The following is a 57671-nucleotide window of genomic DNA, read 5'->3' on the forward strand; positions in this document are numbered from 1 at the left end:
GCTAGAGGGCCGATATGCAAGAGCTTCGTCCGTCGAAACGAACCAAACCGCCCACATATCTCTTCAGTCATCCATCAATGTCAAAGAGCGTGAAGACAAAAAACAATCAGCAGCGTCAGTTCCTGACGCTCACCGCTCGCCTAGTCTCCGAATTTCGTTCCCTTCCGCTTCGGTGTGTCGCCGCCGTCGTTTCCGTCGTTGGCCACCGTCGCTTCGGTAGAGGGGTTTCTAGGGATATCGACCGGGCTCCGCAAGCACTTTTTTCATCCACCGTCACAGAACGTTCGCGAAGCCCTGTTTTCATGGGCGATGCGCCTTCGTTTTGTGCAGTTATCCACAGCGCCGACAGGCCTGGCGGCGGGCGAAGCGCGCGGAATCGGCGGGGGTGACTCGGGTGCAGCGGGCGTACACCCCCCGTACACCCCCTGCGAGCGGTCGAGCCACCCGCGATTCACCCCCCTGCCCTGCCCCGCCTCACCAATGCGGGACCGACAGGCGCTTGGGCCGATGCCGCGACGGGGGCAGGCCCGGATCAGGACCAGTCCCAGGGCAGAGCGAATTCGCCAAGCCGGGCGCTGGCCGCGGCGCGGTCGGCCCCCTCCCCTGCCCCGATCCGCGCGACGAGACCGCGGCGCGGATCCTCGACCACCTCGCGCACATGGCAGCCGGTGCCCTCAAGGCTGGCATCCAGCACGCGCGGGATCGCGAGGCGGCGCAGCGCCGGCTTGAAGATCTTGCCGACGGCGGTCTTCGGAAGCTCTGCCAGGATCTCGAGATGTTTCGGGATCATCGCGCGTTCCGGCAGCAGGCCCGAGACATGGGCGATCAGCGCTTCGGGCGTGACCTCGGCATCCTTCACCAGCTCGACATAGGCGCAGGGCAGCTCGCCCGCGAAGGCGTCGGGCTGGCCGATGGCGCCGGCGAAGGCCACGGCAGGATGCGAGAGCAGCGCCGCCTCGATCGCGCCGGGGTCGATGTTGTGGCCGCCGCGGATGATCAGGTCCTTCGAACGCCCGGTGATCCAGAGATAGCCATCCGCGTCGAGCCGGCCGAGATCGCCGGTGCGCAGGAACGCGCCTTGCGCGAAGAGGTCGCGGTTGCGGTCGGTCTGCAGATAGGTCGAGCCGGGGAAGACGCCGGGGCTGGACACGCAGATCTCGCCGATCTCGTCGGTGGCGCAATCCTCGGGCGCGTGATGCGGCCCCTTGAGGATGCGGATCTGGGTATAGGGCATCGGGATGCCCACCGAGCCCACCTTCTTCGGCCCGTCGGGCGGGTTGCAGGAGACAAGGCAGGTGACCTCGGTCAGGCCGTAGCCCTCGGCGATCTCGACGCCGGTCGCGGATTTGAAGCGCTGGTACAGCTCGACCGGCAGCGGTGCCGAACCCGAGATCGCCATCCGCAGCGACGAGACATCGGCATCGACGGGGCGCTGCATCAGGGCGGCGATGGCGGTGGGCACGGTGATCAGGAAGGTGACCTGCCAGCGCGCGATCAGCTTCCAGAAGTTGTCGAAGACGCCCTCGCCCCGGTAGCCGGCCGGGGTGGGCAGGACCATGTGGGCGCCGGACGCGATGCAGGACATCAGGATCGGATAGACCGCGAAGACGTGGAACAGCGGCAGCGGGCAGATCAGCACGTCGGCTTCGCTGAACAGCAGCGTGCCGCCCAGCCAGCCGTTGTAGATCATCCCCGAGACGAGATGTTGCGCAAGCTTCGGCGCGCCGGTGGTGCCGCCGGTGTGGAAGAGCGCAGCGATGCGGTCGGCTTCGGGATCGTCGAAGGCGAGCGTTGCGGGCTCTGCCGCCAGCGCCTTCGTGAAGTTCAGCCGGGTGACCGGGCGCGGGTCCGGGGCGCGCTTCGGGCGCACCAGCGGGATCAGCGCGCGCTTGAGGCCGCCGACGTGATGGGCAAGGTCGATCTCTGCCACGAAAGTGACGCCGGGGGCCTCGGCCAGTGCGGCGGTGACCTTCTGGTTGAGGTCGGATTTCGGGAAGGGCGCAAGGGTGATGACGCCCTTCGCCCCGGTCTCGTTCAGGATCGCGGCGATCTGCGCGGGCTCGAGCAGCGCGTTGATCGGGCAGACGACGCCCGCGACCATCGCGCCCAAGAGCGCCACCGCGGTTTCGGTGGCATTCGGCAGCACCAGCGCGACGCGGTCGGCGGGGCCGATGCCAAGGCGGCGCAGCAGGTTCGCGGCGCGCGTCACCTGCGCGTGCAGCTGCGCCCAGGTCAGGGTTTCGGCCCTGTCGGCAGGCCCCGAGGTGATCTGGAAGCTGACCGCGGGGCGCGCGGCGTGGTCGCGGGCGGCGGCGGCGAGGAAGCGGTGGATCGTGCGCGGGGTGGCGCGGGCCTCCCAGGCGCCTTCGGCTTCGACGCGGATCCGGTCCTCGAGCCCGACGAAACTCATGTGCCGGGCCTCCCTGCCCCCTTGAACGTGGCCGGGACAGTGGCGGCGCGGGGGCGCGATGGCAAGGGGCGTGACGGAAACGGCCGCCCCATGGGGGCGGCCGTCGGCATCGGGCTCGGTCCGGTCAGGCGTCGAGCGTGTCGAGCCCTTCGGTGAACTGCAGCCGGGCGAGCCGCGCATAGAGCCCGCCCTCGGCCACTAGCGCGTCATGGGTGCCCTGCGCGACGATGCGGCCCTCGTCGAAGACGACGATGCGGTCGGCCTTCTTCACCGTCGCGAGACGGTGGGCGATGATGATCGTGGTGCGCCCCTCGGCCAGCCGGTCGACGGCCTGCTGCACGAGACGCTCGGATTCGGCGTCGAGCGCCGACGTCGCCTCGTCCAGAAGCAGCACCGGCGCGTCGCGCAGGATCGCGCGGGCGATGGCGATGCGCTGCTTCTGGCCGCCCGACAGCATCACCCCGCGTTCGCCGACGTAGCTGTCATAGCCTTCGGGCAGCTTCTCGATGAAGTCATGGGCGGCGGCGGCGCGGGCGGCGGCCTCGACCTCGGCATCCGAGGCGCTGGGGCGGCCGAAGCGGATGTTCTCGCGCGCGGTGGCGGCGAAGATCACCGGGTCCTGCGGCACCAGCGCGATGTGGCGGCGGAAGTCGGGGCGCGAGAGGTCCTTGAGGTCGGTGCCGTCGAGGGTGACGCGGCCGATCTGCGGATCGTAGAAGCGCAGCAGCAGCTGGATGATCGTGGTCTTGCCGGCGCCCGAGGGGCCGACCAGCGCCACCGTCTCGCCGGGCGCGATCGCAAGGTCGATGCCTTCGAGGGCCGAGACGCCGGGGCGCGAGGGGTAGTGGAAGCGCACGCCCTCGAAACCGATGGCGCCGCGGACCGGGGCGGCGAGCTGTTTCGGGCTGGCCGGGTCGGTCACGCTGTCCTCGGCGGCCAGCAGCTCCGACAGGCGTTCCGTCGCGCCGGCGGCGCGCTGCAGCTCGCCCCAGATTTCCGACAGCGCCCCGGTCGAGCCCGCGGCCATGACGGCATAGATGACGAACTGCACCAGCTCGCCCACGCTCATCGAGCCTGCGCGCACGTCGCGCGCGCCGATCCAGAGGACGCCGACCACGCCCGAGAACACCAGCAGGATGACGATCACCGTCATCACCGTGCGCACCTTGATCCGCGCGGCGGCCGAGGCGTAGCTGCGTTCGGTCACGCGGGCGAAATCGGCGCGGCTTTCGCCTTCATGGGTGAAGGCCTGGATGGTCTGGGCCGAGGCCAGGATCTCGGCCGCGGTGCCCGAAGACGACGCGATCCAGTCCTGGTTCTCGCGGCTGAGCGCGCGCAGGCGCCGCCCCAGCACCACGATCGGGATGATGACGGCGGGCACGATCAGCAGCACGAGCAGCGTCAGCTTGAACGAGGTCAGCATCAGAAGCGCGAGCGCGCCGATCAGGATCAGGAAGTTCCGGAGCGCGATCGAGACCGAGGAGCCGATGACCGAGAGGATCAGCGTGGTATCGGTGGTGATGCGGCTAATGATCTCGCCGGTGAGCACGCGTTCGTAGAAGGCGGGGCTCATCGCGATGACGCGGTCGAAGACCGCGCGGCGGATGTCGGCCACGACCCGCTCGCCAAGGCGGGTGACCAGCATGTAGCGCAGGCCGGTGCCCACGGCGAGCGCGGCGGCGATGCCGAGGGCCGCGAGGAAATACTGGTCGAGCAGTTCCGCGCCCTGGTTGAAGCCGTCGACGACGCGGCGCACGGCGATCGGCAGCACGAGGCTGATGCCCGCGGTCAGCGTCAGCGCGAGGGTCGCGGCGAGGGCCAGCAGGCGGTAGGGCCGGAAGAACGGCGCCAGCGCGCGGAGCGAGCCGATGCGTTTCGAGCCCTCGCGGTCGGGACCCACGGGTTGCGGACGTCTGGCCATGCTGCCCTCCTGTTCCGCGCGAGGGTTTAGGGGGTGGGCGGTGCGAGGGCAAGCTGTGCAAGGGTCGCAGGGCCGGGGCCGTCGGGAACGTGACGGAAGGGAGGGGGCGCTGCCCCCTCGCGGGCCTTGCCCGCTCACCCCCGGGATATTTGGGCCAATGCGAAAGCGCGAAGGCCGCGGTCGGCCCGGGGCAGTTCGGCCTGCGATCTGTGGGGAGATCTGGAGCGGGTAGCGGGAATCGAACCCGCCCCATTAGCTTGGAAGGCTAAGGCGCTACCACTACACCATACCCGCCGCTCTGGCCCTCCTATAGCGGGGCGGCGCGGGGGTTCGCAAGGGGAAGTCTCAGGGTCCGGATGCGAGCATGGCAACCACCCTGGCCGCAGCGCGCCGGCGGTGACCCTTCACAGGTGGGGCCGAACTGCCGGAACGTTTTGCGAGACGCGGGAAGCCGACGGCGCCCCCCAGCGGGATCGGAACCGTCCGGATCGGGAGTGTCAGGCCAGCTCGTCGAGCAGGCCCTTGCGGAACGCGGTGAGGCGGGCGGCGCGTTCGGCGGCAAGGCGGCGGCCGGTCGCGGTGGTGAAGCCCGCTTCGAGACGCAGGAGCTTCGTCGTGAAATGGTCGAGCGCGAAGGCGGCGTCGTCGAGGGGGCGCGCCAGCGCGGCGGGGTCGGTCGCGTCGGCGATGGCGCCGCCGTTCAGGCCGGCGGTGTAGAAGCAGCGCGCGACGCCGATGAAGCCCATCGCGTCGAGCCGGTCGGCGTCGCGCAGGATCCCCGCCTCGAGCGTTTCGGGCGGGATGCCGGCCGAGAAGCTGTGCGCCTCGATCGCATGGGCGGTGGCGTCGATGCGGTCCTGCGGCCAGTCGAGCGCCGCGAGCAGCGCGCGGGCCCGGGTGGCGGCGCGGCGCGAGGCCTGCGCGCGGGCGGGGTCGCGCTTGTCGACCCAGACGCAGTCATGCAGCAGCGTGGCGGCCTGCAGGATCTGCAGGTCACCACCTTCCGACGCCGCGATCCGCGCGACGTTGCGCCAGACGCGCAGCAGATGCGCGGGATCGTGGGCGCCGTCGGTCCGGTCGAAGGCATCGGGCAGCAGCGCCGCCGCGAGGGCGGGATCCGGGAACTGGTCCCGCATCAGCCGTCGATCAGCGCGCGGGCGGCGGCGCGGGCGGCCTCGGTCACGCTTTCGCCCGAGAGCATCCGCGCAAGCTCGTCGACGCGGTCGCCGGCATCCAGCGGCTCGACCCGCGAGGTGGTGATCTCGGCCCCGGTCGCGCCGGAGACGGATTTCGACACCCGCCAGTGCCGGGCGCCGCGGGCGGCGACCTGCGGCGAATGGGTGACGACCAGCACCTGCGCGGTGGCGGCGAGCTTTTCCAGCCGCCGGCCCACCGCATCGGCGGTCGCGCCGCCGACCCCGCGGTCGATCTCGTCGAAGATCATCACCTGCGCCTCGCCGTCGCGGGCAAGGCAGACCTTGAGCGCCAGCAGGAAGCGCGACAGCTCGCCGCCCGAGGCGATGCGGTTGAGCGCGCCGGGCGGGGCACCGGGGTTGGTGGCGACGGTGAAGCTGACCTGATCGCTGCCCTCGGGGCCGGCGTCGCCGGGCTCGATCACCGTGCGGAACTGCGCGCGTTCCATCTTCAGGGGCGCAAGCTCGGCCGCCATCGCGGCGTCGAGCCGCGCCGCGGCCTCGGTCCGGGCGGCGGTGAGGGCGGCGGCGGCGGCGGCGTAGTCGGACTGTGCCGTGGTGACGGCGGCGGCGAGCGTGGCCAGATCGGCCTCGCCGCCCTCAAGGTTCGAGAGCTTCAGGCGCAGCCCCTGCGCATAGGCGCCAAGATCATCGGCCAGCACGCCATGCTTGCGCGCCAGCGCGCGGATCGCGAACAGCCGTTCCTCGGTGCTTTCCAGAACGGCGGGATCGAAGCTCAGCGCCTCGAGCGCGGTCTCGACCCCGGCCTGCGCCTCGGCCAGTTCGATCATCGCGCGGTCGAGGGCGGCGAGCGGCGCCTCGAGCCGGCCCCCTGCCCTGTCGGCGGCGCCTTCCAGCCAGCGGATCGCGTCCGACATCGCGCCCTCGGCCCCGTCGGGCGAGATCGCCTGATAGGCGCGCGAGACATCCTCGCGGATCCGCTGCGCGCCCTGCATCTCGCGCCGGCGGGCGTCGAGTTGGGCTTCCTCGCCGGGCTCTGGGTCGATCTTGTCGAGCTCGCCCACGGCATGGCGCAGGAACTCTTCTTCGGCCTTCAGCGCCTCGACCTTGGCACCAGCCTCGGCCAGCGCGCGGCGGGCGGCCGAGAGGCGCGTCCAGCCGGCACGGGCCGCGGCGCGCAGGTCGGCGCGGCCGAGGAAGGCATCGAGAAGGCCGCGGTGGCCCTTCGGGTCGAGAAGCCCGCGGTCGTCATGCTGGCCGTGCAGCTCGACCAGACGGTCCGAAAGGCTGCGCATCACCTCGCCCGAGACGCGGCGGTCGTTAATCCAGCCGGTCTTGCGCCCGTCGGGGGTGGTGACGCGACGCAGGATCAGCTCTTCGCCCGCGTCGAAGTCGCCGGCGATGCCTGCCTCGGCCAGCACCTCGGCCGCGGGATGGCCGGGGGGTAGCGCGAAGACCGCCGTCACCTCGCCCTGCGCCGCGCCCGCGCGCACCAGATCGGCGCGGCCGCGCCAGCCCAGCACGAAGCCCAGCGCATCGAGAAGGATCGACTTGCCGGCCCCGGTTTCGCCGGTCAGCACGTTGAGGCCGGGATCGAAGTCCAGCGAAAGCCGGTCGATCAGCAGCAGATCGCGGACGTCCAGCGATACGAGCATCAGCGCCCCCGAAGCATCCGGCGAAGCGTCCGGCCCCCTGCGGGACCGGTCACATCCATTCGCCGCGGATGGTCTGGCGGTAGATCGACGACAGCCAGCCGTCCCCCTTGGCCTCGGGCTTCAGCCCCTTGGCGGTCAGCAGCCTGTAGCTGTCCTGATACCACTCGGTGGACTGGAAGTTGTGACCGAGGATCGCGCCCGCGGTCTGCGCCTCGTTGGCGAGGCCGAGCGACAGATAGGCCTCGACCAGCCGGTGCAGCGCCTCGGGCGTCTGGGTGGTGGTCTGGAACTGCTCGACCACGACGCGGAAGCGGTTGATCGCCGCCGTGTAGTTGCCGCGCTTCAGATAGTAGCGCCCGATCTCCATCTCCTTCGCCGCGAGATGGTCGAAGGCGAGATCGAACTTCATCATCGAGGACTTGGCGTATTCGCTGTCGGGATAGGTCTCGATGACCTTGCGCAGCGCCTGCAGCGCCTGGAAGGTCAGGCCCTGGTCGCGGCCGACGTCGTCGATCTGGTCGTAATAGCTGAGCGCGAGGAGATACTGGGCATAGGCCGCATCCTCCTCGCCGGGGTAGAAGTCGATGTAGCGCTGGGCGGCCCCGCGCGAATTCTCGTAGTCGCCATCCTTGTGATAGGCGAAGGCCTGCATGATCAGCGCGCGCTTGGCCCAGTCGGAATAGGGATAGAGCCGTTCCACTTCGGAGAAGAGATGCGCGGCATCCGTGGCGCGGCGCTGCGTCTCGAGCGAGGTTTCGGCCTTCTCGTAGATCTGTTCGGCGGTGAGCGACTCGAGCGCCGGCTCTTTCGGAGCCCGCGACCCGCAACCGGCGAGCAAAGCTGCAACCGCGAGACCGGCGATCACCGACCTGCCTGCCCGTCCCATGCCCCGCCCCATTCGTTCCTGCGTCACCTGGTCTTGCCTTTGCGGCTGTTTCTCGACCGCGGCCCCCGGTCCGGGACCGGGCGCGGCGGCGGTTCGCATCCTCGTAGCACAGAAAAATCCGGTGCGCAAAACGCCTTTCGCCCCATGCAGGCGGGTGTCCGCGCTTGGCCGCGCGGACCCGCTCAGGCGTAAGCGGGCAGGTCGTCGGCCGAGAGATTCGCGCCCGGAAGGAAGGCCTCGGCCTCGGCGCCGAGCGTCACGATGCGGAAGGCCTCGGGACGGGCGAAAAGCGCGCGCAGCAGGCGGTTGGTCATTGCGTGACCGGCGCGGTTGCCGACGTAGCGGCCGAGGATCGGCATGCCGGCCAGCGCGAGGTCGCCCATCGCGTCGAGCATCTTGTGGCGCACCGGCTCGTCCTCGTGGCGCAGGCCACCGGGCGAGAGCACCCGCTCGCCGTCGAAGACGACCGCGTTCATGTAGGTGCCGCCAAGCGCGAGGCCGTTCTTCTGCATCGCCTCGACATCCGACTGGCGGCAGAAGGTGCGGCTGTCCGAGAGTTCCCGCACGAAGGCGCCGTTGGCGAGGATCAGCTCGCGGCTCTGGCGGCCGATGGCGGCATCGGTGAAGTCGATGTCGAAGCGCATCTCCAGCGCCTCGGCGCCGGGCTCGAGCCGGGCAAAGGCCTCGCCTTCCGCATGCTCGACCGGGTCGATGATCTTGATCGCGCGGACCGGGGCGGTCAGCTCGCGCAGGCCGCGGGCCATGATCGCGGCGACGAAGGGCGCCGACGAGCCGTCGAGGATCGGCGCCTCGGGGCCGTCGATCTCGATCAGCGCGTTGTGCACGCCGGTGCCGGCCAGCGCGGCCATCACATGCTCGATCGTCGAGACCGAGACGCCGGCGCGGTTGGCGATCAGGGTGCAGAGCTTCGAGGGCACCACGGCGTCCCAGCGGGCGGGGATCAGCGCGTCGGTGTCATCGGCGATGTCGGTGCGGCGGAACCAGATGCCGTAGTTGGCCGAGGCCGGCTGCAGCGTCATGCGGACCGGGGCCCCCGAATGCAGGCCGACACCCTTGAACGTGATAGCGGAGCGGAGAGTCGTCTGCATTGTTTCCTGCCTCTTTATTATCGTGACCGTCGCGGACTTCGTGTCTGGGACATCGGGTCCGGGTCGGGCCCCGCCGGTGACGCCCAGCAAGGGGGCATCCCGACGAGTCTGGAGGTAAGCCGTTCGCTGCGCATGCACAATTCACGCTTTGCAACGCGGTGAAACAAATCCGACGCAAATAAGCGCAACCTTGCCTGAACCGAAAAGTTCAGCAGGCAACCGAATGATTCAAAAGAAAAAGGGCCGGGTTATCCCCAGCCCCTTAACGCACAAACTGTGACTTTTCAGTTCGCCTGACGACGCAGGAATGCGGGAATCTCGGTCCTGTCGTGGTCGCCGTCCTGCTCGTCGTCATAGGCCTGGACCGGCGGCTGGCTGCGCGGTGCGGGCGGGGCCGAACGGGTCGGCGCGGGCTGCTCGCCGTGGTGGCCGGTCATCCGGTTGATCAGCGAGTTGATGCCGAAGCGAGGACGATCCTGCGCGGCGGCCGGGGCCGGCTGCGGCTGGCGGGGGGCCGGAGCCGGGGCGCGCTCGGGCGCACGCTCGGCGGCCGGGCGGGCGGCCGGAGCCTTGGCGGCGGCGGCCTGCAGGCGGGCCATCGCCTCGGCCGAGGGGGTGCCGGGCTGGCGGGCACGGGGCGCGACGAAGGCGGCGGCATCATCCTCGACATGGACGTCGCGCATGGTGGTGCGGCCCTGCGCGGCGGTCGGGCGGTAGGCCGGGGGCGGCAGGTCGTCGACCTGCGGCTCGGGCTCGCGCTCGTAGTCTTGGGCGATGCCGGGGAAGCTGTCCTGCACCGGCTCGTCGTAGTGTTCCGGCTCGGGCGCGGGCTGCGGCGCGACCGGGGCACGGGCGACCGGCGGCGCGGTCATCTCGGCACGCGGCGCCGGGGCGGGCTGCGGCGCCGGCTGCGGGGCGCGCTGCTGCACGGGCGGCTGCGGCGCCGGGGCGGCGGCGGTGCGGCGCGGGCCCGGGATCTCGACATTGGCAGTGGCGTCGATGCCGGTCGCCACGACCGAGACGCGCATCGTGCCGTCCATGTCGGGGTCCAGCGTCGAGCCGACGATGATGTTGGCTTCCGGATCCACCTTCTCGCGGATCACGTTCGCGGCCTCGTCCAGTTCGAACAGGGTCAGGTCGTAGCCGCCGGTGATGTTGATCAGCACGCCCTTGGCGCCGTTGAGGCTGATCTCGTCCAGCAGCGGGTTGGCGATCGCCTTCTCGGCGGCGTGGCGGGCGCGGTCTTCGCCATCGGCCTCGCCGGTGCCCATCATCGCCTTGCCCATCTCGTCCATCACCGAGCGGACGTCGGCGAAGTCGAGGTTGATCAGGCCCGGGCGGACCATCAGGTCAGAGATGCCCTTGACGCCCTGATAGAGCACGTCGTCGGCCATCGCGAAGGCTTCGGTGAAGGTCGTGCGCTCGTTCGCCAGCCGGAACAGGTTCTGGTTGGGAATGATGATCAGCGTGTCGACGACCTTCTGCAGCGCCTCGACGCCGGCCTCGGCCTGACGCATGCGCTTAGTGCCTTCGAACTGGAAGGGCTTGGTGACGACGCCGACGGTCAGCACGCCAAGCTCACGCGCGGCCTGCGCGATGATCGGGGCGGCGCCGGTGCCGGTGCCGCCGCCCATGCCGGCGGTGATGAAGCACATGTGTGCGCCGGCGAGATGGTCGACGATCTGCTCGATCGACTCTTCGGCGGCGGCGGCGCCGACGGTCGGGCGGGCGCCCGCGCCGAGGCCTTCGGTCACCTTGTTGCCGATCTGGATGCGGGCCTGCGACTTCGACTGGGCCAGCGCCTGGGCATCGGTGTTCGCGACGACGAACTCGACCCCCTCGAGCTGCTTGTCGATCATGTTGTTGACCGCGTTGCCACCCGCACCGCCGACACCGAACACGGTGATCCGGGGCTTCAGCTCTTCGTGGTCGGTCATCGTCAGGTTGAGGGTCATCGCTTGTCCGCCCGTTATGTCGCCGGCCATGACTGTTCTGGGGGGCCCGGCCGTTATCCCGCACTTTCGCCCAAGATTAGCGATGCTTTGCCGAGAGGTCACGAGGAAAACATGATCCTGCCGCAAAATATGGGGGGTCGAGAGCCTCGGGAAGCGGTATCTTGCCGAAACTCCACCATATTGCAGGCTCGCCGGGGCGAACCACATTTTGCATCGCAGCAAGGTTTGCGGCGAATCCCCCCTGGGAATCGCCCTGCGGCCGCGGGATCTGGGAGACTGCTCTGTCGCCCTTGGTCTTGCTCCGGCCTCTGTCGGGCCGGCGATGGTATTGGTCTAGCAGGCGGGGGCGGCGCGGGGAACCCCCGGGATGATGCGGGGAAGCCCTTGACGGATCAAACCTTCGCGCGCGCCCCCTGCCCTGCCGGTCTTACCAGTTGTCTTTGAACCACTTCATCGCGCGCTTGAGCGAGCGGGCGGGATAGCGTTCGGCCGGAATCTCGAAATCCCACCATTCGTCCTGCGGATGCGCGGCAAAGAGGCAGAGCCCCACCGACGAGGCGAAGGCCGGCCCGGTCGCGGCCTGCGGCAGGCCCTGCACCCTGAGCGGACGGCCAAGGCGCACGTTCTGGCCGAGGATCCGCGCCGCCAGACCGTCGAGGCCCGGGATCTGGCTCGCGCCGCCCGAGAGGACGATCTGCTGGCTCGGCAGATGCTCGAATCCCGCGGCGTCGAGGCGGGCGCGCACGTCCTCGAGGATCTCTTCGACGCGGGGGCGCATGATCCCGATCAGCTCGGCCCGGCTGACGCGGCGGCGGTCGCGTTCCCAGTCGCCGGTCTCGCCGCCGATCTCGATCATCTCGCGGTCGTCCATGCCGGTGGCGTGGACGCCGCCGTAGAAGGTCTTGATCCGCTCGGCCGTCGCCATCGGCACCTGCAGGCCCTTGGCGATGTCCGAGGTGACGTGATCGCCGCCCAGACGCACCGCGTCGGCATAGATCATGTGCTTCTTCATGAAGATCGAGAGGCCGGTCGCGCCGCCGCCCATGTCGATGCAGGCCGCGCCCAGCTCCTGCTCGTCCTCGACCAGCGACGAGATGCCCGAGACATAGGCCGAGGAGGCGAGCCCCGCGAGTTCGAGGTCGCAGCGCTTGATGCAATGCACGAGGTTCGAGATCGCCGACTGGTCGACGGTCAGCAGGTGCATGTCGACGGCAAGGCGGTTGCCGATCTGGCCGCGCGGGTCGGCGAGGCCCGAGCGGTGGTCGAGGGCGAAGTTCACCGGCTGGGCGTGCAGCGCGTCGCGGCCCTGGCCGAAGTCGGGCACGTCGGCGGCGGCGAGGACACGGGCGATGTCCTGTTCGCTGACCTGACCGGCCTCGATCTCGACCTCGCCGGCAAGGCCGTAGCTGCGCGGGTTCGCGCCGGCGAAGCAGGCGATCACATGGTCGACGCGGACGTTGGCCATCTTCTGGGCGGCCTGAACGGCGGTGCGGATCGCGCGCTCGGTCTCCTGCATCGCGTCGATCTCGCCGAAGCGGACGCCGCGCGAGCGGGTGGTGGCGGCACCGATGACGCGGAACTGCGACTGGCCGGCCATCGAGCCGAGGCCGTCCTCGCGCTCGGGCTCGGGGCCGTCGAACTGCAGCACGAGGCAGGCGATCTTCGATGTTCCCACGTCGAGGATCGCGATCACGCCGCGCTGCATCGCCGCGCGGCGCATGTTCCGCATCGCCCTTTGCGTCTGGTAGAGATCCGTCATCTGCCCGCCTTCTCGCCCGCTGCGACGGTGCCGTCCCGTCGTCTGTTGCTGTTTCCCGCCATCGTCCCCGCCCCCCCGCCGTCCGACCCTTCGGTCAGTTCCCGGCGACGAGCTGCTTTTTCGTATCCGACCGCGCCCCGGTGCCCCGGAACCGCGCCGCCGCCGTTTCCGACAGCCGAAGCGTCGGGCGGTCGAGGATGCGCATGTCCACCACGTCGATGTCGCGCGCCAGAATGTCTTCGGCCTTGTCCAGCGCGATCACCGCCTCGATCCCGCGCACCGCGTCGGTGGCCGGAAGCTCGATCGACTGGCCGCGGTCGAGGATCATGTCCCAGCGCCGCTCGCCCATCCGCACGAGGCCGCGCACCCGCGGCAGGATCGGCGTCGCGGCGGCCATGATCGCCATCGCCTCCGGCACCGCCAGATCGGCCCCTGCCCCCGCGATCAGCGGCAGGTCGGCCCGCGCCTCGCGGCTGGTCAGCTGGGCGATGCGGTAGCCGTCCTCGTCCACCGCGAAAAGCCCTCCGTCGATGCGCCAGACCAGCACCGGCACCCGCTCGGTCACGTCGACCTGCAGAACGCCCCCGGCGCGCACGCGCAGCTCGGCCCGCTTCACGGCGTCGATCTGCTCGATCTGCGCGCGCAGCGCCGGCAGGTCGAGCTGGAAGGACGAGACCGGGAACGGGATCTGGGTCACGTTGCGGATCGCATCGGCCAGCGGTGCCGAGGCGCCGTCGATCGCCATCAGCGTCACCATGAATTCGGGGCGGTCCTGCACGGCGCGGGTCATGTCCTGCACGTCGGTCACCAGCGCCGCCCGGCGCGCGTCCGAAGACAGGTAGATGCCCGCGACCATCGCCATCAGGAAGGCGGGCAGGCCCACCCGCAGCAGCCGCCGGTAAAGCGGCGTCAGCCAGAGACGGTGCAGCCGGTAGGCCGCCCGGCTGGGTGCCGGATCGCGCCGCGGCGCGCCGAGCCCGTTCACCGGCTGCACGAGGCATCCTCCACGATCCAGCGGCAGAGCGCCGGGAAGTCGAGCCCGGCATGGGCCGCCTGTTCGGGCGAAAGCGAGGTGGGCGTCATCCCCGGCTGGGTGTTGGTTTCCAGGATGAAGAGGCCGTCGAGCCCACGCTCGGGGGTCCAGCGGAAGTCCGAGCGCGACAGCCCGCGGCAGCCGAGCGCCTGATGGGCGCGCAGCGCGTAGTCGCGGCAGGCGTCGGCGATCTCGTCGGGGATGTCGGCGGGCAGGATGTGGCTCGAGCCGCCGGGGGCGTATTTCGCGTGGTAGTCGTACCAGCCCGAGGTCATGATCTCGGTCACGCAGAGCGCGCGGTCGCCAAGGACGGAACAGGTCAGCTCGCGCCCCGGGACATAGGTTTCGACCATCACCGTGTCCGGCATGTCATCCGACAGCTGCGCCGGGCCGTTGGCACCGTCCTGCACGATGTAGACCCCGACCGAAGAGCCCTCGGCATTCGGCTTCACCACATAGGGCGCGGGCATCGGATGGGCGGCTTTCGCGGCCTCGCGGCTGACCAGCAGGCTTTCGACCACCGGCAGGCCGGCGGTGCGATAGGCGGCCTTGGCGCGGGTCTTGTCCATCGCCAGCGCCGAGGCCAGCACGCCCGAGTGGGTGTAGGGGATGCGCAGCCACTCGAGCAGGCCCTGCACGCAGCCGTCCTCGCCCCAGCGGCCATGCAGCGCGTTGAAGACCACGTCGGGCTCCGCCGCGATCAGGCGCGCGGACAGATCGGCCCCGCCCTGCGGACCCGCGTCGATCTCGACGACCTCGTATCCTGCCACCCGAAGGGCCTGGGCGCATTCACGCCCCGAGACGAGCGAGACCTCGCGTTCCGCGGAGGGTCCACCCATCAATACCGCCACTTTGGGGGCTGCCCTGCTCGACATGCCCGCCTCGTTTTATTGTCCGCGCCGAAAGTTTCGCGGAAGGTTGGGGGTTCGCGCCCCCGGAATTTGTTGTTTTTCAGCCGCTTCCGGCCTGTCCCTCAGGGCGTCGGTTCGCCGACGCGCATGATTTCCCACTGTAGCGAAATTCCGGAGTGCTGCAAAACCTTTTTGCGGACCTCCTCGCCCAGACCTTCGAGGTCGGCGGCGCTGGCGCCGCCGGCGTTCAGCAGGAAATTGCAATGCATTTCCGACATTTCCGCCCCGCCCTGCCGGGCGCCGCGCATGCCGGCATCGGCGATCAGCTTCCAGGCCTTCAGCTCGTGCGTGTCGTCGGCGCGGCCGGTGCTGCTGAAGCCTGCCGGATTGCGGAAGGTCGAACCCGCGCTGCGCGCCTTCGAGGGCTGGCTGGCGTCGCGCTTGGCGATCTGCTCGTCCATCCGCGCGGCGAGGTCCGCGGGATCGCCGGCGGGCGGCGCGAAGCTGGCGGCGGTGATCACCCAGCCCTCGAGCAGCTCTGTCTGGCGGTAGCCGGGCTTCAGATCGGCGGGGGCAAGCGTCACCAGGCGCCCGTCGCGGGTGACGGCCTGCACCTCGGCCAGATGGTCGAAGGTGTAGCTGCCGTAGCAGCCGGCGTTCATCCGCACCGCGCCGCCGATCGAGCCGGGGATGGTGCGCAGGAAGGCGAGGTCGCAGCCGGCCTCGGCCGCGCGGCGGGCGACATGGGCATCGAGTGCCGCGGCCCCGGCGGTGACGCGGCCGCCCTCGCAGGTGATGGCGTTGAAGCCGCGGCCAAGGCGGATGACCACGGCGCGCAGGCCGCCGTCGCGCACGATCAGGTTCGAGCCGACGCCCATCGGGAAGACCGGCACCGCGGGATCGAGGGCGGCGAGGAAGGCCGCGAGATCCTCGGGGTCGGCTGGCTGGAACAGCCAGTCGGCCGGACCGCCGACGCGCAGCCAGGTGAGGTCCGACAGGGCGCGCGCGGGCGTCAGCGTGCCGCGGACGGGGATCTGGGCGGGGTCGGTGGTCATGCGGGCCTCGGGTCGTCTAGACGGGGGGCGTCAGGCGCGGGGCGTCTGGGCGGGGGTCACGCCCTCTCTAGCCGTCGCCGCCCGCGATGCAAGGCCAGACGCAGGCCAAGGCCCGGCGGCCAGCGCAGCATCGCCGCCCCGAAGACCAGCGCGAGCAGCCCCGCGACCGGCCCGGCGCTGGCGGTCAGGTGGCCCAGAACCGCGATCCCGCTGCCGATCAGCAGCGCGGTCGAGGCGTGACGCCAGCGCGAGGGCGCGAAGGGCACGGTGTTCACCGCGACCGCCCAGAGCATCAACAAGCTCAGTGCCGAGGCCATCAGGCGGCGTCCTTCAGCTTCTCGGGCAGCAGGTTCGCCCAGCTGGAGATCGTGCCGGCGCCAAGGCAGACGACGATGTCGCCCGGCCGCGCCTGTTCGCGCACCAGCCGCGCAAGGTCGTCCACCGACAGGATCGCGCGGGCGTGGCGGTGGCCATGGGCGATCAGCCCCTGCACGAGGTCGTCGCGGCTGGCCCCGGGGATCGGTTCCTCGCCCGCGGCATAGACCTCGGCGATGGCGACCACGTCGGCCTCGTTGAAGCAGGTGCAGAAGTCGTCGAAGAGCGAGTGCAGGCGGGTGTAGCGGTGCGGCTGGTGCACGGCGATCACGCGGGCGCGCGGGTTGCCCGCTACCGCCTGCCGCGCGGCCTTCAGCACCGCCGCGATCTCGACCGGGTGGTGCCCGTAGTCATCGATGATGGTGACGCCGCCCAGCACCTCGCCGACCTTGGTGAAGCGCCGGTTCACGCCGCCGAACTTCGCCAGCGCCTCGCGGATCTCGTCCTTCTTCATCCCGAGGTGGCGCGCCACCGCGACCGCGGCCAGCGCGTTCGAGACGTTGTGGTCGCCCGGCATCGGCAGGGTGCAGCCCTCGATCACCTGATCCTCGGCCTGCAGCAGGATGTCGAAATGGGCGATGCCCTTCTCATACCGCAGGTTCACCGCGCGCACGTCGGCCTGCGCGTTGAAGCCGAAGGTGGCGATGCGGCGGTCCGTCACCCGGCCGACCAGCGCCTGCACCTCGGGGTGGTCGGTGCAGCACACGGCGAGCCCGTAGAACGGGATGTTGGTCACGAAGTCCTGGAAGCCGCGGCGCAGGTTCTCGATCGAGCCCCAGTGCTCCATGTGCTCGGGGTCGATGTTGGTGACGATGGCGATGGTTGCGGGCAGGCGGTTGAAGGTGCCGTCGGACTCGTCGGCTTCGACCACCATCCACTCGCCCTGCCCCGCGCGGGCGTTCGAGCCATAGGCATGGATCACGCCGCCGTTGATCACGGTCGGGTCGAACCCGCCCTTGTCCAGAAGCGTCGCCACCATCGTCGTCGTCGTGGTCTTGCCGTGCGTGCCGGCGATCGCGATGTTCGAGCGCATCCGCATCAGCTCTGCCAGCATCTCGGCCCGGCGCACGACGGGCAGGTTGCGCAGGCGCGCCTCGTCCAGCTCGGGGTTGCCCTTCTTGATCGCGGAAGAGATCACCACCACCTCGGCCTCGCCGATGTTCGAGGCCTGCTGCCCCTCGAAGAAGGTCGCGCCCAGCGACACCAGCCGGTCGGTGATCTTCGAGGCCTTCAGATCCGACCCCTGCACCCGGTAGCCCAGCGTCATCAGCACCTCGGCGATGCCCGACATGCCGATGCCGCCGATGCCCACGAAATGGATGGGACCGAGTTCGAGCGGGAGTTTGGTGGCTGCTGCGTTCATGCCTCGTCCTTAATTCTTCTTGGCGGCCGCCCGGGCCGCGACGGTTTCGACCAGATCGGCCAGCCTTTCGGCCGCGTCCGGGATCCCCTGCCGCATCGCGGCGATGGCCATCTGCATGGCGCCCTGCGGATTGTCCAGAACTGCCGCAACGAGACCTGCGATCTCTTCCGGCGTGGCCCGGCTTTCCGGGACCAGCGCCGCGGCGCCGGCATCGACCAGCCCGCGGGCGTTCGCGGTCTGGTGATCGCCCGCCGCCGCCGCGAAGGGGATCAGGATCGAGGGCCGCCCGATCACCGAAATGTCGGCCACCGACGAGGCCCCGGAACGCGAGATCACCAGCTGCGCCTCTGACAGGCGGCGGGGGATGTCGGTGAAGAAGGGCTCGACCTCGGCGAGGATGCCCGCGGCCTCGTAGGCGGCGGCGACGCGGGCGCCGTCCTCGCCCCGGGCCTGATGGGCGACGCGCAGCCGGTCGCGGACCTCGGGCGGCAGGCTGGCCAGCGCCGCGGGCACCACGTCCGAGATGATGCGCGCGCCCTGGCTGCCGCCGATGGCCACGATGCTGACCGGATAGGGACCGGGCGGGATATAGGGGGCCCCGGCGCGCTCCAGCACCGCGGCGCGGACCGGGTTGCCGATCTGCAGCCCCTCGACGCCCTCGGGCAGCCTGGTGGGCCAGATCCCGCAGGCGAAGGCATCGACGCGGGTCGCGAAGAGCTGGTTCACCTTGCCGGGAATGGCGTTCTGTTCGTGGATCAGCCGCGGCAGGCGCAAGAGCGTCGCCGCCGCCAGCGCCGGGATCGAGGGGTAGCCGCCAAAGCCCGCGACCACGGTGGGCCGGTCCTTCAGCATCTGCGCCGCCGCCGAGGCGACGCCGCCCGCGATGCGGAACGGGGTCACGGCCTTGGCGAGCGCCCCGCCGCGGGCGAAGGTGGCCGAGGCGACCTGTTCGACCGCGACCGCGTTCGGGAAGCCGCCGGCATAGCGGGCGCCGCGCGCGTCGGTCGACAGCTTCACGCGCCAGCCGCGGGCCAGCATCGTTTCGGCCAGCGCCTGGGCGGGGAACATGTGCCCGCCGGTGCCGCCTGCCGCGATCAGCAGGAGCGGCGCGGCCATCTCAGCGCCCCCCCATCTTAGCGGCCTCTGCGCATCAGGTGATCGGCGATCTCGCCCTGCGGCCGCTTGCGGGTCAGCGCGAGCAGCATGCCCAGCGCGATCCCCGAGGCGATGACCGACGAGCCGCCGTAGCTGACGAAGGGCAGCGTCATGCCCTTGGCGGGCAGAAGCCGCACGGCGACGCCCATGTTGATCATCGCCTGCACGCCGAAGGCAGCGGCAAGGCCCGCGCCGGCCAGCCGGATGAAGGGGTCGCGTTCGCGCATCAGCCGGAAGAACGAGCGCACGACGACGGTGGCGTAGAGCGCGATGATGATCAGCACCAGGATCAGGCCGTATTCCTCGGCCGCGACGGCGATGATGAAGTCGGTATGTGCGTCGGGCAGCGACCATTTCACCGTGCCTTCGCCGACGCCGACGCCGAAGAAGCCGCCGTTCTGGATGGCGTTGGTCGCGTAGCCGATCTGGGTGCGGGGGTCGATCTCGGCGGTCAGGAAGCCGTCGATCCGGCGCGCGAAGTGCTGCGAGCTTTCGTAAGCCGTAAAGCCGCCCACGACCACGAGCCCGAAGATCCCCACCAGCAGGAAGATCGGCGCGCCGCCGATGAAGTAGATCACGCCCCAGCTGAAGAGCACGAGCGAGGCCTGCCCGAAGTCCGGCTGCGCGGCGAGGAACAGCACGACCGTCACCGCGATCATGAAGCTGTAGAGCCGGCCGGGCGGGCCGTTCAGCTGCTGCGCGGCCGAGATCAGCCAGGCCGAGAGGATCACGAAGCAGGGCTTGAGGAATTCCGAGGGCTGGACCGAGCCGAAGCCCATCGAATACCAGCGCACCGCGCCCTTGCCGAAGTCGGTACCGAGGAAGGGCAGCAGCAGGATCGAGGTGAAGGTGAGCGCGAAGCCCACCACGCCGATCCGGCGCACCTGCGTCGGCGACATCATCGAGATCGCGAACATCGCGATCAGCGCGAGCGTGCCGAAGAAAGCCTGACGCTCGACATAGTAGAAGGGCTTGAGGCCGTTCTTTTCCGCCAGCGGCGGCGAAGAGGCGAGGCCCAGCAGCAGTCCGACCCCGAACAGAAGCAGCACGGCAGAGAGCGACCACTTGTCGATGGTGCGCCACCAGCGCGGGAGCACGGGTTCGCCGACGCGAACCGGCATGGTGCCGAAGACCATTTCCGTCATGGGGATACCGCTTTCACTGCCTCGGATGCGTCCGGGTTCGGCCCGGATCTGCGGCGGAGTCTAGCGCGCCTTCGGGGTCCGCGCCAGCCAAAGATGGCGGATGCAGGGCGGGATCGCGGCCGCGGCATCGCGGCGCTTCCCCCGCCCCCGCCCGGCATGTCAGGCTGGACGCGGATCGCAGGGGAGGTGCCCATGAAAGTCGCCATCGTCGGGGCCGGTCAGGTCGGGGCCGCGGCCGCCTATGCGCTGGCGCTGCAGGGACCGGCGTCCGAGATCGTGCTGATCGACCGCTCGGCCGCGCTGGCCGCCGCGCAGGCCGAGGACATCGCCCATGCCGTGCCCTTCGCCTCGGCGGTGCGGGTGCGGGCCGGGGATTACGATGCGGCGGCGGGGTCCGCGGTCGCGATCCTTGCGGCGGGGGTGGCGCAGAAGCCGGGCGAGACGCGGCTCGAGCTGCTGGGCCGCAATGCCGCGGTCTTCGCCGAGGTGGTGGCAGAGGTGCTGCGCGTGGCGCCCGACGCGATCCTGCTGGTGGCCTCGAACCCGGTCGACGTGATGACGCAGGCCGCGACCCGGCTCTCAAACCTGCCGCCGGCGCGGGTGATCGGCTCCGGCACCATCCTCGACACCGCGCGGTTCCGCCACCTGCTGGGCCGGCATCTGGGCGTGGCGCCGCAATCGGTGCATGGGCTGGTGCTGGGCGAGCATGGCGACAGCGAGGTGCTGTGCTGGTCGGGCGCCACCGTCGGCGCGGCGCCGCTGGCGGTGGTCGCGCGCGATCTTGGCCGGCCGCTCGACCCGGCCGCGATGGAGACGATCGACGAGGGCGTGCGTCGCGCCGCCTACCGGATCATCGAGGGCAAGGGCGCCACATGGTTCGGGATCGGCGCGGGCCTTGCGCGGATCGTGCGGGCGATCGGCGCGGATGCGCGCGATGTGCTGACGCTGTCGATGCTGACGCCCGAGGTGGCCGGGGTGCGCGAGCTGGCGCTGTCGCTGCCGCGGGTGATCGGGGCCGAGGGGATCATTGCCACCCTGCCCCCGGCCCTGTCGCCGCCCGAGGCCGAGGCGCTGGCGCGCTCTGCCGCGATCCTGAAGGCCAGCGCCGATCCGCTGGGGTTCTGAGCCTCAGCTCAGCAGCCATTCCTCGCTGCGCCCGATCGTGGCGAGATCCGCCGCGCGGACCGCCGCATCGTCGACCATCACGAATTCGTCCAGCTGCGGCGGCGCGACCGAGGTGCCCGAGAGCATGGCATGGACCTGGCCCCGGTGGTGCTGGTCGTGCAGGAACAGGTGCAAGAGCGTGTCGCCCAGCGTCTCGATCTGCACCCGTCCGGCGCGCTGGATCTGCACGACCGTGTTCAGGTCGCCCGGAACCAGCGCCTCGGCCAGCGCGAGCGCCTTCAGGTCCATCTCCTCCTGCGCCTCGGCCCACTGCCCGAGCTCCGGGCAGGGCAGCGGATCGGCCCAGGCCGCCGGCCCGAGGTTGCCGCCGGCGATCGCGTCGAGGTAGAAGCGGTCGATGATCAGGATGTGGTTCAGCGTGGCGCGGATCGAGGGGAAGAACCCGACGCGCGGCGCCTCCCATTCTCCGGGGCCGAGGGCCGCGCAGGCGCAGTGAAGCCGGCGGTTGGCCAGCAGCGCGTTGCGCGCCATGCGACGGAAGGGGAGGCAGGGGTCGATCATGATGCGGCATCCGATCATGCCGCGCTGCAGAGGTCAATTAACCCGTCATTAACCCGCCACTTTTTGCGGCAAATAGGCACACTATCTGCGATAATTCGGATCAATATCGCACGGGCGAACACAAACCACGTCATCGGAGGAAACCCGCCGACAGGCGCCGGCCCATTGAGTCGCGATCAGGCCGTGCGCCGATGGATCGGATTTCGCGCTCTCGTCCCGAGTGTATCGACCTGCGAGGACGGGAAAGTTGCCGCCTTCGGCCGGATGGCTCCGGGCGGCCGGTCATTCGCCAGACCGCCATCTCCGCACCCGGCGCGGACACGAGCTTCGGGCCCCTCCCCCGACTGGACACGGCCCGCGATCCGGCGCCGAACCGGCGACACGCGCCTCGCCGCCCCACGACGGAGGTTCTCCTAAGTGCCCGGACCTCCCAAGCCTGCGACCTGCACTCTGGGCTGACCGGGAGCCGCCAGGCCTTCTGCAGGCGGGCCGGGCCGCTGTCCCCCTCCCCCTCTGGCAGGTCGGGACGGACCGCTGAGCGCCGCAAGGTCGCTGGCCGACGGGGCGCCCTTCGGCAGACAGCGGATCGACGCCGCGCAGTGCCGATGCCGGTTGCCGAAGGACGCGTTTCGTCGCGCTCGTTCCCGGCGGGGCCGTATGCGGGCTCGAACCCCGATCGGCGGTGCACAGAGCGCCCGGGGGGCGCGGCCCCTCGGCGCATGCAAAGGGCCGGCCCCTGCGGACCGGCCCCAGTGGTTCTGCGGCAGTTGCGGCGCTCAGAGCTGCGCCGCGACCTCGTCGGACATGTCGAAGTTGTGGGTGACGTTCTGCACGTCGTCATCCTCTTCGAGCGTGTCGATCAGCTTCATCAGCTTCTCGGCGGTCTCGAGGTCGACCTCGGTGCGGGTCTGCGGCTTCCAGATCAGCTTCGCCTCGGTCGACTCGCCCAGCTCTTTCTCGAGCGCCTCGGTCACGTCGTTCAGCGCCTCGACCGAGCAGTAGACCCAGTGGCCCTCGTCGTCGCTTTCCACGTCATCCGCGCCGGCCTCGAGCGCGGCCATCATCACGGTGTCGGCATCGCCGGCGCTGGCGGGGAAGCTGACCTCGCCCACCCGGTCGAAGCCGTGGCTGACCGAACCGGTCTGGCCAAGGTTGCCGCCCGACTTGGTGAAATAGCTGCGCACGTTGGACGCGGTGCGGTTCAGGTTGTCGGTCATGCATTCGACGATCACCGCGATGCCGTTCGGGCCGTAGCCCTCATAGCGGATCTCGGTGTAGTCCTCGGCATCGCCGCCCTGCGACTTCTTGATCGCGCGGTCGATCACGTCCTTCGGCATCGACTGCGACTTCGCGGCCTTCACGGCCAGCCGCAGACGCGGGTTCTTCTCGGGATCGGGATCGCCCATCTTCGCGGCGACGGTGATCTCCTTCGAGAGCTTCGAGAACATCTTCGAGCGCAGCTTGTCCTGCTTGCCCTTGCGGTGCTGGATGTTCGCCCATTTGGAATGGCCTGCCATGACCCGTCACTCCGTCGCCTGATCTGGAACGGGGGCCTCTTAGCGCAAGGCGGGGCGCCCCCGCAATGGGGGGCCTGCCCCGAGGGCCAAGGTTCAGTCGTAGCGCGGGAAGCGCCGGTCCATCGAACCGGGGGTCTTGAAGGTCTCTGCCCGGCCGTCCTCGGCGATGATGACCACCGTGGCATAGGGTTCGACCAGGTCGCCCAGCGCGGGGGCGAGCCAGCTCTGCCGCTTCACGCGCACGTCGAAGCGGGCGTGGTGCGGGCAGTCGATGAACATGCCCATGCCGCCCTCGGGCTGCATGGTCGAGCGGCAGACGGCGCCATCCTTGAAGCGCACGGTCAGCTGCTTCGAGGTCAGCTTGATGTCGTCGACGCGGGCGTGGATGGCGGCGGCGGCAAGACCCGGGGCGGCCAGCACCGGCGCGACCGCAAGCAGGGAGACGAGGACGAGACCGAAGCGCTTCATGAGCGGCACCTTTGCGGCTCTGGGAGGGTGTCGCTCAAGACTACACACGATCCCGCGACCGCGCCAGCCCCGCGGCGGAAAGCCGCCTAAAGCGGCCACAGGATCGGGATCAGCGCGCAGGCCACGAGGCCGCAGATGATGTTCAGCGGCAGGCCGAGGCGGACATAGTCGGTGAACTTGTAGCCGCCGGGGCCGTAGACCATCGTGTTGGTCTGGTAGCCGATCGGTGTCGCGAAGGCGAGCGTGGCCGAGAACATCACCGCCACCACGAAGGGCCGCGGGTCCTTGCCGAGCTCGTTCGCCAGCTGGATGCCGATCGGGGTCAGGATCACCGCCACCGCGTTGTTCGACAGGATCTCCGTCATCACCACGCCCAGGAAATACACGCACAGGATGGTGAGGAACGGCGAGAGCCCGTCGAGATGCGGGGCGATCAGACGCACGATCAGGTCGACCGAGCCCGACTGCTCCAGCCCCTCGCCCACGGCGAGCATCGCGAAGATCAGCGCCATCAGGCGGCCGTCGACGAAGCTGAACGCCTCGTCGGCGTCGATGCAGCGGGTGACGAGGATCACCCCCACCGCGACGAAGGCCAGCGCCATGATCGGCGCCACGTCCAGCGCCGAGAGGCCCACCACCGCCAGAAGCGCCAGGATCGCGATCGGGGCATGGCCGCGGCGGAACGGGCGTTCGGCGGGTTTCGAGACGTTGACAAGATCCATGTCCTGCGCGAGCCGGCCGATGTCCTCGGCCGAGCCCTCCAGCAGCAGCGTGTCACCCACCCGCACTTCCAGATCGTCGAGCTTGCGGCCGATGTTCTGGTTGCGGCGGTGCGCGGCCAGCACATAGACGCCGTAGCGCCGGCGCAGGCGCAGCTCGCCCAGCGTGCGCCCGATCATCCGGCAACCGGGCGAGATCAGCACCTCGACGGTCTCGGTGGCGACCGAGCTCAGCTTGTCGACCATGTGCACGTCGCGCCGCTGCTGCAGGTCCAGAAGGTCGGTCATCTCGGTGCGCAGCACGATGCGGTCGCCCGGCGCCAGCACCGCGGACGGCAGGTCGCGCCGCAGCGAGGCGTCGCCGCGCAGCACGTCGATGACCCGGATGCCTTCGCGCTTGAAGAGCGGCACCTCGAGCACCGGCGTGCCGATCAGCGCGCTGTCCTCGGGCACCGCGACCTCGGTGAAGTATTTCATAGAGCGCCGGCCGATCAGCATCTCGGCCATCGAGACGCGGGCCGGCAGCAGCTTGTCGGCGAAGAGCGCCATGTAGATCGCGCCGACCGCGGCGACGGCAAGGCCCAGCGGCGCGATCTCGAAGATCGAGAAATGCGCAAGCCCGCGATCCTTGGCGACCCCGTCGACCAACAGGTTGGTCGAGGTGCCGATCAGGGTGATCATGCCGCCCAGAACGGTGAAATAGCTCAGCGGCATCAGCAGCTTCGAGGGCGAGACGCCGAGCCTGCGGGCGATCTGGATCACGATCGGGATCATCACCGCGACCACCGGCGTGTTGTTCATGATCGCCGAGGCGAAGACCACGAAGACGAAGAGCGCGACGATGGTGCGCTTGGGCTTCGAGGCGGCGTGACGCTCGATCACCTTGGTCAGCTCGTTCAGCGCCCCGGTGCGCACCAGCCCGCCCATGATCAGGAACATGAAGGCGATGGTCCAGGGGGCGTTGTTGGCAAGGTTTTCCGCGGCGTCCTTGTAGGGAAGGAAGCCGAACAGCAGCATGACCGCGGCGCCGACCATGGCCACCACCTCGGTCTCGAACCATTCCAGCGCGAAGACCACGAACATGAGCGCGACGATCACCAGCGCAGCGATCGCACGCACATCGGGCGCAAGGCCGAGATCAATCATGTCGCAGAACCGCCCCGCAGTGGAATTTCCTGCCCTCTATGGCGGTTGGGCCGAAAGGCGGCAAGGGCCACGCCGTCCTGCCCCGCAAACGGTGCGGGAAGCGGCGCAACCTGCGAATTGTCGTATAAGATCGAACGCCGGCCCGCGAAGCGCTCCGTATCAGCCCGAAATGTTCGAAAACTGCGGCCGTCAGGGCGCGGAAGGCTGCAATCTCCCGCCGACGCGGACCGGCGCGATCCGCGTGGCTTTGCCCGTTCTGTCATCGGTCTCGACAAAGACGCCCGACAAGGTCGCCTCACCCTCGGCCGGAGTGAATCGCTCGCGCCCCATGCCGGTGATGAAGCGGCGCAGCGGCTCGGCCTTGTCCATGCCGATGACCGAGTTGTAGTCGCCGCACATGCCGGCATCGGTCATGTAGCCGCTGCCGCCGGGCAGGATCATCGCGTCGCCGGTCGGCACATGGGTATGGGTGCCGACGACAAGGCTCGCCCGCCCGTCGCACCAATGGCCGAGCGCCATCTTTTCGGACGTCGCCTCGGCATGGACATCGACGATCACCGCCTGCACCGCGCCGCCCAGCGTATGGGGCCGCAGGGCAAGGTCGATCGCCGAGAACGGGTCGTCGAAGGGGCGCTTCATGAACACCTGCCCCAGCACCTGCGCCACGGCGACCTTGCGGCCGCGGGTCGCGGTGAAGACCCGCACCCCCTGCCCCGGCGCGGCCTTGGCGAAGTTGATCGGGCGCAGCACCCGCGGCTCGGTCTCGATGAAGCGCAGCATGTCCTTCTGGTCGAAGGCATGGTCGCCCAGTGTCACGCAATCCGCCCCTGCATCGAGCAGCAGCTTCGCGTGATCCGGCGTCAGCCCCGCCCCGGACGAGGCGTTCTCGCCGTTGACCACGACGAAATCGACGCCCCAATCGGCCTTCAGGCCCGGAAGCCGCTCGGTGATGGCCGCGCGCCCGGCACGACCCATGACATCGCCAAGGAACAGTAGTTTCATGGCTTCCGCTTAGGCCCGCGCGCCGCTCAGGGCAAGGGCCGCATCACGCATCGGGTTCTGCGCCAGCAGGCGAGACCTCGCCCCGCAGCCAGTCGCGGAAGGCAAGACACAGCGGATCGGCCGCCTTCCCCTCGGGCAGGACGACGTGATAGGCGGCCGGGCCCCGATGCGCGCGCGGGTCGAGGATCACGAGGCGCCCGTCGGCCAGCTCCTGCTCGATCAGGTAGCGCGGCAGAAGCGCCGCCCCAAGCCCTGCCACCGCCGCCTCGATCACCAGCGCATGCTGGTCGAAGCGGTGGCCCGCCCAGGCGTCGCGCGCGATGCCGCCCGCCGCCAGCCAGTCCGACCAGAGCCGCGGCTCGGCGTCGAGATGCAGGAGCGGCACCCGGGCAAGATCCGCAGGGGCGGCCGCGACAGCCATCCCCTCGTCCCGGCACAGAAAGCTGCACAGACCCGCCGGCCACGCCGGGGCACCGTGATGGATCGCCAGATCGACATGCTCGGCCTCCATGTCGAAGGGGGCGTCGCGGGTGATCAGCGTCACCTGCACCCCCGGATGGCGGTCGAGAAACCGCGGCAGACGCGGCACCAGCCAGCGCGAGCCGAAGGTCGGCAGCGCCGCCACCCGCAGCGCCCCGGCGATGTCGCGCCCGCCGATCGCGCGCAGCGTCATCCGCTCCATCCCTTCGAGCAGCGCCTGCACCTCGGGCAGCATCCGCCGGCCCGCGTCCGACAGCACCACGCGCTGGCGGATCCGGTCGAAGAGCCGGAGGCCCAGCTGCGCCTCGAGCTCCTTGATCTGGCGGCTGACCGCGCTTTGCGTCAGCCGCAATTCCAGCGCGGCGCGGGTGAAGCTGGCATGACGGGCCGCGGCCTCGAAGGCCTGCAGGCCGGCGGCATCGGGGATCAGGCTTCGGGACTTCATTCCTGCCTCGCATCAAGTCACGCGGATTCTTCGGATGATCGACGCGACGTGACGCGATATCAAGATCACCAAACGCGCTCGCGAAAGGATTCGAGATGACCCTCGCCCAGGATACCGCCGCCCTTCTTGCCCGTCTGGGCGTCGCGCCCGAGGCCTATACGGGAGGCACGATGGCGTCCTTCTCGCCGGTGACGGGCGAGCAGATCGCGACGCTGCCGGTCGCCACGGCGGAAACCACCGCCGCCGCGATCGGCGCCGCGGCCGAGGCCTTCAAGGCCTGGCGGCTGGTGCCGGCGCCGAAACGGGGCGAGCTGGTGCGGCTGTTCGGCGAGGAACTGCGCGCCGCCAAGGCCGATCTCGGGCGGCTCGTGTCGATCGAGGCGGGCAAGAGCCCGTCCGAGGGCGCGGGCGAAGTGCAGGAGATGATCGACATCTGCGACTTCGCCGTCGGCCTCTCGCGCCAGCTCTACGGCCTGACGATCGCGACCGAGCGGCCGGGCCACCGGATGATGGAGACCTGGCACCCGCTGGGCGTGGTCGGCGTGATCTCGGCCTTCAACTTCCCCGTCGCGGTCTGGTCCTGGAACACGGCGCTGGCGCTGGTCTGCGGCAACCCGGTGGTCTGGAAGCCGTCGGAAAAGACGCCGCTGACCGCGCTCGCCTCGCAGGCGGTGCTCGCCCGCGCCATCGCCCGCTTCGGCGAGGTGCCGGCGGCTCTTTCGCAGGTGCTGATCGGGGCGGCGGATGTCGGCAACGCGCTGGTCGAGGACCCGCGGGTGGCGCTGGTCTCGGCCACCGGCTCGACCCGGATGGGGCGGATCGTCGGGCCCAAGGTCGCGGCGCGCTTCGGGCGCACGATTCTTGAACTCGGCGGCAACAACGCCGGCATCGTCTGCCCCTCGGCCGATCTCGACATGGCCCTGCGCGCGGTGGCCTTCGGGGCGATGGGCACCGCCGGGCAGCGCTGCACCACCATGCGCCGGCTCTTCGTGCATGACAGCGTCTATGACGCGCTGGTGCCGAGGCTGATCAAGGCCTACGAAAGCGTCACCATCGGCGACCCGCTGACCTCGGGCGCGCTGGTCGGTCCGCTGATCGACCGCGCCGCTTTCGAGGGCATGGATGCGGCGTTGACCGCGGCCAAGGCCGAGGGCGGCAAGGTCTCGGGCGGCGGCCGGGTCGACGTGAACGGCGCGGGCAGCTTCTACGCCCGCCCGGCGCTGGTCGAAATGCCCTCGCAATGCGGCCCCGTCACCGAAGAAACCTTCGCGCCGATCCTTTACGTGATGAAATACAGCGACTTCGACGCGGTTCTTGACGCGCATAACGCGGTGGGCGCGGGGCTGTCGTCCTCGATCTTCACCACCGACCTGCGCGAGATGGAGACCTTCCTGTCGGCTGCCGGCTCGGATTGCGGGATTGCCAACGTCAACATCGGCACCTCGGGCGCCGAAATCGGCGGTGCCTTCGGCGGCGAGAAGGAAACCGGCGGCGGACGCGAGAGCGGCTCGGACGCCTGGAAGGGCTACATGCGCCGGGCGACGAACACGATCAACTTCTCGCGCGAGCTGCCGCTGGCGCAGGGGGTCGTCTTCGACATCTGACGTTTTCGAACATTTTACGGCGAAAGGCGGCGCTGTCGGGCGCCGTCTTTTCTGCTTTCACAACGTTCCTGGCCCCAGGATGTAGGCGGTGGGTCAGACCGCCATCGTCGCTTGCACGGCCCGCCCCCAGCGGGCGTAGCGGGCGGCACGGGTCTCTTGATCCATCGCGGGGGTGAAGCGGCGCTCCAACTGCCAGGCTTTCGCGAAGGCCTCAGGCCCCGGATAGAGACCGGCCTTCATCCCGGCGAGCCAGGCGGCGCCCAGCGCGGTGGTTTCGGTCACCTGCGGGCGGTCGACCTCGGCGCCCAGAATGTCGGACAGGAACTGCATCGCGTAATCCGAGGCGACCATGCCGCCGTCGACGCGCAGCACGCCCTCGGCGGCGCCTGCACCCGAGGCCGCGATGTCGCGCTGCATCGCCTCGAGCAGGTCGCGCGTCTGGTAGCCGACGCTTTCCAGCGCCGCCTTCGCCAGTTCGGCCGGGCCGGAATTGCGGGTCAGGCCGTAGATCGCGCCGCGCGCCTCGGGCTGCCACCAGGGCGCCCCGAGGCCGGTGAAGGCCGGGACCAGCAGCACATCCTGCTCGGGGTCGGCGGCTTCGGCCAGTCGCTGCGTCTCCTGCGCCTCGCGGATGGTCTTCAGCCCGTCGCGCAGCCATTGCACCACGGCGCCGGCGATGAAGATCGAACCTTCCAGCGCATAGGTCGCCTGACCGTCGAGCTGATAGGCGATGGTGGTCAGCAGCCGGTTCTGCGAGGTCACCCGTTCCGCCCCGGTGTTCAGCAGCGCGAAGCAGCCGGTGCCATAGGTCGATTTCATCATCCCCGGCGTGAAGCAGGCCTGCCCCAGCGTCGCCGCCTGCTGGTCGCCCGCCACGCCCAGGATCGGGATCGGGCGGCCGAACAGGTCAGGGCGGGTGGTGCCGAAATCGCCGTTGCTGTCACGCACCTCGGGCAGCATCGACATCGGGATCCCGAGCCGGTCGCAGATCGTGCGCGACCAGCGGTGGTTCGAGATGTCATAGAGCATCGTGCGGCTGGCGTTGGTGGCATCGGTCGCGTGGACCCGACCGCCGGTCATCCGCCAGATCAGGTAGCTGTCGACGGTGCCGAAGGCGAGCTTCCCGGCCCTCGCCCGGTCGCGCGCGCCCTCGATGGTTTCCAAAATCCAACGCAGCTTGGTCGCCGAGAAGTAGGGATCGAGCAGAAGACCGGACTTTTCCTGCACGACAGCCTCGAACCCTTCGTCCCGCAACTCGGCACAGAAGGCGGCGGTCCGGCGGTCTTGCCAGACCACGGCATTGGCCACCGGGCGGCCAGTCTCGCGGTCCCAGACCACGGTCGTCTCGCGCTGGTTGGTCAGGCCGATCGCGGCGATGTCCTCGGGCGCGAGGCCCGCGCGCTCGATCGCCGCGCGGCAGGTGGCGGCGGTGCTCGACCACAGGTCCTGCGGATCATGCTCGACCCAGCCCGAACGGGGATAGAGCTGGCGGAACTCCTCCTGCGCCGAAGCCGTCACCTGCATCTGCGCATCGAAGATCATCGCGCGCGACGAGGTGGTGCCCTGATCGATGGCCAGGATGTGGGACATTGTCTTTCCTTTCGCGCCCGAGCCCGGGGGCAGGCCCGGGTATCAACCTCGGGGGTCAGCGCCCGGGGGCCGGATCAGGTTCCCCCTCAGCGTCCGCTTCGGCCCCCGGCGCGGCCTCTTCGGGCGCGCGGGCGGCGGCGATGAAGGCTGCAAGCTCGGTCACCTGGTCGGGGAAAAGCCGCAGCCCCAGCTTGGTGCGCCGCCAGAGCAGGTCGTCGGCGGTCTGCACCCATTCCCGGTCGATCAGCCAGCGCACCTCTGCCTCGGTCAGCGTGTCGCCGAAGTTGCGCCCCAGATCCTCGGGCACCCGGGCGAGCCCGAGGATCTCGCGCGCTTCGGTGCCATAGTGGCGCACCAGGCGCTCGGCCCAGGGGTGGTTCAGGAACGGGAAGTCGCGGCGCAGCTCGGCGATGAGCCGCGGCTGGTCCTGCGGCGCGAAATCGCCGCCCGGCAGGGTGACGCGGGCCGTCCAGGCCGGGCCCATCGCGGGGAAGAACGGTTCGAACTTCGCCACCGCGCGCTCCGAAAGGCGGCGGAAGGTGGTGATCTTGCCGCCGAAGACCGACAGCGCCGGCGCCTCGCCCTCGGGGGCGTCGAGGCTGAGCACATAGTCGCGTGTCGCCGCCGTGGCCGATTTCGCCCCGTCGTTGTAGAGCGGGCGGACCCCGGAATAGGTCCAGACGACGTCCTCCGCGGTGACCGGCCGGCGGAAGTATTTCGAGGCGAAGGCGCAGAGGTAGTCGCGTTCCTCGGGCGTGCAGACCGGCGATCCCGGCAGGCCCTGATGGTCCATGTCGGTGGTGCCGATCAGGGTGAAGTCCTGCTCGTAAGGGATTGCAAAGACGATCCGACCGTCCTCGCCTTGGAAGAAGTAGCAGCGGTCATGGGCGAAGAGGCGGCGGGTGACGATATGGCTGCCGCGGACAAGGCGGATGCCCTCGCCCGAGGCGACATGCATGCGGCCCTTCAGCACCTGCTCGACCCAGGGCCCGGCGGCGTTGACAAGGGCGCGGGCGCGGTGGCGGCGCGTGCCCTCGGGCCCGCGGGTGATCACGGTCCAGAGCCCGTCCTCGCGATGGGCGGCCTGCACCTCGGTCCGCACCAGGATCTCGGCGCCGCGGGCGGCGGCATCGCGGGCGTTCAGCACCACAAGGCGCGCGTCCTGCACCCAGCAGTCGGAATATTCGAAGGCCTTGGCGAAGCGCGGCTGCAGCGCCATGCCGGCCGGGTCCTGCGTCAGGTCGAGCGTGCGCGCGCCCGGCAGCGTCGCGCGGCTGGCAAGCCCGTCATAGAGCGCAAGGCCCAGCCGGATCAGCCAGGCGGGGCGGCGGCCCTTCATCCAGGGCATCACGGTGGACAGCAGCCGCGCGGTCGGCGTGTCGCTGTCGAAGCGCATCTCGGGCGAGACCGGCAGCACGAAGCGCATCGGCCAGCTGATGTGCGGCATGGCGGCGAGCAGCGTCTCGCGCTCTTCCAAGGCCTCGCGCACCAGCCGGAACTCGAAATACTCGAGGTAGCGCAGGCCACCGTGGAACAGCTTGGTCGAGGCCGAGGAGGTCGCCTGCGCAAGGTCGCCCTGTTCGGCCAGCCGCACCGACAGGCCGCGTCCGGCGGCATCGCGGGCGATGCCGGTGCCGTTCACGCCGCCACCGATCACGAAGAGGTCGACCGGGGTCTCGGTCGCGGGGTCTGGCTCGGTCATCATCGTCTCCGTTCGCCTCCCGCCCCCCTTGAACCGGCTGCGACCGGGAATGTCAAAGGGCAGAGGCGCCCGGACCGGGGGGGCGCGGGGGGGCGCGTCGGCCCCCCGACNGCGCCTATAGCACACACTGATATGAAGGCAAACGCTTTCGCAAGCGCCAAATCCCTCGCCCCTTGCGCGCCTTCCGGCAGGGGCACCCGGACCGGGGGGGCGCGGGGGGCCGCGTCGGCCCCCCGACCCTGTCTGCGTCACCCGGTCACCAGGTCGAGCTGCATCCAGTGCCCGGGCGCGAACATCTGCGCGACATGGGTGATCGCGCGCCCCTCGCGCCAGGTCGTGCGCTCGACCGCCAGCAGCGCCGTGCCCTCGGGCACCTGCAGATGCCCCGCCGCCAACGCCCCGGCCGGGACCGCCGCGATCCGCATCGCGCCCTCGCTGAAGGGCATGTTCTCGACCAGCCATTCATTGGCGCTGACCGCCGCGAAATCGACCGCGAGGATCCCCGGCACCACCGCGGGATCGATCCAGCGGTCCTCGAAGGCCAGCGGCCGGTCGTCGGCCAGATGCAGCGACAGGGCATGCAGTGCCGACACGCCCGCGGCCAGCCCCATGCGCGCGGCGACCTCGGGCGGCGGCACCGCGACCTCGCGCGCGATCAGGCGGTGGCCATAGACCTGCCCCGCCTCGACCACGTCGCGGTGCAGCACCGGGATCCGCATCCCCGCCCGGCCGACCGGGGCCGGCGCCACTCGGGTGCCGGCGCGGCGGCGCCGTTCCAGCACGCCCGCCGCCGCCAGCTCGCGCAGGGCACGGTTCACGGTGGCGCGGGCGCAGCCGAATTCGATCGCCAGGTCCGCCTCGTTCGGGATCGGATCGCCCGGGCGCCAGTCGCGGTCGCGGATGCGCCGCAGCACCTCGTCGCGGATCGCCTGCCAGCTGGCCGCCGGCCGGTCCGCGGGATCGGTTTCGCCGGTCAGAGCGTGCTCCTCAGCCGGGTCACCAGTCTGCGATAGGCCGCGGTGATCGGCTCACGGGCGGTGTGGCGGCCGTCGTGCACCAGGTGGCGCCCGGCCGACCACAGGTCGCTCACCAGCCGGTCGTCGCCCTGGAAGGCGAAGCTGTCCAGGACCGTGTCGCCGCCAAGACCGGCAAGGTCCAGCGACGTGCCATCCAGCGCGACCAGATCCGCCCAGAGCCCCGGCGCGATCGCGCCCGAGGCCCGGCCGGCGGCCTGCGCCCCGCCCTGCGCGATCTCGTCCCAGAGCCTGCGCCCGGTCGAGCGGCCGGGCGCGGCCAGCACCGCCCTGCCCCGGTCGCGCAGGCGCTGCGAGTATTCGAGCGTGCGCAGCTCTTCCGACAGCGAGATGCGGATGTTGCTGTCCGAGCCGATGCCGATCCGGCCGCCGGCCCCGAGGAAGCGCGTGCCGTCGAAGATCCCGTCGCCAAGGCTCGACTCGGTGATCGGGCAGAGCCCCGCCACCGCGCCGCTGGCGGCCAGCGCCAGGGTTTCGGCGGGCAGCATCTGCGTGGCGTGGATCAGGCACCAGCGGGCATCGACCGGGGCGTTGGCCAGCAGCCACTCGACGGGACGCGCGCCGCGATGGGCCAGCAGTTCCTCGACCTCGGCCTGCTGCTCGGCGACATGGATGTGGATCGGCGCCTCGGCGGCCAGCGGCAGGACCGCGGCCAGCCCTTCGGGATCGGCGGCGCGCAGCGAATGCGGGGCGATGCCCAGCCGGGTGTCAGCGGGCAGCGCGGCAAGGGCGCGGGCGGCCCCGGCGTGCAGGTCGGCGAAGGTTTCGGGCGTGGTGTGGAACCGGTCCTGCCCCGCGGCCAGCGCCCGCCGGTCGCAGCCGCCATACTGGTAGAAGACCGGCAGCAGCGTCAGCCCGAGGCCCGAGCGCGCGGCGGCGGCAGCGATGCGCGCCGACAGCTCGGCCCGGTCGTCATAGGGCGCGCCACCCTGCGCGTTGTGGATGTAGTGGAATTCCGCGACGGCGGCATAGCCCGCCTCGGCCATCTGCATCTGCACGAAGGCGGCGATGATCTCGATCTCGTCGGGGCCGAGCCGGTCGAGGAAGCGGTACATCAGCCGCCGCCATGTCCAGAAGCTGTCCGAGGCGTCGGGGCCGCGCGCCTCTGTCAGGCCGGCCAGCGCGCGCTGGAAGGCATGGGAATGCAGGTTGACCGGCGCGGGCAGCAGGATGGACCGTCGTTCCCCCTCGGGCGCCGCGCCGGGGGTGACGGCGGCGATGCGGCCCGCGTCGTCGATCTCGACCCGGACGTTTTCCGCCCAGCCGCCGGGCAGCAGCGCGCTTTCGGCCCAGAGCAGCGTCATGGCAGCACCTCGAAGCGGATCAGAAAGCATCGCCCGAACCCGGTGGTGACCGCGTCCGCGGGATCGAGCAGCAGGGTGTCGAAGGGCCCGAGCAGGATGCCGTCGACAGTCATCGCCTCCAGCGCGAAGACCGCGCCCGGGCCCTGCAGCGTCTGCGGGCCTTCGACCGGGGTCACGCTGTGCGAAAAGGTGTCGCGCCGGGTCATCACGTTCAGATCGCTGATCGGACCGTCGACCAGCGCGGCATGGGTCGGCACATCGCCCGGAAAGGCGAAGGGGCGGCCCGGCAGCAGCACCTCTGCCTCGTCGGTACCGATGGCCAGCACCAGCCCGGCGCCGGTCAGCACCGTCAGCGTGCGGTCGATGCCCGGAAAGGCCGAGAACGGCCCGCTCGTGGCGACCGAGGCCATCGACAGCCGCCAGTCGAAACCGGCCCCGGCCCCGTCGTCGTCGACATCGGTGGCGGGCGCATCGGCGCGGGCGATTTCGCGCGTGATGCCGCCGCCATTGGCCCAGGGCTGTTCGAGATAGCCCGCAGCCGGAAGATGCCTCATGCCTTGCCCTCCAGCCCGGCACGGGCCGCGTCCGAGGCGCCGGGAACGCGCATCTCGAAGGTTTCCGAGATCACCGCGTAATCGTAATAGCCCATCCGCGCCAGAGGCTTGATCCGGGTGTAGTCGAGCTTGCCGGCGGCGGTGATCACCTCGTCCTTCACATGGATGCGCATCACCTCGCCATAGACGACCTCGACCCAGCCATGGGCCGAGCTGCCGCGCAGCCGGTGTGTCGAGAGGTAGCGGCATTCGAAATGCGCGGGGCTTTCGGCGACGCGCGGGCCCGGCGCGTCGATGCAGGCCGCCTTGGTCAGGCCGGCGCGGGCGAATTCATCCTCGCCCTCGGGCCATTCGGCGGCGGTGATGTTCACCGCCTCGCGCAGGTCCCATGTGGCCATGTTCCAGACGAACCAGCCGGTGTCCTCGGCATTGACGACCGTGTGCTTGCGGCGGCCGTCGGAATACTGGTTGGCGGCGAACATCACCATCGGCGGGTCGAAGGTCAGGTTCTGCCACTGGCTGTAGGGGGCAAGGTTGTCGACCCCGGCGGACGAGGTGGTCGAGATCCAGCCGATCGGTCGCGGCACGGTGCAGGCCTTGAAGGGCGAGAAGGGCAGCGGGCAGGCCTCGCGGCCGGGGGCGTACTGCATGGGAGGGATCCTTGAGGGAGGGCGGGAGGGTGCCCCCTCCCGCAAGCATTCGCGGCGCGGGTCAGTTCCCGAGGATGCCGGGCAGGCGCAGGCCGTGCCGGGTGGCGCAGTCGCGCGCGATCTCGTAGCCGGCATCGGCATGGCGCATCACGCCAGAGGCCGGGTCGTTCCAGAGCACGCGCTCGATCCGTTTCGCGGCCTCGGGCGTGCCGTCGCAGCAGATCACCATGCCGGCGTGCTGGGAAAAGCCCATGCCGACGCCGCCGCCGTGATGCAGCGACACCCAGGTCGCACCCGACGCGCAGTTCAGAAGCGCGTTCAGCAGCGGCCAGTCCGAGACCGCGTCCGAGCCGTCCTGCATGGCTTCCGTCTCGCGGTTGGGGCTGGCGACCGAGCCGGAGTCGAGATGGTCACGGCCGATGACGACGGGCGCCTTGAGTTCGCCCTTCGCCACCATCTCGTTGAAGGCGAGGCCCAGCCGGTGGCGGTCGCCAAGCCCCACCCAGCAGATCCGCGCCGGCAGGCCCTGGAAGGCGATGCGCTCGCGCGCCATGTCCAGCCAGTTGTGCAGATGCGGGTTGTCGGGGATCAGCTCCTTCACCTTCTGATCGGTGCGGTAGATGTCTTCGGGATCGCCCGAAAGCGCGGCCCAGCGGAACGGGCCGATGCCCTGGCAGAACAGCGGCCGGATGCAGGCCGGCACGAAGCCCGGGAAGGCGAAGGCGCGCTCGAACCCCTCTTCCAGCGCCATCTGGCGGATGTTGTTGCCATAATCGATCGTCGGGACGCCCGCGTCATGGAAGCCGACCATCGCCTCGACATGGGTGCGCATCGCGGCGCGCGCGGCGCGGTTGACCTCGTCGGGCGCGGTCTCCTGCTTCGCGCGCCAGTCGCCCAGCGACCAGCCCAGCGGCAGGTAGCCGTGGATCGGGTCATGGGCCGAGGTCTGGTCGGTGACGATCGCCGGGCGCGGTCCGCCCTGCTTCATGCGGGCCAGCAGTTCGGGGAAGATCTCGGCGGCATTGCCCAGAAGGCCCACCGACTTCGCCTCGCCCTTCGCCGTCCAGTCGGCGATCATGGCCAGCGCCTCGTCAAGTGTGCGGGCCTTTTCATCGACATAGCGGGTGCGCAGGCGGAAATCGATCCGCGTCTCGTCGCATTCGACGGCAAGGCAGCTTGCCCCCGCCATCACCGCCGCCAGCGGCTGCGCGCCGCCCATGCCGCCAAGACCGCCCGTCAGGATCCATTTGCCCCTAAGGTCGCCGCCATAGTGCTGGCGGCCGGCTTCCACGAAGGTCTCGTAGGTGCCCTGCACGATGCCCTGCGCGCCGATGTAGATCCAGGACCCGGCGGTCATCTGGCCGTACATCATCAGGCCCTTGCGATCGAGTTCGTTGAAATGCTCCCAATTCGCCCATTTCGGCACGAGGTTCGAATTGGCGATCAGCACGCGGGGCGCGTCGGGATGGGTGCGGAAGACGCCCACGGGCTTGCCGGATTGCACCAGCAGCGTCTCGTCCGCCTCCAGCGTCTTCAGCGTCTCGACGATCTTGTCGAAATCGGCCCAGCTGCGCGCGGCGCGGCCGATGCCGCCATAGACGACAAGGTCGTGCGGTCGTTCCGCCACGTCGGGATGCAGGTTGTTCATCAGCATCCGCATCGGCGCCTCGGTCAGCCAGCTTTTCGCGGTGATCTCGGCGCCGGTGGGCGGGAAGATGTCGCGGGCGTTGGGACGGGTGTCGGTCATCCGGGCCTCCTCAGGCGTCGAGCTTGGGCAGGAATGCGGCCACCGGGGCGATCAGCGCCCCATCGGCCACCATCAGTTTCGCAACCGCAAGATCGGGCGCCATGAAGCGATCCTCGGCCAAGGTTGCGATTTTCGAACGTATTGCCGTCAGCACTCCCGCGAGCTGCGGCGAGGTTGCAAGCGGCGCGCGGAAGTCGATCCCCTGTGCCGCGGTCAGCGCCTCGATCCCGAGGATGCCCTCGAGATTGGCCACCATCGGGCCAAGGCGGCGGGCCCCGTGGCAGGCCATCGAGACGTGATCCTCCTGGTTGGCCGAGGTCGGCGTCGAGTCGATCGAGGCCGGATGCGCGCGCTGGCGGTTCTCGCTCATCAGTGCGGCCGAGGTGACCTCGGCGATCATCAAGCCGGAGTTCAGGCCGGGTTTGGCCGCAAGGAACGCCGGCAGGCCGTGGCTCAGCGTCGGGTCGACCAGCAGCGCGATGCGGCGCTGCGCGATCGAGCCGATCTCGGCGATGGCCAGCGCGAGGATGTCGGCGGCGAAGGCCACCGGCTCGGCATGGAAGTTGCCGCCCGAGACGACCGAGCCATCCGAGAGCACCAGCGGGTTGTCGGTGACGGCGTTCGCCTCGGCCGCCAGCGTGCGGGCGCAGGTCCAGATCAGGTCCAGCGCCGCGCCGTCGACCTGCGGCTGGCAGCGGATGCAATAGGGGTCCTGCACGCGCTCGTCGCCGGTGGCGTGGCTGGCGCGGATCTGGCTGCCCTCGAGCAGCGCCGCCAGCGCGGCGGCGGTGGCGATCTGGCCGGCGTGGCCGCGCAGGGCATGGATTTCCGGGTGGAAGGGCGCGGTCGAGCCCATCGCGGCATCGGTCGACAGCGCCCCGGTGACCAGCGCGGTCTGCAGGCAGCGATGCGCGCCGAACAGGCCCGCCAGCGCCAGCGCCGTCGAGACCTGCGTGCCATTGATCAGCGCGAGCCCCTCTTTCGCGGCCAAAGTGACCGGCGCGAGACCGGCACGGGCCAGTGCCTGCGCGGCCGGCAGGCGGGCGCCGTCGAAATCGGCCTCGCCCTCGCCCAGCATCGCCGCGGCCATATGCGCGAGCGGCGCGAGATCGCCCGAGGCGCCGACCGAGCCCTGTTCGGGGATCACCGGCAGCACGCCGCGGTTCAGCATCGCCTCGAGCAGCGCGGTGACTTCGGGGCGCACGCCCGAGGCGCCGCGGCCGAGCGAGATCAGTTTCAGCGCCATGATCAGCCGCACCTCGGGCGCGGCCAGCGGCGCGCCCACCCCGCAGCAATGCGACAGGATCAGGTTGCGCTGCAGCGTGGCCACGTCCCCCGCCCCGATGCGGATCGAGGCGAGTTTGCCGAAGCCGGTGTTGATGCCGTAGACCGGCGCGTCGCCGCCGGCGATCTCGGCGATGCGGGCGGCGCCGCGGGCGATGGCGGGGGCGGTGGCGGGGTCGAGCCGCACGGGCGCGGCGTCGCGCCAGATCGCTTCCAGCGCGGCAAGCGGGACCGCGCCGGGGGTCAGGGTGATCATGCAGTCTCTCCGCGGAAGATGCGGGTCATCGCCGGGCGGAAGCCGATCCAGTAGACCAGTTCGGCCGGGCTCTCGATGTCCCAAAGGGTGAAATCGGCGCTTTTGCCGGGTTCGATGGTGCCGGTCTCGGCCAGAAGGCCGGTGGCGCGCGCGGCCTCGCGGGTGGTGGCGGCCAGGCATTCGGCGACGGTCAGGCGGAAGAGCGTGGCGCCGAGGTTCATCGTCAGCAGCAGCGAGGCCAGCGGCGAGGAGCCGGGGTTCATGTCGGTCGCGAGCGCGATCGGCACGCCGGCCGCGCGCAGCCCTTCGACCGGGGGCATCTGCGTCTCGCGGATCGCATAGGTGGCGCCGGGCAGCAGCACCGCCGTGGTTCCGGCGGCCTTCATCGCGGCGATGCCGGCCGCATCGAGATATTCGACATGGTCGCAGCTGAGCGCTCCATAGCCCGCGGCGAAGACCGCGCCGTGGGAATTCGACAGCTGTTCGGCATGCAGCTTGACCGGCAGGCCCAGCGCCCGGGCATGATCGAAGAGCGGGCGCAGTTCGTCCGGGGTGAAGGCGATGCGCTCGCAGAAGGCATCGACCGCATCGACCAGCCCCGCCTCATGGGCCGCGGTCAGGCCGGGGATCGCGACCTTGGCGATATAGGCGGCATTGCGGCCCTTGTAGGCGGGCGGCACCGCATGGGCGGCGAGCCAGCTGGTGGTGATCCGCACCGGGCGCAGGCCGGCAAGGCGGCGGGCGGCGCGCAGCATGCGCAGCTCCGCCTCGATCGACAGGCCGTAGCCCGACTTGATCTCGACGGTCGAGGCCCCCTCGGACAGAAGCGCGTCGAGCCGCGACAGCGCCTGCGCCACCAGTTGATCCTCGGTCGCCTCGGCGGTGCGGGCGACGGTCGAGGCGATGCCCCCGCCGGCACGGGCGATCTCTTCGTAACTGGCCCCGTCCAGCCGCATCTCGAACTCGCGGGCGCGGGTGCCGGCGAAGACCATGTGGGTGTGGCAATCGACGAAGGCGGGCAGCAGCCACTGGCCGCGGCAGTCGGTCACCGGCAGGTCGGTGTAGTCCGGCGGCAGGTCGGCCACGGCGCCGACCCAGGCGATGCGGCCCTGCAGGACGGCGACGGCGCCCTGCAGGATCGGCCCCTGCCCCGCCGCCATGGTGAGGATCCGCGCATTGGTCCAGACGCCCGATGTCATTCTGCCCCCGTGAATATGTATGCACATATTGATGGTGCCGCGCGGAAGGCAGGTCAAGACGAAAACGGCCGCCGAAGCGTTTTGGCCGCCGTTCGGTCAAGGGTCGGAAGGCGCAGGCGTCAGGCGTCGACTTCCTGCCGCGAGGTCGGCGGGTGCGCGGGCGGGCGCGGCAGCCGCGACCAGTCGAGCTTCGGCGTGGCCGCGGCGGGATTGGTCGCGCCGGCGCCGCGCAGGGCTTTCTTGGCAGCGGGACCGTCGCCGGGTTTCAGCGCGCCGCTGGAATAGGCCAGCGACAACAGTCCCGCGGTGATCGCCGTCGCGGCCGAAGTGCCCGAGAAGCGGCAGTAATAGGACCGGTAGTCCAGAATCGCGCCGGTCGAGGTCGCAAGCCCGGTGAAGACCGAGGAATTGTAGCCCGCCCGCCCCGGCACGTCGGTCGAGACGATGTCGAGCGAGGAATAGGTCGCCGCCGTCGCCGCCCCGCCGCCCGGCAGCGGCACCGCGCCCAGCCCGGCGAGGTAGTCCACCGACTGGTCGGTCGACTGGTAGCCGGCGCTGTCGGTGTCGACGCGGGTCATCGCGAGGTCGAGCCGCTCGCCATCGCCCGAGGGCGCATAGACCGACACGTCCTTATGACCGCAGGTGAAGGCCGCGGGCTGGCCGGTCGAGCTATGGGCGCCCACGGCGATGATGCCGTTGTCGGGCCTGGCGAGGCTGGCGGGATAAGCCAGGTGATCCTCGGCCGAGTTGCCGGCGGCGCAGACGACCGGGATCTTGCGCGAGATCTCGAGCAGCAGCGCCTCGAACACCGTCCAGGCGTCCAGCTCGTCAGGGCGGAACCCGACGCCGAGCCGCGCCATCAGCCGGGTGGCAAGGTCGGGGTCTTCGCCCGTGACCGGGGCGACGGTAGCGAGGGGCGACGAGACCTCGCGCGCCAGCACGATGAGGTCGGCCCCGATCCGCCACGCGTAGAGCAGCGCGAAGATCAGCTGCTCGGCCTCGGGTTCGAAATTGGTCGAGATCGGCACGATCCGGCAATAGGGATCGACCCCGGCATAGGCGAAGCCGCTCGCGCCCTGCGGGGTGACGGGCACCGCGCCCGGCCCCGTCCCCGGGGGCGTCCCCGGCACGGGCAACAGCACCGGGCCCACGACCTGCACCGCGTCCGCGCCCAGCGGCCGCGCGCCGATCAGGCCGGCCATCGCCGTGCCATGGGCCGAGAAGCTGGCGCGCGTCGCCGGGAAGACCCGGGACGGATCCGGGGCCCCGGGACGGTCTGCGGCATAGCGCGCGGCGAGCCCCGCGAAAAGCCTGTCTGCGAAGGGCAGGGCCTTGGCGGTGGCGGGGGTCGGCGGCGGGCCCGACAGCTCGGGCGGCAGCGTGGCCGCCGGCGTCGGGAAGGCGCCAAGTTCGGCCGAGAACAGGTCAAGCGCCAGATCCTGCGCGACCGCGTCCTTGAGGTTCGGATGCCCGCCCGCGACCGAAGTGTCGATCATCGCCACCAGCGTCGGCCGGCTGCCGGGCCGGTCGAGCCGGCGCTCGGCCAGGTCCCAGGCGCTTGAGGCGAAGGTGGTCACGTCCTGCACCACGCCGATGGTGCAAAGATGCCAGAGCGCGTGGAAGGCGGGATAGCGCCCCTCGCCCCGTGTGCCCGAAGGTGTCAGCTGCAGTTCCGCCACGGTTCACCCCTTACCTGAAGATCACATCCATTCCGCGCGGGCGCGCAGCATCTGCTCTTCCAGCACGATCTCGTAGACCGGCACCATCATCCGGGCGAGCCTGCGGCCCGCGGCGGTATCGGCCGGGTAATGCACGCCCGCCCATTCGCGGTTCTCGGCGATGCGCCGGCAGCTGTGGAACAGGCCCGAGATGCCGGGATGTTCGGGCAGCACCCGCGCCATCACGAAGGCGATGGAATAGGACAGGAAGGAATGGTTCGACGGATACGAGGCATGGGCCGGCACCGTCACGAAGGGCTTCAGCTGCGGATTGACCTCGGAGGGGCGCGGCGCGTCGAACCGCTCCTTGTAGCGCAGGCCCACCATCTCGGCGAGCCAGGCCACCATCAGCATCAGCGCCGTCGTCTCGGGCATCGCGCTGTCGCTTTCGACGCCGAGCGGCAGCAGGTAGCCCGACAGTTCGAGGTCAAGCTCGCGCAGGATCTCGGCCCGTCGCGCCGTCTCGGCCGGGGTATCGAGCCGCGCGCGCTTTTCGACAAGGCCGAGGCTCTGCGCCATCAGCTCGGTCGGGGCCGGCGGCAGGCCCAGCGGCAGGTCGTGCCACGCGTTTGACAGCGCGTGCAGCGCCGCGATCTCGCGCCAGGGCAGCAGGATCTCGGCCCCGCCGAAGCCGCTGGCATCCTGCGTGTCGCGCAGCGCGGTACGGTTGCGGTTGCGATTGCGGTTCCTGTTGCGGTTCCGGTTGCGATTGCGGTTCCGGTTGCGGTTCAGGACGCTGGCCGCGCCGCCGCCGCCGCCCGAGATCGCGGCGAAGGCCGGCACCGCGAAAGCCGGGGTACCGGCCACCGGCACCGCGCCCAGCGCCGTCCCGGGGTCCACCAGCTCGAAGCTCTCGCCCACGGCGAGCAGCCAGGTCTTCGACAGGATCGACTGGTATCGGCTCATCGGCATCACGCTCCGGCGCGGGTCAGGCCCAGTTGCAGAAGGGCGCGGGCGCCCGGGTTCTCGATCGCCATGCGGTTCTGGGCGACCCAGCCCGACGAGAAGGTCGGGTCCATCGCCCGGATCCGCGCGATCAGCCGTTCGGCCTCGGCGATCTGGCCGTTGTGGGCGAGGCTGACGGCGGTGTAACGCAGCGCGGCCCCGTAGCGCGGCCGCTTGGCCAGCACCGCACGGCCGAGGTCGCGCCCGGCCTCGAACCGGCCCTCGAGCGTCGAGATCATGCAGTTCGTCGTCTCGAACGAGAAGCGGATCGGGCTGCCCGCCCCCAGCCGCATCGCGCGGGCCGAGGCCTCGCGCGCGCTGTCGTAGCGCCCGCAATAGGTGCGGTGCAGCGCGAAATGGTCCCAGGCGAAGGCCGATTGCGGGACAAGCGTCACCGCGCGCGCCAGCAGCGCCTCGGCCCGGTCGCGGTCGTGCAGGACATAGCCCGCCGCATGGCCCGCCAGCGCCGCGGCCAGCCCGTTCTGCGAGCGTTCGAGCAGGCCCGAGCAGAGCATCTCGAGCGTTTCCTCGCGCAGGTCGCCGTCCTGCGCGCCCCAGTGCTCGCCGACGCGGAAAGTGTTCAGATAGGCCTGCAGCGACAGGTAGACCGGGTCCGCCGTCCGTTCCCAGCTTGTGGCGATCTGCCCGCGCAGCTCGTCCAGCGCGCCGCGATCGAGCTGGAACATCACGTTCATCGCGTGAAAGGGGCTGATCGTCGCCTCGTTCTCGGACTGCGGCGGGCGGTGCACGGTCTCGGCCGACAGGGTCACGACCTCGGCCAGGAAATCCGCGGCGCGCTCCTCGATCGGGGCGCCATCGAGCGCGCCAAGCTCGCATTCCGCGCTCCAGAGCATGTCGCGCAGGCCGGGGCCGAGACCGATCATCCGGATCGAGGACCAGCCCGGTTCGTGATAGAAGCGCAGCCGCAGATAGAGCAGCGGCTCGTCGACGATCCCGGCCATGTCGGTGTCGCCGCCCAGCTCGCGGTAATCGTAGAGCCGGACGCCCAGATGGTCGCGCAGCGAGACCGAGATGCGGTCGAGCACGCCATCGGCAAGGAACTGCGCGCGCGGCCCGCCGCCCTCGACCAGCGGCACCAGCAGTCCCAGCACCGGCGGCAGCGCGGGCGCCCGCTCGGGCGGCGCGGCAGCACGGGCCGGTGCCAGCGTTGCCGGAGCCGGAGCCGGGCCGACGGCGAGGGTCGCGCCGGCGGCGGCAACCAGCGTTTCGATCCGGTCGGACCAGAAGCTGCGCTGGTCGCGCAGCCAGTCCTCGAACCCCTCGGCCCCGCCCCCCAGCCGCGGGTTCAGCCCTTCGAGGACCTCGGGCGCCCCGCCCAGCGCCGCGGCCGGCAGTGGCGCGGCCTCTTGCAGCGCCAGAAGGTCGACGGCCACGAGGTCGAGCCGCAGCCCGACCGTCGTCTCGTCGGTGGTGACGATCGGCACCGGCAGGGCGGCAAGGCTGCGGCGCAGGCCATGCAGCGCGGTGCGCAGGCTTTGCGCGGCCAGTTGCGGGTCCTTCTCGCCCCAGAACATGTCCTGCAGGCGGACGCGCGACACCGATCCGCGCGGGGCGAGGGCCAGCACCGCCAGCATGGCGCGCTGCACGCCCGAACCGGGCGTCAGGTCGCGATCCTCGGCATCGGCGAGACGCAGCGGCCCAAGCAGGAACAGGCGAAAAGCCTGACCTGCGATCCCGGAAGGGGGCCGCTCTACCGAACTCATCCTGAATACCTTGAGCGAGACGCAGGAACTCGAATGCGCAGATGCTAACGAACTTCCGAGCCCGCGGCTAGCGGACTCGGAAGCCTGAAGGAGTGGCCCCTTGGTTGGAAAGGACAATGCTGTGTTCGAAATCACAGGGGCACTCCGATAAAGACTGCCTGAAATGAGGTGTCTTCAAAGACCGGCCCCGGCGAGGAGGCACCGGGACCGGCAAGGGGACAGGGGCGCTTGGGGAAACCACCCCGGGGCGCTCGTCGGAAAAGGGGGCGAAGCAACCGGCCCTGCCCCGCCGACATCGGGACCGGACCTGAACACCGGGGCTGAGGCACAGGCGATCGCACCAACCGCTGCCCCGACATCCGGGTCCACACTCGTCAAACCTTTCTCTCTCCGCCCCCCATCCCGATTCGCAGTCACACTTTCCCGCACCGGCGTGAGCGCAGCGTTAGGGAAGCGGTAACACCTGTGGCGAAATCGCGGCGCCCGGGCAAAGTCCTGAAAACGCATGACTCCGTGGCGCCGGGCGGCGCGGGCGGTCACGCCGCGCTCATGCCGGCTGACGCCCGCTCACGGCCACTCGCGCCGTGGTTGTGATGGAGCAGCTCACGCCTGCGTGTCGATCACGGGCAGAAGGTCGCCGCGATTCGCCTCGACCCAGTCGAGCAGCGCCCGCGCGGCCGACGAGGGCGGCATGTCGGCGCGGTGCACCATGAACCACTGGCGCAGGATCGGCAGGCCCGCCGCCTGCAGCGCGACCAGCCGGCCCGTCGCCAGTTCCTCGTGCACGGTGTGACCCGAGAGGATCGCGATCCCAAGGCCGGCGCGGACGGCCTGCTTGATGGTCTCGTTCGAGTCCATCTCGACCTGCCGGGTCACGGTGCCCCGGCCGGTTTCGTCAAGGAAGCGCGTGGTCAGGATCCGGGTGCCCGATCCGGGCTCGCGCAGGATGAAGGTCTCGGCCAGCAGCCGCGCGGCCGGCACCGCCCCCGCCCCGCCCAGCGGATGGCCGGGCGGCGCGATCAGCACATGCGGATGGTCGCCCACGGTCAGCGCCACCACCTCGGGCACCCGTGGCGGGCGGCCCATGAAGGCCAGGTCGAATTCGCCGGCCTCGAGCCCGGCAAGGATCCGGGCGCGGTTGCCGATGCGCAGCACGATCTCGATCCCCGGCCGCGCGCGCTGGAACCGCGCGACGAGCCCCGGCATCACGTATTTCGCCGTCGAAACCGCCCCCAGCACCACGCTGCCGGTGTGGCCCGCGGCCAGCGCGTCGATCTCGGTCAGCGCGCGATCCAGCGCCGTGCGGATCCGTCCGTGGGCGCGCAGCAGCGCCTCGCCCTCGGCGGTGGCGCGGAAGCCCTGCGGGCCGGTGCGGTCCAGCAGACGGCAGCCGAAATTGTCTTCGAGAATGCGGATCTGGCTGTGGACGGCGGGGGGCGTCAGCCGCATCGCCTCGGCCGCGGCGCTGAGCGAGCCGGTGTCGCAGATCAGCTGCAGACTGCGCAGCTGCTTGAGGGTGAGCGCATCCAGTCGTTTCACTTAAACTGAATCATCCTTCCGCATTATTAAATTTTCTTAGCGCCACTCTGCCCCGATAACAAGCCATCCGCACTCGGGGAAGGGAGGCCTTGTGATGACGGAGAGCATCGACCTGCCCGCGGGGGCAGTGCCAGTCCAACTTTCGGCTGTGCTGAAGGCGCTTTGCACCGTTGCCCGCGACATCTCTGCCACCATCGCCTACGGCCCGCTGGCCGCCCGGCTGGGCGACACCGTCGGCGCCAACAGCGACGGCGACGCGCAGAAGGCGCTGGACCTGATCGCCGACGAGGCCTTCGCCGCGGCGCTGGCCGGCACCGGCATCCGCTGGCTGGCCTCTGAAGAACGCGACACCGTGACCGGGATCGACCCGGACGGCGCCTTCGCCATCGCCCTCGACCCGCTCGATGGCTCGTCCAACATCGGCGTCAATGTCTCGGTCGGCTCGATCTTCGGGATCTGGCCCGCGGGCGACGGGGCCGAGGCATCGGTGCTGCGCCCGGGGCGCGAGCTGCTGGCGGCGGGCTATTTCATCTACGGGCCGCAGACCGCGCTGATGGTCAGCGTCGGCCAGGGGGTGATGGAATTCCTGCTCGACCCGCGCGACCGGGTGTTCCGGCTGGTCGCGCCAGAGGTGCGGATCGAGCCGGTGAGCGCGGAATTCGCCATCAACGCCTCGAACTACCGCCACTGGTCGAAGCCGGTGCGCGCCTATGTCGACGACTGTCTGGCCGGGGCGACCGGCCCGCACGAGAGCGACGCCAACATGCGCTGGATCGCCTCGCTGGTGGCCGAGACGCATCGGATCCTGATGCGGGGCGGGCTGTTCCTCTACCCCGCCGATGCCCGCAAGGGCTACGAGCGCGGCCGGCTCAGGCTGGTCTACGAATGCGCGCCGATCGCCTTCCTCGTCGAACAGGCGGGCGGGCGGGCGACGAACGGCATCGACCCGATCCTCGACCGGGTGCCCGCCAGCCTGCACGAACGAACCCCCTTCGTCTTCGGCTCGGCCCCGCGGGTCGAGCGCGTCACCGTCTATCATGACCTGCCCGAGCAGGAGATCGCGGCCCTCTTCGGCAGCCGCGGCCTGTTCCGCCACTGAAAGCCAAGCCCATGTCCAAACGACATCCGATCATCTCGGTGACCGGGTCCTCCGGGGCCGGCACCACGACGGTGAAAAGCACCTTCGACCAGATCTTCCGGCGCGAGGGGATCGTCGCCGCCTCGATCGAGGGCGACGCCTTCCACCGCTATGACCGCGCGGCGATGAAGGCCGAGCTTGCCGCCCGCAAGGCGGCGGGGGACGAGACCTTCTCGCACTTTTCCTATGACGCCAACGAGCTGGAAAGCCTGGAAGCGGTGTTCCGCACCTATGGCGAAACCGGCGGCGGCGAGACGCGCCACTATGTCCATGACGCGGCCGAGGCCGAGCGCTGGGGCACCCCGCCCGGCACCTTCACCGGATGGGAGCCGCTGCCGGCGGGCTCGGACCTGCTGTTCTACGAGGGGTTGCATGGCGCGGTGGCGGACGGCGGGCTGAACATCGCCGCGCAGGCCGACCTGAAGATCGGGGTGGTGCCGGTCATCAATCTGGAATGGATCCAGAAGATCCACCGCGACCGCGCCCATCGCGGCTATTCGACCGAGGCGGTCACCGACGTGATCCTGCGCCGGATGCATGCCTATGTGCATTGCATCTGCCCGCAGTTCACCCAGACCGACGTGAATTTCCAGCGGGTGCCGGTGGTCGACACCTCGAACCCGTTCATCGCCCGCTGGATCCCGACCGCCGACGAAAGCCTGGTGGTGATCCGCTTCCGCAATCCGCGCGGCATCGACTTCCCCTACCTGACCTCGATGATTGCCGGCAGCTGGATGAGCCGCGCCAATTCCATCGTGATCCCCGGGGGGAAGATGGATCTGGCGATGCAGCTGATCTTCACGCCGATGGTCATCCGCCTTGTGCAGGACAGCCGCCGCGCTGCGCCCGAGCGGCGCCCCTCTGCCGCGCCCGAAAGGATCTTCCAGCATGAATAAGCCCCTGCGCCCCGATCTTCAGGCGACCGAAACGCTGATGGCCGATGCGATCCGCGTGCTGACCATGGATGCGGTCGAGGCCGCGCAATCGGGTCATCCCGGCATGCCGATGGGCATGGCCGACGTGGCGGCGGTGCTGTTCAACCGCTTCGTCACGCTCGATCCCGCCGACGACCGCTGGCCGGACCGCGACCGGGTGGTGCTGTCGGCCGGCCACGGCTCGATGCTGCTTTACGCCGTCAACCATCTGCTGGGCTATGACGACATGGGGATCGACCAGATCCGCCGCTTCCGCCAGCTGGGCGCGAAGACCGCGGGCCACCCCGAATACGGCCATGCCAAGGGGATCGAGACCACGACGGGCCCGCTGGGCCAGGGGCTGGCGACGGCGGTCGGCATGGCGCTGGCCGAGCGGATGATGGAAGCGCGCTTCGGATCGGGGCTGGTCGATCACTGGACTTACGTTCTGGCCGGCGACGGCTGCCTGATGGAGGGCGTCAGCCACGAGGCGATCGACTTTGCGGGGCACCTCGGGCTCGGGCGGCTGGTGCTTCTGTGGGACGACAACCGGATCACCATCGACGGGGCGACGTCGCTCTCGACCTCGATGGATCAGCCCGCGCGCTTCGCCGCCGCCGGCTGGCATGTGCAATCGGTCGACGGGCATGACCCTCAGGCGGTGGCAGCCGCCATCGAGGCGGCCCGGGCCGATGCGCGCCCCTCGCTGATCGCCTGTCGCACGGTGATCGGCCGGGGCGCGCCGACGATGGCGGGATCGCACAAGGTCCATGGCGCGCCGCTCGGGGCAGCAGAGATCGCCGCGACCCGCGCCGCGCTGGGCTGGACCGCGCCGCCCTTCGAGGTGCCCGAGGCCGCCCGCGCCCCCTGGCGCGCCGTGGCCGCCCGCGGGGCCGAGGCCCGCGCTCGCTGGGCCGCGCGCCTTGCCGACGACCCGCGGCGCGAGGCCTTCCAGACCGCCCTCGCCCGGCCCCGGGCCGAAGCGCTGGCCCCCGCCATGGCCGACTGGAAGGCGCGGCTGTTGGCCGAGCGGCCCGCGATCGCCACGCGCAAGGCCTCGGAACTGGCGCTCGAGGTGATCAACGCCACGCTGCCCAACGCCGCCGGCGGATCGGCCGACCTGACGGGATCGAACAACACCCGCTCGTCGAAGATGCGGGCGGTGACGCGCGAGGATTTCTCGGGCGACTACATCCACTACGGCATCCGCGAGCACGGCATGGCGGCGGCGATGAACGGCATCGCCCTGCATGGCGGCTTCCATGCCTATGGCGGGACATTCCTCGCCTTCGCGGACTACTGCCGGCCGGCGATGCGGCTGTCGGCGCTGATGGGGCTGCCGGTCACCTATGTGATGACCCATGATTCGATCGGACTTGGCGAGGACGGCCCGACCCATCAGCCGGTCGAAACCATCGCCAGCCTGCGCGCGATGCCGAACATGACCGTGATCCGCCCCGCCGACGCCATCGAGACCGCCGAGGCCTGGGAATTGGCGCTGGCCTCTGACCGCACGCCCACGGTCCTGTGCCTGTCGCGCCAGACCCTTGCCACGCTGCGCACCGAGGCCGGGCCGAACCGGGTCGCCGAGGGCGCCTATGTCCTGCGCGAACCCGACGCCCCGCGCGACGTCACCCTGATCGCGACAGGCTCGGAGGTCGCGCTCGCCCTTGCCGCCGCCGACCTGCTGGCCCGGGACGGCCTTGCGGCGGCCGTCGTCTCTGCCCCCGCCTTCGAGCGCTTCGCCCTCCTCCCGCGCGAGGTGCAGGGGGCCGTGCTGGGCACGGCGCCCCGGGTGGGGGTGGAGGCCGCGGTCCGGCAGGGATGGGACGCGTTCCTGCGCCCCGGCGACCGCTTCGTCGGCATGACCGGCTTCGGCGCCTCGGCCCCGGCCGCGGACCTGTATCGCACCTTCGGCATCACGCCCGAGGCCGTGGCGGATGCCGCCCGTGCCGCCATCGCAGAGGAGGGAACCGCATGACCGTGAAGGTCGCGATCAACGGCTTCGGCCGCATCGGGCGCAACGTGCTGCGCGCCATCGTGGAATCGGGGCGCACCGACATCGAGGTGGTGGCACTGAACGACCTTGGCCCGGTCGAGACCAATGCCCACCTGATCCGCTTCGACTCTGTCCACGGCCGCTTCCCGGGCGAGGTCATGACCGGCCCCGACTGGATCGACGTCGGCCGCGGCCCGATGCGGGTCACGGCGATCCGCGATCCGGCCGAGCTGCCCTGGGACGATGTCGACGTGGCGCTGGAATGCACCGGGTTCTTCACCGACCGCGACAAGGCGGCGCGGCATCTGGAAAACGGATCGAAGCGGGTGCTGGTCTCGGCCCCGTCCAACGGCGCCGACCGGACGGTGGTCTACGGGGTGAACCATTCCACGCTGAGCGCCGCGGACCGTGTCGTCTCGAACGGCTCCTGCACCACCAACTGCCTGTCGCCGGTGGCGATGGTGCTGGACCGGACGGTGGGGATCGTGAAGGGCTTCATGACGACCGTGCACAGCTATACCGGCGACCAGCCGACGCTCGACACGATGCATGGCGACCTTTACCGGGCGCGGGCCGCGGGGCTGTCGATGATCCCGACCTCGACCGGGGCGGCGAAGGCGGTGGGGCTGGTGCTGCCCGGGCTGAAGGGGAGGCTCGACGGGGTGGCGATCCGGGTGCCGACGCCCAATGTCTCGGTCGTCGACCTGACCTTCGAGGCGGGGCGCCCGACCAGCGCCGAGGAGATCAACGAGGCGATTTCTGCCGCCGCGGCGGGGCCGCTGAAAGGTGTGCTGGGCGTGACGGCGCGGCCCAACGTCTCGGTCGATTTCAACCATGATCCGCGGTCCGCGACCTTCGCGCTGGACCAGACCCGGGTGATGGAGGGGACCTTCGTGCGGGTGCTGGCCTGGTACGACAACGAATGGGGCTTCTCGAACCGGATGGCCGATACCGCCGTGGCGATGGGGGCGCTGATCGGGGCACGGACGCTCGCGCCCGCGGGGTGAGCGCCGGATGAGGCGACGCCGGGGGCACTGCCCGCCGCCAGCGGTCCTCGGACCGACGGCGAACCGCTGGCAGCCCCCCGGGATATTTCTGCCAATGAGAACAGGGAGGGGCGCGGGATGGCGCTTGTGACGCTCAGGGAGATGCTGGATCACGCCGCCGAACAGGGCTACGGCGTGCCGGCCTTCAACATCAACTCCATGGAACAGGGCATCGCGATCCTGCGCGCGGCCGAGGCCGTCGAGGCGCCGGTGATCCTGCAGGCCAGCCGCGGGGCGCGCAGCTATGCCGGCGACGTGATGCTGCGCCACATGGTGCAGGCGCTGGCCGAGATGCATCCGCGCATTCCGATCGTGCTGCACCAAGACCATGGCAACGACGACGCCACCTGCCTGTCGGCGATCCGGCACGGCTTCACCTCGGTGATGATGGACGGCTCGCTCGAGGCGGACATGAAGACGCCGGCGAGCTGGGACTACAACGTCGCGATCACCGCGCGGGTGACGCGGGCCGCCCATGCCGTCGGCGCCTCGGTCGAGGGCGAACTGGGTGTGCTCGGCAGCCTCGAGAGCGGCGAGGCCGCGGCCGAGGACGGATCGGGCGCCGAGGGCAAGTTAGATCAGTCCCAGCTGCTGACCGACCCGGACGAGGCGGCCGAGTTCGTGCGGCTGACCGGCGTCGACGCGCTGGCCATCGCCTGCGGCACCTCGCACGGGGCCTACAAGTTCACCCGCGCCCCGGATGGCGAGATCCTGTCGATGGCGACCATCGCGGCGATCCATGCGAAGCTGCCAGACACGCATCTGGTGATGCATGGCTCGTCCTCGGTCCCGCAATACCTGCAGGACCTGATCAATGCCGAGGGCGGCGAGATGCCCCAGACCTGGGGCGTGCCGGTCGAGGAGATCGAGCGCGGCATCCGCATGGGGGTGCGCAAGGTCAACATCGACACCGACTGCCGCATGGCGATGACCGGCCAGTTCCGCCGCGTCGCCCGCGCGCACCCGCGCGAATTCGATCCGCGCAAGTTCCTGATCCCCGCCATGGCCGAGCTGGAAACGCTCTGCCGCGACCGGTTCGAGCGCTTCGGCGCCGCGGGCCAGGCGGGCAGGATCCGCGGCCTCTCGATGGACGAGATGGCCCGGCGCTACGCCTCGGGGGCGCTGACCCCGGAAACCGCGACGGCCAAGGCCGCCTGAACGCCATAGGACCCTGAGGAGGAGAGAGACGATGAACGACCTGAGCAATCCCAAGCAGATCCGCGGCAAGGAACGCTACAAGGCGGGCGTGCTGAAATACGCGCAGATGGGCTACTGGGACGGCGACTACCAGCCCAAGGACACCGATGTCCTTGCCCTGTTCCGCATCACGCCCCAGGAGGGCGTCGACCCGATCGAGGCGGCGGCGGCGGTGGCGGGCGAAAGCTCGACCGCGACCTGGACCGTGGTCTGGACCGACCGGCTGACCGCCTGCGACCAGTACCGCGCCAAGGCCTACAAGGTCGAACCCGTGCCCGGCACGCCGGGGCAGTACTTCTGTTATGTCGCCTACGACCTGATCCTGTTCGAAGAAGGCTCGATCGCGAACCTCACCGCCTCGATCATCGGCAACGTCTTCTCGTTCAAGCCGCTGAAAGCCGCCCGGCTCGAGGACATGCGCCTGCCGGTGGCCTATGTGAAGACCTTCCGCGGGCCGCCCACCGGGCTGGTGGTGGAGCGCGAGCGGCTCGACAAGTTCGGCCGGCCGCTGCTGGGCGCCACGACGAAGCCGAAGCTGGGGCTCTCGGGCAAGAACTACGGCCGCGTCGTCTACGAGGGGCTGAAGGGCGGGCTCGACTTCATGAAGGACGACGAGAACATCAACTCGCAACCCTTCATGCATTGGCGCGACCGGTTCCTCTACTGCATGGAGGCGGTCAACAAGGCCTCGGCCGAGACCGGCGAGGTGAAGGGCCACTACCTCAACGTCACCGCCGGCACGATGGAGGAGATGTACGCCCGCGCCGAATTCGCCAAGGAGCTGGGCTCGGTCATCATCATGGTCGACCTGATCATCGGCTACACGGCGACCCAGTCGATCTCGAACTGGGCGCGGCAGAACGACATGATCCTGCACATGCACCGTGCGGGCCATGGCACCTACACCCGCCAGAAGAACCACGGGATCAGCTTCCGCGTCATCGCCAAGTGGCTGCGGCTCGCCGGTGTCGACCACCTGCACTGCGGCACCGCCGTCGGCAAGCTGGAGGGCGATCCGCCCACCGTGCAGGGCTATTACAACGTCTGCCGCGAGACGCACAATCCGGTCGACCTTCAGCGGGGGATCTTCTTCGAGCAGGACTGGGCCGACATCAAGAAGGTGATGCCGGTGGCCTCGGGTGGGATCCATGCCGGGCAGATGCACCAGCTGATCGACCTCTTCGGCGACGACGTGGTGCTGCAGTTCGGCGGCGGCACCATCGGCCATCCGATGGGCATCCAGGCCGGCGCGACCGCGAACCGCGTGGCGCTGGAAGCCATGGTGCTGGCCCGCAACGAGGGGCGCGACATCGCCACCGAGGGCCCCGAGATCCTGCGGGCCGCCGCGAAGTGGTGCAAGCCGCTCGAGGCCGCGCTCGATACCTGGGGCAACATCAGCTTCAACTACACGCCCACCGACACGTCGGACTTCGTGCCGACCCCCGAAGTCGCGATGTGAGGAGGATCACCATGCGCATCACTCAGGGCTGCTTTTCCTTCCTGCCCGATCTCGACGACGCCCAGATCACGGCGCAGGTGCAATACATGCTCGACCGCGGCTGGGCGGTCAGCGTCGAATACACCGACGATCCCCATCCCCGGAACACGTACTGGGAGATGTGGGGCCACCCGATGTTCGACCTGCGCGACGCCAAGGGCGCGATGATCGAGCTCGACGACTGCCGCAAGGCGCATCCCGACAGCTACATCCGGATGATGGCCTTCGACAGCACCCGCGGCTTCGAAACGGTGATGATGTCCTTCATCGTCAACCGCCCCGCCGCCGAGCCGAGGCTGCACATGACCCGCACCGATTTCGAGAGCCGGTCGCAGAAATACGGCTGGGACGCGCGGATCTGACCGCCGCCCGGTGACGCCCCCTGCCGCGCCCCGCCTCCTCGACGCCTCCTCTTCCGACGGGGCGCGGCCCTTTTCCCTGACCCCCGAGGTGTCCCATGAACGCCCCCACCGATCCGATCCGCCCCACGACCGTCGACCTGGCCGCCCAGTACGAAAGCTCGGGCGTGGCCGAGGTGCTGCGCGAACTCGATGCCGAGCTGATCGGCCTCGCCCCGGTCAAGCAGCGCATCCGCGAGACGGCGGCGCTCTTGCTGGTGGACCGGGCGCGGCGCGACATGGGGCTCGCCTTCGAGACGCCGACGCTGCACATGTCCTTCACCGGCAATCCCGGCACCGGCAAGACCACGGTCGCGCTGAAGATGGCGGGGCTGCTGCACCGGCTGGGCTATGTGCGCAAGGGCCACCTCGTCAGCGTCACCCGCGACGACCTGGTGGGCCAGTACATCGGCCACACCGCGCCCAAGACCAAGGAGGTGCTCAAGCGCGCCATGGGGGGCGTACTCTTCATCGACGAGGCCTACTACCTCTACAAGCCCGACAACGAGCGCGATTACGGGCAGGAGGCGATCGAGATCCTGCTGCAGGTGATGGAGAACAACCGCGACGACCTCGTGGTGATCATGGCCGGATATGCCGACCGGATGGACCGGTTCTTCGCCGCCAATCCCGGTTTCCGGTCGCGCATCGCCCATCACATCGACTTCCCGGACTACAGCGATGCAGAGCTTGCCCGCATCGCCGACACGATGCTGGAACATCAGGGCTACGGCTTCGACGACGGGGGCCGCGCGACCTTCGCCGACTACATCGGCCACCGGCGTGGCCAGCCGCATTTCGCCAATGCCCGCTCGATCCGCAACGCGCTGGACCGCGCGCGCCTGCGGCAAGCGAACCGGTTGTTCGAGACGGCGCAGGGCCCGCTCGATGCCCGCGCGCTCTCGACGATCACAGCTGAGGACATCGCCGCCAGCCGCGTCTTCACCGGCGGGCTGAAGATCGGCACCACGCAACGGGAGAGCGCATGATGGACCGCCAGATCAGGATCGCGCCCTCGATCCTTTCCGCCGATTTCGCCGATTTCGGGCGCGAGATCCGCGCGATCGAGGATCAGGGCGCCGACTGGGTGCATGTCGACGTGATGGATGGCCATTTCGTGCCGAACCTGACCTTCGGCCCGCAGGCGGTGAAGGCCTTCCGCCGCCATGTCACCACCGTGATGGATGTCCACCTGATGATCGCCCCGGTCGATCCCTGGATCGCCGCCTATGCCGAGGCGGGCGCGGACGTGCTGACCGCGCATCTCGAGGCCGGGCCGCATGTCCACCGCACGCTGCAGGCGATCAGCGCGGCGGGGATGAAGGCCGGGCTCGCGCTGAACCCCGGCACCCCGGCCGAGGCGGCGGCACCGCTGCTGGACGTGGCCGACATGGTCTGTGTGATGACGGTGAACCCGGGCTTCGGCGGGCAGGGTTTTCTGGACATGACGCCGAAGCTGCGTGCGCTGCGCGCGATGATCGGCGACCGCCCGGTGCTGATCGAGGTGGACGGCGGCGTCGATCCGGCCAATGCCGCCCGCCTTGCCGCGGCGGGCGCCGACGTGCTGGTCGCGGGCTCGGCCGTGTTCCGCGGCGGCTCGGCAGAGGCGCCGGCCGCCTATGGCCGCAACATCCGCGCCCTGCGCGAGGCCGCCGCCGGCGCCCTCGCCCCGGCCTGAAAAGGAGAGTGCCCATGCCCCGCTGCCCCGCCCGCCCCGCGCCGCCGCGCATCCGTGTCACCGTGCCGCCCTTCGGGGCCGGAACGCTGCGGCGCAGGCCGCTGTGATGGCGCGCATCATCTTCGACCTCGACGGCACGCTGATCAATTCCGCGCCCGATGTCATGGGCGTTGCCAACGCGATTCTGGCCGAACAGGGCGTGGCCCCGATCTCGCTTGCGCAGACGCGCAGCTTCATCGGCAACGGCGTCGCCACCTTCGTCGCGCGGATGCGCGCCGCCCGCGCCCTGCCAGAGACGCTGCAGGCCCCGATGCTGGACGCCTTCCGCGCGCGCTATGACGCGGCGGTGGGCGCCACCCTGCCCTATCCGGGCGTCGCCACGGCACTGGCGCGGCTGGGCGCGGCGGGGCATGCGATCGGACTTTGCACCAACAAGCCGGTCTCTGCCGCCCGCGCGGTGCTGGGCCATGTCGGGCTGTTGCCCGCCTTCGACGCGATCATCGGCGGCGACAGCCTTGCCCTGCAGAAGCCGGACCCTGCGCCGCTGCTGGCCGTGCTCGACGCCCTGCCGCCCGGACCCGCGCTCTACGTCGGCGACAGCGAGGTGGACGCCGAGACCGCGGCGGCCGCCGGGCTGCCGTTCCTGCTCTACACCGGCGGCTACAGCCGCGGCCCGGCCTCGGCCATCGCCGCGACCGCCCGTTTCGCCCACCACGCCGCGCTGCCCGATCTGGTCGCCGCGGCCCTGACCGAGGCCGCCGGATGCTGAAAGCCCTGATCTTCGACGTGGACGGCACCCTGGCCGAAACCGAGGACGCCCACCGCCGCGCCTTCAACGAGACCTTCGCCGAGGCGAGGCTGAACTGGCGCTGGTCGGTCGCGCAGTATCGCCGGCTGCTGACAACCACCGGCGGGAAAGAGCGGATGCGCCGCCACCGTGACGAGACCGGCGCGACCGGCCCCGACGACGCCACCATCGCGGCGCTGCATGCCCGCAAGACCCGCCGCTATGCCGAGATCGTCGCCGGCGGCGGGCTGGCGCTGCGCCCCGGCGTGGCCGCGCTGATCACCCGCGCCCGCGACGCCGGGCTGCGCCTTGCGGTCGCCACCACCACCAACCTGCCCAATGTCGATGCCCTGACGCTTGCGGTCTGGGGCCGGCCCTCGGGCGCGGTCTTCGACGTGGTCGCCGCCGGCGACGAGGTCGAGCGCAAGAAGCCCGCCCCCGACATCTACCTGCGCGCGCTGGCGCGGCTCAGGCTGCGGCCCGAGGACTGCCTCGCCTTCGAGGACAGCCGCAACGGCCTGATCGCCGCCCGCGCCGCCGGGATCGCCACCGCGATCACCCCCTCGCTCTTCACCGAGGGCGAGGATTTCACCGGCGCCGACTGGATCCTGCCCGACCTGATCCGGCTTCCCGAAGGCATCGAGGCGCGCCTTGCCGGGGCCGCCCGAGCGGGCGCGGCCTGAGCACGCCCGGGCAGCACGTTCAGGCGACGGCGCGCGCTGCGCTGGCCGGATGCGCCCGCGCCGCGGCGCGGATCAGTGCCGCGCCCTTCTCGGCGATCATCATCACCGCGGCCTGCGTGTTGCCCGACACCATCGCCGGCATCACCGAGGCATCGACGACGCGCAGCCCCTCGAGCCCGTGCAGCCGCAGTTCC

48 protein-coding genes and 1 tRNA gene (1 of these 49 running past the window's edge) are annotated in these 57671 nt (G+C 70.3%); 13 read left to right on the forward strand and 36 right to left on the reverse strand.

What is annotated here, in order from left to right; all coding sequences use genetic code 11:
* Nucleotides 1-532 precede the first annotated feature (532 nt).
* From V8J36_RS15375 to V8J36_RS15450, 16 genes are all read right to left on the reverse strand, one after another.
* Nucleotides 533-2410 carry an acyl-CoA synthetase gene (locus V8J36_RS15375; protein ID WP_336468196.1) on the reverse strand — a complete coding sequence of 626 codons (1878 nt, stop codon included), beginning with the start codon at nucleotides 2408-2410 and terminating at the stop codon, nucleotides 533-535.
* 124 nt (nucleotides 2411-2534) lie between these two features.
* A complete protein-coding gene (locus V8J36_RS15380; RefSeq protein WP_336468197.1) occupies nucleotides 2535-4331 on the reverse strand; it encodes an ABC transporter transmembrane domain-containing protein in 1797 nt (598 codons plus the stop codon).
* 220 nt (nucleotides 4332-4551) lie between these two features.
* Nucleotides 4552-4625 (reverse strand) — tRNA-Gly (locus V8J36_RS15385).
* 203 nt (nucleotides 4626-4828) lie between these two features.
* Nucleotides 4829-5467, reverse strand: a complete 639-nt coding sequence (locus tag V8J36_RS15390) for an HD domain-containing protein (protein WP_336468198.1) — start codon at nucleotides 5465-5467, stop codon at nucleotides 4829-4831.
* On the reverse strand, nucleotides 5467-7140 hold the full coding sequence (gene recN, locus V8J36_RS15395; RefSeq protein ID WP_336468199.1) for a DNA repair protein RecN: 1674 nt from the start codon (nucleotides 7138-7140) through the stop codon (nucleotides 5467-5469). Before recN ends, V8J36_RS15390 begins: the two co-directional genes overlap by 1 nt.
* A gap of 49 nt (nucleotides 7141-7189) precedes the next feature.
* Nucleotides 7190-8026, reverse strand: a complete 837-nt coding sequence (locus V8J36_RS15400) for an outer membrane protein assembly factor BamD (RefSeq protein WP_336468200.1) — start codon at nucleotides 8024-8026, stop codon at nucleotides 7190-7192.
* A gap of 182 nt (nucleotides 8027-8208) precedes the next feature.
* Nucleotides 8209-9135 (reverse strand): UDP-3-O-acyl-N-acetylglucosamine deacetylase, encoded by a 927-nt coding sequence (lpxC, locus tag V8J36_RS15405; RefSeq protein WP_336468201.1) that lies wholly within the window; start codon nucleotides 9133-9135, stop codon nucleotides 8209-8211.
* Between the two features lie 284 nt (nucleotides 9136-9419).
* A complete protein-coding gene (gene ftsZ, locus V8J36_RS15410) occupies nucleotides 9420-11090 on the reverse strand; it encodes a cell division protein FtsZ (protein ID WP_336468202.1) in 1671 nt (556 codons plus the stop codon).
* Between the two features lie 427 nt (nucleotides 11091-11517).
* Nucleotides 11518-12849 (reverse strand): cell division protein FtsA, encoded by a 1332-nt coding sequence (gene ftsA, locus V8J36_RS15415; protein ID WP_336468203.1) that lies wholly within the window; start codon nucleotides 12847-12849, stop codon nucleotides 11518-11520.
* A gap of 94 nt (nucleotides 12850-12943) precedes the next feature.
* Nucleotides 12944-13843 carry a cell division protein FtsQ/DivIB gene (locus tag V8J36_RS15420; protein ID WP_336468204.1) on the reverse strand — a complete coding sequence of 300 codons (900 nt, stop codon included), beginning with the start codon at nucleotides 13841-13843 and terminating at the stop codon, nucleotides 12944-12946.
* The gene (locus tag V8J36_RS15425) at nucleotides 13831-14721 is read right to left on the reverse strand and encodes a D-alanine--D-alanine ligase (protein WP_442902498.1); all 891 of its coding nucleotides are present in this window, start codon (nucleotides 14719-14721) and stop codon (nucleotides 13831-13833) included. The genes V8J36_RS15420 and V8J36_RS15425 overlap by 13 nt, the downstream gene beginning before the upstream one ends.
* Nucleotides 14722-14855: 134 nt before the next feature.
* Entirely contained in the window at nucleotides 14856-15788 is a 933-nt protein-coding gene (gene murB / locus V8J36_RS15430) for a UDP-N-acetylmuramate dehydrogenase (protein WP_336468206.1), read from the reverse strand.
* Nucleotides 15789-15844: 56 nt separating this feature from the next.
* Nucleotides 15845-16105, reverse strand: coding sequence for a DUF2484 family protein (locus V8J36_RS15435; RefSeq protein ID WP_336468207.1), 261 nt, complete (start codon nucleotides 16103-16105; stop codon nucleotides 15845-15847).
* A complete protein-coding gene (murC, locus tag V8J36_RS15440; RefSeq protein WP_336468208.1) occupies nucleotides 16105-17526 on the reverse strand; it encodes a UDP-N-acetylmuramate--L-alanine ligase in 1422 nt (473 codons plus the stop codon). Before murC ends, V8J36_RS15435 begins: the two co-directional genes overlap by 1 nt.
* Before the next feature lie 9 nt (nucleotides 17527-17535).
* On the reverse strand, nucleotides 17536-18642 hold the full coding sequence (locus V8J36_RS15445) for a UDP-N-acetylglucosamine--N-acetylmuramyl-(pentapeptide) pyrophosphoryl-undecaprenol N-acetylglucosamine transferase (RefSeq protein WP_336468209.1): 1107 nt from the start codon (nucleotides 18640-18642) through the stop codon (nucleotides 17536-17538).
* Between the two features lie 17 nt (nucleotides 18643-18659).
* Complete coding sequence (locus tag V8J36_RS15450; RefSeq protein ID WP_336468210.1) at nucleotides 18660-19826, reverse strand: peptidoglycan glycosyltransferase FtsW; 1167 nt, start codon at nucleotides 19824-19826, stop codon at nucleotides 18660-18662.
* Between the two features lie 192 nt (nucleotides 19827-20018).
* Here V8J36_RS15450 and V8J36_RS15455 point away from each other — a divergent pair, with 192 nt between their 5' ends.
* Nucleotides 20019-20951, forward strand: a complete 933-nt coding sequence (locus V8J36_RS15455; protein ID WP_336468211.1) for an L-lactate dehydrogenase — start codon at nucleotides 20019-20021, stop codon at nucleotides 20949-20951.
* A gap of 3 nt (nucleotides 20952-20954) precedes the next feature.
* Here V8J36_RS15455 and V8J36_RS15460 read toward each other — a convergent pair whose 3' ends face one another.
* The 6 genes from V8J36_RS15460 to V8J36_RS15485 all read right to left on the reverse strand — a co-directional run bounded on the left by V8J36_RS15460 (nucleotide 20955) and on the right by V8J36_RS15485 (nucleotide 27289).
* Complete coding sequence (locus V8J36_RS15460; RefSeq protein ID WP_336468212.1) at nucleotides 20955-21512, reverse strand: DinB family protein; 558 nt, start codon at nucleotides 21510-21512, stop codon at nucleotides 20955-20957.
* A gap of 776 nt (nucleotides 21513-22288) precedes the next feature.
* Complete coding sequence (locus tag V8J36_RS15465; protein ID WP_336468213.1) at nucleotides 22289-23029, reverse strand: YebC/PmpR family DNA-binding transcriptional regulator; 741 nt, start codon at nucleotides 23027-23029, stop codon at nucleotides 22289-22291.
* Nucleotides 23030-23122: 93 nt separating this feature from the next.
* Nucleotides 23123-23497, reverse strand: a complete 375-nt coding sequence (locus V8J36_RS15470) for a hypothetical protein (protein WP_336468214.1) — start codon at nucleotides 23495-23497, stop codon at nucleotides 23123-23125.
* An 86-nt stretch (nucleotides 23498-23583) separates the two neighbouring features.
* On the reverse strand, nucleotides 23584-25362 hold the full coding sequence (locus V8J36_RS15475; RefSeq protein WP_336468215.1) for an SLC13 family permease: 1779 nt from the start codon (nucleotides 25360-25362) through the stop codon (nucleotides 23584-23586).
* Between the two features lie 189 nt (nucleotides 25363-25551).
* Nucleotides 25552-26364, reverse strand: a complete 813-nt coding sequence (locus tag V8J36_RS15480) for a TIGR00282 family metallophosphoesterase (protein WP_336468216.1) — start codon at nucleotides 26362-26364, stop codon at nucleotides 25552-25554.
* Nucleotides 26365-26407: 43 nt separating this feature from the next.
* Complete coding sequence (locus V8J36_RS15485; RefSeq protein ID WP_336468217.1) at nucleotides 26408-27289, reverse strand: LysR substrate-binding domain-containing protein; 882 nt, start codon at nucleotides 27287-27289, stop codon at nucleotides 26408-26410.
* A 95-nt stretch (nucleotides 27290-27384) separates the two neighbouring features.
* On the opposite strand from V8J36_RS15485, the gene amaB reads away from it, so the two are divergent.
* Nucleotides 27385-28893, forward strand: coding sequence for an L-piperidine-6-carboxylate dehydrogenase (amaB, locus tag V8J36_RS15490; protein ID WP_336468218.1), 1509 nt, complete (start codon nucleotides 27385-27387; stop codon nucleotides 28891-28893).
* 93 nt (nucleotides 28894-28986) lie between these two features.
* Here amaB and glpK read toward each other — a convergent pair whose 3' ends face one another.
* The 13 genes from glpK to V8J36_RS15555 all read right to left on the reverse strand — a co-directional run bounded on the left by glpK (nucleotide 28987) and on the right by V8J36_RS15555 (nucleotide 46139).
* On the reverse strand, nucleotides 28987-30483 hold the full coding sequence (gene glpK / locus V8J36_RS15495; protein ID WP_336468219.1) for a glycerol kinase GlpK: 1497 nt from the start codon (nucleotides 30481-30483) through the stop codon (nucleotides 28987-28989).
* Between the two features lie 55 nt (nucleotides 30484-30538).
* Nucleotides 30539-32185, reverse strand: a complete 1647-nt coding sequence (glpD, locus tag V8J36_RS15500) for a glycerol-3-phosphate dehydrogenase (protein ID WP_336468220.1) — start codon at nucleotides 32183-32185, stop codon at nucleotides 30539-30541.
* Nucleotides 32186-32433: 248 nt separating this feature from the next.
* On the reverse strand, nucleotides 32434-33162 hold the full coding sequence (locus V8J36_RS15505; protein WP_336468383.1) for a UTRA domain-containing protein: 729 nt from the start codon (nucleotides 33160-33162) through the stop codon (nucleotides 32434-32436).
* Entirely contained in the window at nucleotides 33159-34523 is a 1365-nt protein-coding gene (locus V8J36_RS15510) for a formimidoylglutamate deiminase (protein ID WP_336468221.1), read from the reverse strand. Before V8J36_RS15510 ends, V8J36_RS15505 begins: the two co-directional genes overlap by 4 nt.
* Nucleotides 34520-35077 carry a HutD/Ves family protein gene (locus V8J36_RS15515; protein WP_336468222.1) on the reverse strand — a complete coding sequence of 186 codons (558 nt, stop codon included), beginning with the start codon at nucleotides 35075-35077 and terminating at the stop codon, nucleotides 34520-34522. Before V8J36_RS15515 ends, V8J36_RS15510 begins: the two co-directional genes overlap by 4 nt.
* Nucleotides 35074-35727 carry a flavin reductase family protein gene (locus V8J36_RS15520; protein ID WP_336468223.1) on the reverse strand — a complete coding sequence of 218 codons (654 nt, stop codon included), beginning with the start codon at nucleotides 35725-35727 and terminating at the stop codon, nucleotides 35074-35076. The genes V8J36_RS15515 and V8J36_RS15520 overlap by 4 nt, the downstream gene beginning before the upstream one ends.
* A 61-nt stretch (nucleotides 35728-35788) precedes the next feature.
* Complete coding sequence (gene hutU / locus V8J36_RS15525; RefSeq protein ID WP_336468224.1) at nucleotides 35789-37474, reverse strand: urocanate hydratase; 1686 nt, start codon at nucleotides 37472-37474, stop codon at nucleotides 35789-35791.
* A 10-nt stretch (nucleotides 37475-37484) separates the two neighbouring features.
* The gene (hutH, locus tag V8J36_RS15530; RefSeq protein ID WP_336468225.1) at nucleotides 37485-39014 is read right to left on the reverse strand and encodes a histidine ammonia-lyase; all 1530 of its coding nucleotides are present in this window, start codon (nucleotides 39012-39014) and stop codon (nucleotides 37485-37487) included.
* On the reverse strand, nucleotides 39011-40213 hold the full coding sequence (gene hutI, locus V8J36_RS15535) for an imidazolonepropionase (protein ID WP_336468226.1): 1203 nt from the start codon (nucleotides 40211-40213) through the stop codon (nucleotides 39011-39013). The genes hutH and hutI overlap by 4 nt, the downstream gene beginning before the upstream one ends.
* Nucleotides 40214-40332: 119 nt before the next feature.
* Nucleotides 40333-41892: a S8 family serine peptidase gene (locus tag V8J36_RS15540; protein WP_336468227.1), complete on the reverse strand. Its 1560-nt coding sequence runs from the start codon at nucleotides 41890-41892 to the stop codon at nucleotides 40333-40335.
* Between the two features lie 21 nt (nucleotides 41893-41913).
* Nucleotides 41914-42837, reverse strand: coding sequence for a phosphatase PAP2 family protein (locus tag V8J36_RS15545; RefSeq protein WP_336468228.1), 924 nt, complete (start codon nucleotides 42835-42837; stop codon nucleotides 41914-41916).
* A 5-nt stretch (nucleotides 42838-42842) separates the two neighbouring features.
* A complete protein-coding gene (locus V8J36_RS15550) occupies nucleotides 42843-44600 on the reverse strand; it encodes a hypothetical protein (RefSeq protein ID WP_336468229.1) in 1758 nt (585 codons plus the stop codon).
* Between the two features lie 603 nt (nucleotides 44601-45203).
* Entirely contained in the window at nucleotides 45204-46139 is a 936-nt protein-coding gene (locus V8J36_RS15555; protein ID WP_336468230.1) for a LysR family transcriptional regulator, read from the reverse strand.
* Nucleotides 46140-46233: 94 nt separating this feature from the next.
* Here V8J36_RS15555 and V8J36_RS15560 point away from each other — a divergent pair, with 94 nt between their 5' ends.
* From V8J36_RS15560 to V8J36_RS15610, 11 genes are all read left to right on the forward strand, one after another.
* Nucleotides 46234-47238: a class 1 fructose-bisphosphatase gene (locus V8J36_RS15560; protein ID WP_336468231.1), complete on the forward strand. Its 1005-nt coding sequence runs from the start codon at nucleotides 46234-46236 to the stop codon at nucleotides 47236-47238.
* Nucleotides 47239-47249: 11 nt separating this feature from the next.
* Nucleotides 47250-48173, forward strand: coding sequence for a phosphoribulokinase (locus V8J36_RS15565; RefSeq protein WP_336468232.1), 924 nt, complete (start codon nucleotides 47250-47252; stop codon nucleotides 48171-48173).
* Nucleotides 48166-50172: a transketolase gene (gene tkt / locus V8J36_RS15570; RefSeq protein ID WP_336468233.1), complete on the forward strand. Its 2007-nt coding sequence runs from the start codon at nucleotides 48166-48168 to the stop codon at nucleotides 50170-50172. The genes V8J36_RS15565 and tkt overlap by 8 nt, the downstream gene beginning before the upstream one ends.
* Entirely contained in the window at nucleotides 50169-51197 is a 1029-nt protein-coding gene (gene gap / locus V8J36_RS15575) for a type I glyceraldehyde-3-phosphate dehydrogenase (RefSeq protein ID WP_336468234.1), read from the forward strand. Before tkt ends, gap begins: the two co-directional genes overlap by 4 nt.
* A 117-nt stretch (nucleotides 51198-51314) precedes the next feature.
* The gene (gene fba / locus V8J36_RS15580; protein WP_336468235.1) at nucleotides 51315-52394 is read left to right on the forward strand and encodes a class II fructose-bisphosphate aldolase; all 1080 of its coding nucleotides are present in this window, start codon (nucleotides 51315-51317) and stop codon (nucleotides 52392-52394) included.
* A gap of 31 nt (nucleotides 52395-52425) precedes the next feature.
* A complete protein-coding gene (locus tag V8J36_RS15585) occupies nucleotides 52426-53892 on the forward strand; it encodes a form I ribulose bisphosphate carboxylase large subunit (RefSeq protein ID WP_336468236.1) in 1467 nt (488 codons plus the stop codon).
* Nucleotides 53893-53903: 11 nt separating this feature from the next.
* Nucleotides 53904-54293: a ribulose bisphosphate carboxylase small subunit gene (locus tag V8J36_RS15590; RefSeq protein ID WP_336468237.1), complete on the forward strand. Its 390-nt coding sequence runs from the start codon at nucleotides 53904-53906 to the stop codon at nucleotides 54291-54293.
* A 95-nt stretch (nucleotides 54294-54388) separates the two neighbouring features.
* Nucleotides 54389-55318 (forward strand): CbbX protein, encoded by a 930-nt coding sequence (gene cbbX, locus V8J36_RS15595; RefSeq protein ID WP_336468238.1) that lies wholly within the window; start codon nucleotides 54389-54391, stop codon nucleotides 55316-55318.
* A complete protein-coding gene (gene rpe / locus V8J36_RS15600) occupies nucleotides 55315-56007 on the forward strand; it encodes a ribulose-phosphate 3-epimerase (protein WP_336468239.1) in 693 nt (230 codons plus the stop codon). Before cbbX ends, rpe begins: the two co-directional genes overlap by 4 nt.
* A gap of 106 nt (nucleotides 56008-56113) precedes the next feature.
* Nucleotides 56114-56776 (forward strand): phosphoglycolate phosphatase, encoded by a 663-nt coding sequence (gene gph / locus V8J36_RS15605; RefSeq protein WP_336468240.1) that lies wholly within the window; start codon nucleotides 56114-56116, stop codon nucleotides 56774-56776.
* Entirely contained in the window at nucleotides 56770-57477 is a 708-nt protein-coding gene (locus V8J36_RS15610) for an HAD-IA family hydrolase (RefSeq protein WP_336468241.1), read from the forward strand. Before gph ends, V8J36_RS15610 begins: the two co-directional genes overlap by 7 nt.
* A gap of 19 nt (nucleotides 57478-57496) precedes the next feature.
* On the opposite strand, the gene V8J36_RS15615 is transcribed toward V8J36_RS15610, so the two are convergent.
* Nucleotides 57497-57671: the final stretch of a GMC family oxidoreductase gene (locus tag V8J36_RS15615; protein ID WP_336468242.1), read on the reverse strand. It continues 1469 nt past the right edge of the window; only the last 175 of its 1644 coding nucleotides appear in the window; its start codon lies off the right edge, out of view; it ends in the stop codon at nucleotides 57497-57499.

Source organism: Frigidibacter sp. MR17.14, from assembly GCF_037095735.1.
GTDB lineage: Bacteria > Pseudomonadota > Alphaproteobacteria > Rhodobacterales > Rhodobacteraceae > Frigidibacter.

Coding starts and splice junctions, on each gene's coding strand:
- V8J36_RS15375 (WP_336468196.1), bottom strand. CDS start 2,410: ATGAGTTTCGTCGGGCTCGAGGACCGGATCCGCGTCGAAGCCGAAGGC.
- V8J36_RS15380 (WP_336468197.1), bottom strand. CDS start 4,331: ATGGCCAGACGTCCGCAACCCGTGGGTCCCGACCGCGAGGGCTCGAAA.
- V8J36_RS15390 (WP_336468198.1), bottom strand. CDS start 5,467: ATGCGGGACCAGTTCCCGGATCCCGCCCTCGCGGCGGCGCTGCTGCCC.
- recN (WP_336468199.1), bottom strand. CDS start 7,140: ATGCTCGTATCGCTGGACGTCCGCGATCTGCTGCTGATCGACCGGCTT.
- V8J36_RS15400 (WP_336468200.1), bottom strand. CDS start 8,026: ATGGGACGGGCAGGCAGGTCGGTGATCGCCGGTCTCGCGGTTGCAGCT.
- lpxC (WP_336468201.1), bottom strand. CDS start 9,135: ATGCAGACGACTCTCCGCTCCGCTATCACGTTCAAGGGTGTCGGCCTG.
- ftsZ (WP_336468202.1), bottom strand. CDS start 11,090: ATGACCCTCAACCTGACGATGACCGACCACGAAGAGCTGAAGCCCCGG.
- ftsA (WP_336468203.1), bottom strand. CDS start 12,849: ATGACGGATCTCTACCAGACGCAAAGGGCGATGCGGAACATGCGCCGC.
- V8J36_RS15425 (WP_442902498.1), bottom strand. CDS start 14,721: ATGGGTGGACCCTCCGCGGAACGCGAGGTCTCGCTCGTCTCGGGGCGT.
- murB (WP_336468206.1), bottom strand. CDS start 15,788: ATGACCACCGACCCCGCCCAGATCCCCGTCCGCGGCACGCTGACGCCC.
- V8J36_RS15435 (WP_336468207.1), bottom strand. CDS start 16,105: ATGGCCTCGGCACTGAGCTTGTTGATGCTCTGGGCGGTCGCGGTGAAC.
- murC (WP_336468208.1), bottom strand. CDS start 17,526: ATGAACGCAGCAGCCACCAAACTCCCGCTCGAACTCGGTCCCATCCAT.
- V8J36_RS15445 (WP_336468209.1), bottom strand. CDS start 18,642: ATGGCCGCGCCGCTCCTGCTGATCGCGGCAGGCGGCACCGGCGGGCAC.
- V8J36_RS15450 (WP_336468210.1), bottom strand. CDS start 19,826: ATGACGGAAATGGTCTTCGGCACCATGCCGGTTCGCGTCGGCGAACCC.
- V8J36_RS15455 (WP_336468211.1), top strand. CDS start 20,019: ATGAAAGTCGCCATCGTCGGGGCCGGTCAGGTCGGGGCCGCGGCCGCC.
- V8J36_RS15460 (WP_336468212.1), bottom strand. CDS start 21,512: ATGATCGACCCCTGCCTCCCCTTCCGTCGCATGGCGCGCAACGCGCTG.
- V8J36_RS15465 (WP_336468213.1), bottom strand. CDS start 23,029: ATGGCAGGCCATTCCAAATGGGCGAACATCCAGCACCGCAAGGGCAAG.
- V8J36_RS15470 (WP_336468214.1), bottom strand. CDS start 23,497: ATGAAGCGCTTCGGTCTCGTCCTCGTCTCCCTGCTTGCGGTCGCGCCG.
- V8J36_RS15475 (WP_336468215.1), bottom strand. CDS start 25,362: ATGATTGATCTCGGCCTTGCGCCCGATGTGCGTGCGATCGCTGCGCTG.
- V8J36_RS15480 (WP_336468216.1), bottom strand. CDS start 26,364: ATGAAACTACTGTTCCTTGGCGATGTCATGGGTCGTGCCGGGCGCGCG.
- V8J36_RS15485 (WP_336468217.1), bottom strand. CDS start 27,289: ATGAAGTCCCGAAGCCTGATCCCCGATGCCGCCGGCCTGCAGGCCTTC.
- amaB (WP_336468218.1), top strand. CDS start 27,385: ATGACCCTCGCCCAGGATACCGCCGCCCTTCTTGCCCGTCTGGGCGTC.
- glpK (WP_336468219.1), bottom strand. CDS start 30,483: ATGTCCCACATCCTGGCCATCGATCAGGGCACCACCTCGTCGCGCGCG.
- glpD (WP_336468220.1), bottom strand. CDS start 32,185: ATGACCGAGCCAGACCCCGCGACCGAGACCCCGGTCGACCTCTTCGTG.
- V8J36_RS15510 (WP_336468221.1), bottom strand. CDS start 34,523: ATGACGCTGCTCTGGGCCGAAAGCGCGCTGCTGCCCGGCGGCTGGGCG.
- V8J36_RS15515 (WP_336468222.1), bottom strand. CDS start 35,077: ATGAGGCATCTTCCGGCTGCGGGCTATCTCGAACAGCCCTGGGCCAAT.
- V8J36_RS15520 (WP_336468223.1), bottom strand. CDS start 35,727: ATGCAGTACGCCCCCGGCCGCGAGGCCTGCCCGCTGCCCTTCTCGCCC.
- hutU (WP_336468224.1), bottom strand. CDS start 37,474: ATGACCGACACCCGTCCCAACGCCCGCGACATCTTCCCGCCCACCGGC.
- hutH (WP_336468225.1), bottom strand. CDS start 39,014: ATGATCACCCTGACCCCCGGCGCGGTCCCGCTTGCCGCGCTGGAAGCG.
- hutI (WP_336468226.1), bottom strand. CDS start 40,213: ATGACATCGGGCGTCTGGACCAATGCGCGGATCCTCACCATGGCGGCG.
- V8J36_RS15545 (WP_336468228.1), bottom strand. CDS start 42,837: ATGAGCCGATACCAGTCGATCCTGTCGAAGACCTGGCTGCTCGCCGTG.
- V8J36_RS15550 (WP_336468229.1), bottom strand. CDS start 44,600: ATGAGTTCGGTAGAGCGGCCCCCTTCCGGGATCGCAGGTCAGGCTTTT.
- V8J36_RS15560 (WP_336468231.1), top strand. CDS start 46,234: ATGACGGAGAGCATCGACCTGCCCGCGGGGGCAGTGCCAGTCCAACTT.
- V8J36_RS15565 (WP_336468232.1), top strand. CDS start 47,250: ATGTCCAAACGACATCCGATCATCTCGGTGACCGGGTCCTCCGGGGCC.
- tkt (WP_336468233.1), top strand. CDS start 48,166: ATGAATAAGCCCCTGCGCCCCGATCTTCAGGCGACCGAAACGCTGATG.
- gap (WP_336468234.1), top strand. CDS start 50,169: ATGACCGTGAAGGTCGCGATCAACGGCTTCGGCCGCATCGGGCGCAAC.
- fba (WP_336468235.1), top strand. CDS start 51,315: ATGGCGCTTGTGACGCTCAGGGAGATGCTGGATCACGCCGCCGAACAG.
- V8J36_RS15585 (WP_336468236.1), top strand. CDS start 52,426: ATGAACGACCTGAGCAATCCCAAGCAGATCCGCGGCAAGGAACGCTAC.
- V8J36_RS15590 (WP_336468237.1), top strand. CDS start 53,904: ATGCGCATCACTCAGGGCTGCTTTTCCTTCCTGCCCGATCTCGACGAC.
- cbbX (WP_336468238.1), top strand. CDS start 54,389: ATGAACGCCCCCACCGATCCGATCCGCCCCACGACCGTCGACCTGGCC.
- rpe (WP_336468239.1), top strand. CDS start 55,315: ATGATGGACCGCCAGATCAGGATCGCGCCCTCGATCCTTTCCGCCGAT.
- gph (WP_336468240.1), top strand. CDS start 56,114: ATGGCGCGCATCATCTTCGACCTCGACGGCACGCTGATCAATTCCGCG.
- V8J36_RS15610 (WP_336468241.1), top strand. CDS start 56,770: ATGCTGAAAGCCCTGATCTTCGACGTGGACGGCACCCTGGCCGAAACC.